A 56,076-nucleotide genomic window follows, 5' to 3' on the forward strand; every position below is an offset into this window, starting at 1 on the left:
TAACCAATCAATCTCTTAGATTTTTTTCCTCGTACCCTTACATAAATACCCGTTTTCCATGTTTCGATTTCAATGTTTGTTTGTGGAAGTTGTCCAATATAATCAAGTAAAAATTGTTGTGTCTTTACTTCTTCAAACCCTAACTCCGGAATTTGATGAAGCCGTCTTCTTATGGCTATAAATTGATCTTCAAAGCTCATGTTTTTCTCCCTTCTCTTATTTCTTTTAAGGAATATTAAATTGCACCAGCCAGATTTATCATCCAGCTGGTGCTCTATTGCTTTTTATTGACTATTTACTTTTTAGTCATTTAAACGTCGAAGCTCTTGTTTAATCTCTGTTTTTCCTTTTGTTTTTTCATCAATTTCCTTAATAACGCGTGCCGGAGTTCCTGCAACAACCGTATTGGGTGGTACATCTTCAGTTACAATTGCACCTGCAGCTACAACTGCACCCTTTCCTACCGTTACGCCTTCAAGAACAACCGCATTTGCACCGATAACAACATCATCTTCAACAACAACAGGCTTTGCAGAAGGTGGTTCAATGACTCCAGCAAGCACAGTACCAGCACCAATATGACAGTTCTTACCTACAGTTGCTCTTCCACCTAACACAACATTCATATCAATCATAGTACCTTCACCGATAACAGCACCAATATTAATAGAAGCTCCCATCATAATTACAGCATTGTTACCAATTTCTACTTGATCACGAATAATCGCACCTGGCTCTATACGAGCTTGAATGTTTTTCATATCTAATAATGGAATTGCAGAGTTACGACGGTCATTTTCTACGACAAAATCCTCAACTTTGGCTTCATTAGCCTGAATTGCTTCTTGAATTTCACTCCATTCTCCAAAAAGCACACCAGTATTTCCAGTAATAAACGACTTTGTGTTTTCCCCGAAATTTATTCCGTCTAACTCACCTTTAATATGTACTTTTACGGGTGTAGATTTTTTACTGTTAGAAATAAATGCGATGATTTCATTTGCATCCATCATTTTCATAAAAAACTTCCTCCTTTTAATTTAAGTTTCTAATGATATCAAGTTGATTACATACGTAAGACAAGATAACATTTTATTTTTAACTGTAACAAAAGAAAAAAGAAGTGACAAGCATTTTACTTTTTGCATCTCTATTATTCACATAATAGAGGAAAATATTTGAAAATGTCGAATAAGGTATATAAATATCTTTTAATTTTTTAAGGGGGATTTAACATGCCATTTAATACAGCTGATTTGTGTGATGAGTTTACGAATCAAGTTAAGGTAGCAGAACCTATCTTTTATTCATATGGGGGAAAAAAGAAATTTTCTGGTCCTATTGCTACAGTCAAAGTCTATGAAGATAATGTCTTAGTAAAGAAAGCATTAGAAACTATACCAGAGGGAACAGTTTTAGTTGTCGATGGAGGTGGTTCACGGAAATGTGCCTTATTAGGGGATAACCTTGCTGCTATTGGTCAAAAGAGAGGTCTTGCTGGGGTCATTATCTATGGTTGCATTCGAGATTCTGCAGAAATTGCGGAAATGGAGATCGGTGTATTAGCAGTTGGAACAAACCCTTTCAAAAGCATTAAGCAAGGAAAAGGACATGAAAATATATCAATACAATTTGCCGGAATTGATTGGGTACCTGGTCATTTTGTGTATGCTGATGAGGACGGGATTTTAATTTCCGAGCAGAATTTACTTAAATAAGTTAAACATCTTAAAGTTGCCTATTTTCATAAAAATTTTATTGTAATATAACAGATTTAAATGCATATGCATATGTTATAATACAAAATAATTTTTTAGGGGGACTTTAAATGATAACTTCAAAAATAGAAAGTATGTATTGTACCGAAACACCTGGGAATGAGGAACGCTCATTTATGCACGCATCGGATTCCATTACAAGTATGAATCAGTTAAAGGTATTTCATCAGTTACCACGAAAAACATGCACTGACTGTGGTACTGAAATCATTGAACAACAAGAATCCCTTTTGTTCCAATGTGAAAAATGCTTACGTTATTGTGAATAATGATACGAATCGCTTCTTTCGCGGTTCTTTTTTTTGGCTATATGCATAAAAAAGAGGTGTTACACAGATCGTGTAACACCTTTCAAAGTCTATATCTTACGAGTTGGAGAATGAACACACATTACTAAATTAATTAGTTAACATTAAATGACTTAGCGCTTTTGGAATTGAGCTGTTTCAGTTGATCCTGCTAGTGCAGTTGTTGAAGACGTTCCACCAGATACCACTTGTGCTACTTCATCGAAATAACCAGTACCAACTTCACGTTGGTGACGAGTCGCAGTATAGCCATCTTTTTCAGCAGCAAATTCCGCTTGCTGTAATTCAGAGTAAGCACCCATACCACGAGTTTTGTAGCCACGAGCAAGTTCAAACATACTGTAATTAAGTGCATGGAAACCTGCAAGTGTAACGAATTGGAATTTATATCCCATTTTACCAAGCTCTTGTTGGTACGTTTCAATAGTTTCCTTGTCAAGATTTGCTTCCCAGTTAAATGAAGGTGAACAATTGTATGCAAGCATTTTACCTGGGAATTTAGCATGAATTGCATCTGCAAATTGTTTCGCTTCTTCAAGACTAGGCTTTGAAGTTTCACACCATACAAGATCAGCATATGGTGCATATGCTAGACCGCGAGCAATTGCTTGATCAATACCAGCCTTAGTACGATAGAACCCTTCTGGAGTACGCTCACCAGTAATGAACGGTGCATCCGTTGGATCAATATCACTTGTAATTAAATCCGCTGCATCTGCATCAGTACGTGCAACGATAAGTGTAGGTACGCCTGAAACATCGGCAGCTAACCGTGCTGATACGAGGTTACGTATAGCTGTTTGTGTTGGAATTAATACTTTACCGCCAAGATGACCACATTTCTTTTCAGATGCTAATTGGTCCTCAAAGTGAACTCCAGATGCACCAGCTTTAATCATACTTTTCATAAGCTCAAATACATTTAATTGTCCGCCAAAGCCTGCTTCAGCATCAGCTACGATTGGTGCGAAATAATCAACATCTCCTTCACCTTCCATATGCTGAATTTGATCCGCACGTTGAAGTGAGTTATTGATCCGCTCTACTACTTGCGGAACAGAGTTTGCCGGATATAAACTTTGGTCAGGATACATTTGGCCAGCAAGGTTTGCATCTGCAGCAACTTGCCATCCACTTAAATAAATCGCTTTGAGACCTGCTTTCACTTGCTGAACCGCTTGCCCGCCAGTTAATGCACCTAATGCATTTACATATGGTTCTTCATGCAGAAGGTTCCACAGTTTCTCAGATCCACGGCGAGCTAATGTATGTTCAATTTGTACAGATCCACGTAATTTCACTACATCTTCAGCAGAATAAGGACGAGTGATCCCTTCCCAACGCGAATTGTTTTCCCAGCTTTCTTGTAATTGCTTTGCTTGTTCTTGAATTGTTGACATAACATCCATCTCCTTTTAATCAATAAATGATTATTTTTTTAAATCTATAAAAATATAATACTTACAAACAATAAAATATTCATACGTAATATCGTGGTGCTCTGCAGTATCAATCTGTATTACTACAGGTTATATTTTATGAATTTATAATATAACAGGTTCCTGTTAAAAACAACCATAAATTTAAATTTTTTTAGACATTTCAAAAAGTTCTAATATTCTGATAATTATGATTAATCAGTAAACAGTAAGTTCATTGAATACAAACTTCATCTATGGTACAGTGATAATGTATTTTCATACAACTAAATAGAAGTACCACTAGGGGTGCTTTCTGGCTGAGAGAGGCATTTGCCTTAACCCTTAACCTGATCTAGTTAACACTAGCGTAGGGAAGTGGATTAATGCTGCAAGTAATACAAAAGGATACCTTCTATCCTTTCATGCATCATACATATAAACCACTCCTTACTTTAATAGAGAGTGGTTTTTTTTATTACAAATTAGAAACGAAAGAAATGAGAAAACAATGTCAAATAAATCCTTACAGTTTGATCAAGTATCATTTACTTACAAAAACAGTAAAAAGAATACTAATCTACCTGTCATTCATAATCTATCTTTCTCTATTAATGACGGTGAATTCATCTCTTTATTAGGTCCAAGTGGTTCAGGAAAAAGTACAATTTTCAGATTAATTACTGGACTAGAACAACCATCAGCAGGAAGAGTACTAATTAATAACGAGGTAATTACGGAACGCTTAGGTAAGGTTGGCTACATGCCGCAAAAGGATCTTTTATTACCTTGGCGGACAATTATCGAAAATGCTATCCTCCCGTTAGAACTAAAGGGTACAAACAAAAAAGCAGCACTGGAAATTGTACGAAAACATATGAAGGATTTTGGTTTGGAAGGTTATGAAAATAGTTATCCTTCACAATTATCTGGTGGAATGAGACAGCGTGTTGGATTTTTACGAGCCATTCTCAGTGGAACAAATGTCTTACTGCTTGATGAGCCATTTAGTGCATTAGATGCTATGACACGATTAATTATGCAGGAATGGTTGCTTGAACAATGGCAGCAATGGAGAAAAACAGTTGTATTTATTACACATGATGTGGAAGAAGCCATTTTTCTTTCTGATAAAATATTTCTATTTTCTGAAAAACCTCTCGACTCGTACAAGGAATTTGTTGTGCCATTACCACGACCGAGAGCTGTGAATGATCTCCATACAAAAGAGGTGATCCAATTAAAGCAGTGCTTACTTGAAGAGTTGCGTAAGCAGGTGAAGCTATGAAAACACTTAAATACTACAGTGGGTCTTTTCTATTACTTTGCTTTCTTTTGTTTATTTGGCAAATCGGAGCTGAAAGTTATAATAAAAAATTTATCCTCCCTACTCCAATGGATATTGCCGTGAAAATGTCTGAACTCAATGATGTATTGTTGTTTGTCCATTTTCCCGCAACATTAAATGTTGTTTTGTTTGGCTTAGCGATATCCATTACGTTTGGTGTAGGACTAGCCGTGTGGATGAATCACAGTACAATAGCTGAAAGAACATTCTTTCCAATTGTTATCGCATCTCAAACAATACCCATTATCGCCCTTGCTCCTATTTTCGTTTTGTGGTTTGATTATTCAATATGGAGCAAAGTAGTTGTAACAGTATTAATCACTTTCTTTCCAATTACTGTTAGCACCTATGATGGGCTGCGACAATCTAGTAAAGAAATTATTGATTTATTTAAGACTATGGGAGCAACAAATCAGCAAATTTTCTTTAAGGTTCAAATCCCTGCCGCTCTCCCCTACTTCTTCTCCGGCTTAAAGGTAGCTGTTACATTAAGTGTTATAGGAGCTGCTATTGGCGAATGGCTAGGAGCAAATGCTGGTCTTGGCTATTTCAGTCGGCGAATGATGACGCAATTTGATAGCGCAGGCGTGTTTGCCCCGATTGTTTGGTTGTCATTACTGGGAATAGGTTTATTCTTAATTGTTAAGCTTATAGAAAATATTTCGTTAAAATGGAGGAATTATGAATGAAAAAATTATCGCTGCTTTTAATTACAATGACCACTCTTATTATGGTGGCTGCATGTGGAGGTAATGAAACCCAACCTGATGATCCACTGCAAAATGAAGAAAGTGCAGGGGGAGATCTTACATCAGTAAGAGTTATGCTAGATTGGTATCCAAATGCTGTTCATACGTATTTATACACGGCCATTGAAGAAGGCTATTTCGAACAAGAGGGACTTGATGTTGAACTTATTTTCCCTACTAACCCTACCGATCCAATTAATCTTGCCGCTTCTGGTGGAGTGGAATTAGGGATTACGTATCAACCTGATGTGATAATGGCACGAGCAAATGATATCCCTGTTGTATCTATCGCTGCCGTTGTGAAAGAGCCACTAAACTACATGATGATTTTAGAAGATAGTGACATACAGTCACCAAAAGACCTTGAAGGAAAGGATGTTGGTTATCCTGGCATTCCTCTAAATGAGCCTCTTCTAAAAACAATGGTTGAAAATGATGGTGGGAATATTGATCAGGTAAATTTAATTGATGTTGGATTCGAATTAGGTTCCTCCATTGTTAGTGAACGAGTCGATGCTGTTATTGGAACCTTTATTAATCACGAATTCCCGGTCTTACAAAACAAAGGATATGACGTTCGTTATTTCAATCCGGCAGATTACGGTGTTCCTAATTATTATGAGCTTGTTATTGTAACAAATGATGATTATCTACTACAGAATAGAGAAGTGATTGAAGCATTCTGGCGTGCTGCTTCAAAAGGATTTGAAGATGTTAAGAACAACAGCGAAGCAGCATTAGATATCTTATTTGAAAATCAAGATCAGGCAAACTTCCCTCTCATTCGTGAAGTTGAAGAGCAAAGTCTTGGAATTCTTTTACCAAAAATGGCTACTGAAAACGAAAGCTTCGGTTCTCAAACTGAAGATGCTTGGCAGCAAACAATTGATTGGTTGTTAGAAGTAGGCCTAATTAATGAGGCTCCTGAAGTTGAAGATATTTTTGTGAATATGACTAACTAGTTATAGAATGAAAAGAAGACCTTGAGTGATCAAGATCTTCTTTTTTCATTCCATAATATTATTGTATAATAGCTTGCATTAACCAAACATATTCAATTTTACTAAATTCATCAATACTTTCAAACGTGACACTATTTTCATTTACATAGTATTCAATCATCCATAACCCGTCCATATGATTCATACCTTCGAAGTTTGGTTTACCGAAAATAGCTTTTATATCACTGCCATAAAGTTCCTCTTCCATTTGTACAGCTATCGCAACAATCCGATTATCTTCTGGATTGATAAAAAATGTACAGTCATGATACTGATAAAAATCGCCACCTTCATAGGAGCCAGTTGCAATCGGCTTGCCCCTTTGTTCTTCCAACTCTTCACGCAAGGTGCCAAGCCTTTGTTCAATAGAAAACAACCTGCCTATAGCAGCATCTTCAAGTAAAGTTTCATTAATCATTGCTGCATGAGGACGCTCTTCGTCTATTATTTCTGCATGCTGCTGATCCGACGAAAGTTCAGCTTCATAGGGGATTTCATTCCATTCATTATTTGTATCAGTATGATCTTCTTGAACGGTTTGTATCTTGGCGAATTGGAATCCATTACAACCTGATAGGATTAATAATAAACTTAGAGGCAGAACAACAGTTAACAAAAGCATTCTTTTCATTTACATCCCCTCCTTAAGAATAATCTCCTAAAAAAAACAGATTTATTAATTAAAAAATATGCGCTACAGTACCGTTTTACAAAAGAATTCTTCATCTCTTTCTAATCCCCTTTGTATATGACAAAACTAGAGATTAGTCGGCAAAAAAATGTAGAGTTTAGAATGAATTATAGTAATTTAATGCAGCATTCCTTATACACATACAAAAGACTGCACAAATTGTTGTGCAGTCTTCTCAAATTTTCTTTATAATTTTTAACGCGTTGCAGTTATTTTATCAAGTGCAGTGCTTTCTTCTTCCCGATCTATTTTGACCATTCCAACCATACAGAAGGTTGTCACAACAAGGATGAGTAATGAACCTGCTACTACCCCTGGCCAACTCCACCAGTGCCAGAAGAAACCTAAATAAAAGCTGCCGAGACTTCCTCCAAAATAATACGAGGTTAAATACAAGCCTGATGCACTTGCTTTCGCAAAGCTGGCGTGACGGCTGACCCATGAACTGGCAACGGAATGGGCAAAAAAGAAGCCGAAACAAAGTAATAATAAACCGAGAAAAATAACAAATACATTAGCAATTAAAGTTACAAGCACCGCGATCGCCATAATGCCAATTCCAATCGCTACACAATACGATTGTTTTATTGTCGAAGAAACTTTCCCAGCAACAGTAGAACTTACTGTACCAGCAATATAAGTAAGAAATAGGACACCTAATACTGTTGTTGATAAATAAAACGGTTCATCACTTAATAAGTAGGTGACAAAGTTATAAATTCCAACAAATATGAAAAAATGTAATCCGCCAATTAAATAGGCATAGCGCAGAACAGGATTTTTCAAGTGAAGCGTATAATCACGAAGCGCTCCTTTCCATTGAAAAGCCTGCGGCTGAAAATGTCTCGATGATGGGAGTAAAAAAATAAAGAGAATAAAGCAAATAATACTGACAACTCCCATGACAATAAACGCCCAACGCCAATCTAAGAGGTCAGTTACAAATCCACTTAGTAATCTTCCAGACATACCACCGATTGTATTTGCACTAATATGAACTCCTATGGCTAATGTAAGTGCCTTTACCGAAAATTCTTCACCAATATATGCCATCGCAATTGTCGGAATTCCAGCAAGGCAAGCAGCTTGAAACACTCGTAATACAATGAGTGTTTCGTAGTTCGGTACAAAAGCAATACAAAAAGTTGTCACCGTTCCTAATCCCATCGCTACTAACATAATATTCTTTCTGCCAATCGCATCTGATAATGCACTATAAACAAAAAAACAAACTCCTAATGTAAATAATGCTAATGATATCGATAGACTTGAAACAACTGGTGAGACGCCAAACTCATTCGTAAAAACTGGTAATAACGGTTGCGGGTAATATATATTTGCAAAGATTAAAAATGATGCGATACCAAGAGCAATTGTTGCTCTCCAAAACTCCTTCGTTCTTGCTTCAATCAATGTTACCATCCCTTTTACTCTTGTTTGTGTACTTATGGTATCATAAGAGATAATAATAAATAAAATATATTATTTTTATAGATATGATAACTTTTGGTTATGAGGATGATACATTTATGGAATTTAGACAATTAGAATACTTTCTTGAAGTAGCAAAAGAAAACAATTTTACAAAAGCAGCAGATAACCTCCTCGTTGCTCAACCAGCGATTAGTAAAGGAATTAAAAATCTTGAAAAAGAACTCGGGCTACAATTATTTAACCGAAGTGATAAAAAAATTACGTTAACAGCTGAAGGACAAGTTTTTATTCACCATGCAAAAACAATCGTTGATCAAGTGAAAAATGCTAAGCTTGAAATGGAAGAATTACGAGGATTAGAAAAAGGAGTCGTCAATATCGGACTCCCTTCAATGGCTGGCTCTTACTTTTTTCCAAAAATCATTGTTGATTTCAAACGAAAATTCCCCCATATCACGATATCAATCTATGAAGCTGGTGCAAAACAGATTCAAACAATGATCGAGCAAGGCAAAATAGATATGGGAGCAATTGTCTTAGATGATACGACAAACCACTTAGACACCATTCCCTTTTTGAAAGAAGAAATGGTCGTATGTCTACCATCGACACATCCATTAGCAACACAATCATCAATTTCCTATGAGCAGCTGGCCCTTGAACCACTTGTTCTCTTTAAAGAAGGTTATTTTCAACGTGATATCGTAGCAGAGGTAAGTCACCGAACAGGTCTTGCGCCAAACATCACTTTCGAGACAAACCAAATATCACTAACAAAATCACTCACTCGCAGAGGCTTAGGAATTACATTATTTTTAAAAATGGTGATTGACGATGATCCAGATCTTGTTCCGATTTCACTTGATCCAGCTGTTCACATTACCTTAGCAGTCGCTTGGAAAAAGAACGCGTACCTTTCAAAAGCTAACCAAGCTTTTATTGATTTTCTCGTTCAACGGATGCGACTCTAACTAAGTTTCTTAATTGATGATTGTATGATTTTGTCCCAAATAAACGCTGGTGCAAGTGTTTTTATAACTAAACCAAAACGAAGTCCTCTACCGATTAAATATCGAAGCTTCGGCCTTTTTACCGTAGCGACTTTAACGATTAATTTTGCCACTTGCTGTGGGTTTTGGAGTTGATCCTTTTGTTGATCAAGGTGCCTGTCCATTTTCCCCATCATTTCACGATAAGGAGAGGTTTGTTCATTTGCCTTCTCGGCAACTTTTTTTCCGGATGTCCAAATATTCGTTTGATAAGAGCCCGGTTCTATTAAACTAACATCAATTCCAAATGGTTTTACCTCTTGACGAAGGCTCTCGCTATAACCTTCAAGAGCATGTTTCGATGATACATAAGGAGAAAGTCCAGGAAATCCTACCCGGCCGCTAATACTACTTATATTGATAATTCTGCCTCTACTTTCTTTCCGCATATATGGAAGAACAGCATTTGTTACCGCTATGACACCAAAGACATTCGTCTCAAACTGTTGCTTCCATTCTCCAATCGATATATCCTCCGCAAAACCACCAAGCGCAAACCCAGCATTATTAACTAATACATCGATTTTACCAAATTGCTGTATAATCTGTTCAATCCTTTTATCAAGCAGATGAAATTCGGTAACATCTAATGAAAACGTATGAATATATGCAGCTACACCTTCAAGTTTTGCCTTATTAATGAGGTTATTTTCTTTGGTCATATCACGCATTGTAGCAACAACTGTAAATCCATTCTTCGCAAACTCTATTGCTGTTATTAAACCAAAGCCACTTGAAGCACCTGTTATTAATACTACACGATTTGAAATATTCACATCATGTACCACCTTTCAGTTACAAAACTAGTACTATCGTAAGTACATAATCTATTATCCAAATAAGCATATTAAAATCCTGAAAAAAAAAAGCTAGCATTATCCAACATGATAATGCTAGCTCCTTTCGTCTTTAAATTCTTAGCCATTCACTACTTTAACTAATTCATGTTGAGGAACATACACTACCATTGCCGTCTCATCACATGCTGGAAATTTCGGACAGTTAATACAGTCCTTCCATACTTTTTGTGGCATTGTTTCTTTTTCTACAATTGTAAATCCACAGCGTTTAAAGAACTCAACCTGATAAGTGAGGGAGAGAAGCTGTTCAATTTCAAGCTTCGCTGTTTCCTTCATAATATGGTTAACTAATTGCTTTCCAATCCCTTTTCCTGCGTGTTCAGGAGCAACAACTAATGAACGGATTTCCGCTAAATTTTTCCCTAGTATATGCAAACCCGCAACACCAACTATTTCTTGCTCGACCGTAACAACATACAACGACTGCAAGTTTTCATAGATAGATGCATGCGTCCGCTCTAATAACTTTCCTTCTTTTGCATAAATATCAATTAAATGATAGATTGTATCAACATCGCTCATCACTGCTTTTCGAATGTTCATTAGTCTTTTCTCCTTTAACTCATACTACAATATAATAATCTTACACAATAACGTATGTTTATGCAACCCCATTTTATGACTAATCTGTTAAAACCCGTTGAATAAATACTGTTGTTTTTTTTGCTAAATCAATTTCATTAAAGTCGTAATCCTCATATTTACTATTTTGACTAATATCAAAAATCCTGATCACCGGTCGCTGTGGCAATCCTTTATGCTGTTTTATTACTGCCCCTATCTTTCCCGTAGTAAGCTGTACATAACTACCTGTTGGGTAAAGAGCAATAGATCGTAAAAACTTCCAGACAACCTCATGATCAAACCAACTATTTGTAAGTCCCATGATTTTTTCGCAGGCTTCAAATGGATGAAGACCCCCGCCATCTGCAGCAGTAGAAATTAAGTGATCATAATAGTTTGTAACTGCAACTATCTTTGCATATAGATGAATATCATCACCACTTAATTTTCTAGGCGTTCCTGTACCATCAATATGCTCATGATGCTGCAGGGCAACATGAGCTGATAATGTACTTAATTCCTTCTTTTTACGAATATGATTAAATCCTTTCCAAGTGTGATCATTATGATCGCCTTCTTCAGCTGTAATTTTGGCATTAGATTGGTCTTTTACAAATTTCCCAATATCATGAAGGAGAGCACCTACTGCTAACTCTTGTATCTTTATTCGATCCAAACCAAAGTTAATTGCTACATATATGGACATAATGCAAACATTTACAGAATGAACGAAAATTTGATTATCACTTGTTCGAATATCCGCTAAATGAATCAATAATTCATTATTTTGCATGACTTCATCGACAATATTCTTCGTCACTGTACTGATTTCTTTTGTATCAAAATCTTTCCCATTTTGTATATATTGATAAGAATGAGCCAAGGTTTGTATAGCCCTCCGTCTCGTTTCTTCACTAACAACTTCTTCAATATCAATATCTTCAAGTTTATTATCATTTAAATATACGGCATTTACACCCATTCTCTTCAACCTAGAAATCATCCCGATCGTTAATGGAACTCCTTTGCTAAGAAGCACCCTTCCTTCACTGGAATAAATATTACGACCAAGGCATTCACCTTGCTGAATGTTATCAAGAGTAACATATTTCATAAACGAGATTTCACATCCTATTAATGAGGAATTTTACTAAATTATATATGATAGTAGTATAAAATTACTATTGATATTTTTACAGCATTATTAACACAGCCAACGATAAAAAACCAAATGAACCTTTTAAGATTCATTTGGTTTTTCTTCATTCTTTATTTGTTTCTTATACAATTCCTCGACATAAATAGATTGACTTGGGTAAGCGAGTGAGACTTCGTTCTTCTCTAAAATCCCAATGATTTTTAAGTTAATGTCTTCTTTCACATGAAGCCATTCTCCCCATACAGTTGTATTTGTAAAGAAGTAGAAGAAAATACCAAAATCACTGTCATTAAAGCCATCAAAATTCACAAATACGGTTTCTTGATGCACTCCATCATGGTATTTTAATAATTCTCGAATATCTTTGAGTGTTTTTTCGATTTTATCCTTCGGTGTATTCATCTTTAAGCCAAGATGGAACGTAATTCTACGTTTCCCCATTTTTGACCAATTTGTTATTGGTTCACTTGCAATTTGCGCATTAGGTACAGTAACTAATGCTTGCGCAAACGTTCTAATTTTTGTACTCCTAAAGTTAATGTCTTCTACTGTCCCTTCAACACTGGGTGTAGCAATCCAATCCCCTAAATCCATAGGCTTTTCAATAATGATTAGTAAACCAGAAAATAAATTCTTAAGCGAATCTTGAGCAGCTAAAGCTACCGCTAATCCTCCTAAGCCTAATCCAGCAATAAAACCAGATATATCATAATTCCACTCTTGGGCGATGATTAGAAACATTAATACAAATAGTAGAAACTGAAATGCTTTTGATAAAAAAGGAATTAAAATTTTATTAATATCAATCTCAAATTTCTTTGTTATTTTTTCAAAAACAACCGAACTTTGACTCGATAATTTAATAAACCCCGAGCCAAAAATTAGAACTAATAGTGATCGATATATATTTGTAATAACCGCTTCAACAGATGGACTATAATCAAAGCTAATGATCCCTAGATAAAACGGTAATAGAATAAAGAACCAACGCAATGGTAATTCAAAGCATGATAAAACTTCATTTAAAAAAGCATTATCAACCGTCTTTACAAATTTTGAAATAAGACGAATGACAATCCTAGATAGAAATCGATTAAAGATAATAAATAATGCTAAGCCTGACAAATGAATAATTTGATCATATTGATTATAAAAATTTATTATTTCGGTCAAAACAAAAGTCTTCCCTTCAAAATAATTCCTTCTCTTCAGTTTGTTCGTAATAAATCATACGATATAACACAGTCCACAATTAAAAATTATACACAGATACATTTGAGGTTACAACAAATTCACCTTTTCTTGACTGTTTCAAGAATTATTTGGACAAGAAAAAGACCATCATTTCGATGGCCTCTAATTATAGGGGTTTTCAATTCAAAAACTATTGATCAACTAGAAATAACGAGTTATCCTTATTTCTTACCGATTGCTACACGCCAAACAGCTGGACCCTCTTCAAGATATTGCCAAGTGAATTGTTCTGGTCTTTCCATTTGGAATTGGTAGAATAATGGCTTAGGATCATGGTCATTCACTAGTTCCATTGACGTACCAGACTCTAATTTATCAAAAGTACTAAAAATAGTCGGGTGTTTCTCACGTGGTGAAATAGGTCTAACATCTACTTGAGCTGCAAAATTTGACATCTTCATCTCTCCTTAAATGTGTGATTGCCTTTTACATTAATAATCTTATAATAGTAACAAACAAGTATCAGTGATGATGGTCACTAGAGAAAACTTTTTAGTTTAGAGTTTAGAATGTAGAGTTTAGAGTTATTTATAGTAACTTCAAGGATGTCTTTACAAAAAAGCCTCCCAAAGAAAAGAGACCCTCACTAAAAAGTGAGAGCCTTCATCTTATTCATCCTTTACTTATTCCTCAACTATCGGATATACTCCGTTCTCGTCATGTGTTTCTTTACCTGTTAAAGGTGGGTTAAATACACACACCATTCGCATATCTGTTTTTCCACGAAGTAAATGTTCATCATGCTTATCAAGGGCATAAATGGTACCAGCTTTAATTGGCCAAATTTTACCATCAGAAAGAGTTTCAACCTCTCCTTCACCTTCAATGCAATAAACAGCTTCAAGGTGATTTTGATACCAAATGTGTGTTTCAGTTCCTGCTTTAATAATGGTATCATTCACAGAGTAACCCATACCATCTTTCTTAAATAGTAATCTTCTGCTAATCCAATTTTCACCTTTAACTTCGTTTTCTGTTCCAATAACATCTTCTAGTTTAACGACTTTCATAATTTCTGCCTCCATTTATATGTTTAATCTTGTTTGTAATGATTAATTCGTAACTGCCTCTTTCTTGTTAACAACTGCTGCTACACTTTGTTCAATAATTTCAAAACCTTTATCAAGGCCTTCCTGATCAATAATTAATGCAGGAAATAACTTAAATACTTCATCATTCGCACCTGCTGTTTCCATAATTAATCCTCGTTTAAATGCTTCTTCACAAACTTTTGAAGCTAAACCATTAATCTTCGAAGCAATCCCTTGCATGAAGCCTCTTCCTTTTACAGCACCTTTTATTTCAGGATATTTCGCAACTATTTTTTCTAAAAATTCTGAAATTTTTACGGACTTCTCCTGAATTTCTTTTTCGAAAGAATCATCTTTCCAAAATTCTAACGCTTCAGTAGCTGTTAAAAATGCAAAATTATTTCCTCGGAATGTACCGTTATGCTCACCCGGCTCCCAAATGTCATATTCAGGCTTAATTAACGTCAATGCCAACGGTAAACCGAAACCACCAATTGATTTAGATAAGCAAACGATATCAGGCTTAATTCCTGCTGGTTCGAAGCTAAAGAACGTTCCTGTACGTCCGCACCCAGCTTGAACATCATCAATAATTAACAAAATGCCCCATCGCTTACATACTGCTTCAATTTTCTTGAGCCACTCGAATCTTGCAGCATTCACACCGCCTTCACCTTGGACTGTCTCGAGAATAATTGCTGCTGGGACCGAAACACCGCTCCCGTTATCCTCTAGGAAACGCTCGAGATACTCCACTGTGTCGAGCTCATCACTCACATAATTGTCATATGGCATTGCCACTGAATGTTGTAACGGAATTCCTGCACCTTGACGTTTAAATGAATTACCTGTGACAGATAGGGCACCAATTGTCATACCATGGAATCCATTTGTAAAGCTAATTACATTTGTTCGTCCTGTCACTTTACGAGCGATTTTCAACGCACTTTCTACTGTATTTGTTCCTGTTGGTCCAGGAAACATAACTTTATAATCTAGATTTCTAGGTTCTAAAATAATATCATTAAAGTTTTGCAAAAACTCTGCTTTCGCATCGGTTGCCATATCTAAACTATGAGTGATCCCATCGTTCATCATATAGTCAACTAGCCTTTGCTTCATTTTTGGGTGATTATGTCCATAGTTAAGGGCACCTGCTCCCGAGAAAAAATCAATATATTCCTTACCATTTTCATCCCACATCTTATAACCTTGTGCTTTCGTGAAAACAGTCGGAAAACTACGGATATAACTGCGTACCTCTGATTCATATTTTTCAAAAACATGTAGTGATGATTCTGCATTCTCTCTTGTATTCATAATTAATATCCTCCTCGAAATTTCCTTTTTTATTTTAAAGGACCAATACGGTATGTCATTTCTGGCTCATGATTCCCCTCTGTTGGAAATACTTCTTCTGGGAAGCATTCTAATACTACACAATTCGTATTTTTCTTACGGGCTATCCCACGGAATAACGATTGTGAAGCAATGTTCGATGGTGAAATCGTAGCTTCTAGGTACTTAACATCTTTACAAGTTGGAAGGTTTAATAGAGCATTTAAGATCTTGGATCCTAAACCTTTTCCTCGTTCAGACTTTGCTACCCCAATTTGCCAAACAAATATGACATCCTTCTTCTTAGGGGGATGAAATGCGGTCACAAAACCAACAAGCTCATTTTTACTGTTCTTTACTGCTAGACATGTTTTTGAAAAGAACTCACACATCATCAGATAGCTATAGGAAGAATTAAGATCTAAAACGCCTGAATCTTTTACTAATTCCCACATAGCAGCACCGTCATCAACATCTGGTTCAACAAATGTATATTCTTTAACCTCAGTTGCTTCTGACTTTAACCTAAACTTAAGTTTCGTATCGGTATCATCTAAAACTTCTACGAAATTATGGATAACAATTTCCTCCTTCAAATTTTTTATTTATTTAAAATTATTACTTGCTTTTTTAATGATAAGCTGTATGTCAATGATAGTCAAACTAGCTTAACAGTGATAAATTGGCATTTACTACTATTACTCTTGATTGACTTAAGTAAGGAGGTGACTCTTACAGATCCCTCCCATATTCTTAACATTTCAAACAGTTAGACCAATTTCGCCATTTTTTTCATGCGTTTTTCCAACACGATAGAAGAATTCATTTGATCCAAGTGTAAAACACACACACCGTAAAAAAGCCTGCAGATTATAACCATCTAGCAGGCTTGTCTTTTATTTTATCGGCATTAGCAGTGGAGCTAGCCTTTGATAGTTTGATACGACTCCATCATTAAGATCGATACTGATCTCCTCAAACATCGCAAGTTTTTTTTCGTACTGTTTTAATTCGATTGAATAACTCAGTAATGCAGAAAGTTGTTTTCTTACTCGCTTTTGTTCCGCAATCGAATCGCATGTATTCAGTACGCTTTGTAAACTGCTGATTTTACGTTCATAATTTTTCAGTAATCTCAGTACATAATTATTCCGAATATTTCTTATTACATGTTCATCCATACGATGTAAATAAACATATGCTTGGAATGCTTTATTTTCACCTGATGTAAATAACCAGTATATGGGTCTTTTTTTAAAGTGTTTGACATGATCTTTATAAAAATGAGCTGCAAAGTATTTTCGTATTCGCTCTACCGCGCTTTCTTCTGAAGTCTTCCCTAACACTTCCGCAATCCATTCGAGGTTAGCGTCAATTGTAGCATCTCCATACGTTACTTTGATAAATTCGATCAACCGGCAAACAAGATCATTTTCTGCTCTTACCTCATCAAAAACAGGTACAATTCCATTTTTATTTGGCTTAAAAGAAACATAGTTAGTTTCATCAAATGTACCTCCTGCAAACGTAATCCCTTCCTTATCAATTGTATAGCGTCCCAATATGCATCCAACTATATAAGAAAGGAATGTTCGTACGTCTCGATCTTTATCAGCTTTGCGGTAGGAGATTAACCTTTGATCAACATTCAACCTCTCTCCATCTTCATGATAGATCTGAGAAATTATTTTATTCATACGCTGTTCATTGTTCCACAGCTGATTAAACATCAAATTTGTGTGAGAATACCAGTTATAAAAAGACTGTTCAATATACGGCGATCCTTGTTGAAATTGTAAAAACGGGTGCCTCTTAAAATCCCATGACGTTTCAAATGAATCCCATTCTTCTTTTGCAATCGCTATACAATGTTTAACTAGCATTGTAACATCATTTCGTTGCTTCTCGGTGGGGATAATAATAGGTAATCGATGAATATCTATATTTTGATAGTCAATCGAAGAACTCAATATTTGCAACAAATTATTTGCAAGCTTTGAATTTAGAAAGCCCATAAAATAATAGTAATAATGATCATCATTAACAAACAATGAAGGGCCTTTTTTGTCAAAAGCACCTCGATTGATTAATTGCCTGCAAGAAAAAGCCGATGTTGTTGTTGCCGACCACGTAATTCCTTTTCGAAACATATATTTTTGATTAATTTTATTGGATGTTACATTTGTTTCATAAAATGTTTGGGCCCCTTCTCCCCAGTCGAGAACAAGTTCAGTATTTCCATACCACTTTCGATAAGAACCACCTTTCGCATAGGAGACCCATCTGTGAAACAATTCTGTTCTGTCTATTTCCCAAAAATAACGGAGATACTGATCATTATTTGCAGTGATATGCTGACTACCTGTTAACTCAATAAACTGACTAAAACCGGGATATTGCTTAAAAAGTGCGCTAACACTTTCAGAAACCCAATAAGCAAATGGTTGTCCAGGAATTCCTACAAATGCTGTTTGCTTTGCTTGATACAGAGGAGCTTTCTCATTAAGAAATGCCTCTTTTTTTTCTTTGGAACTAGAAAATTGTGTTAATTGAAAATATTTCGCTTTAAAATGATTTAGCTTATGTTTTCGACAAATATATGCTGTACTTTGAACAATCTCACCATTGACCTCTTCAAATGCTTTCGTACCTAAATGAAGCATGGACTGAAAAGTCATTTCTTCAAGCATCTTGTTTCTTAATTTCTCAAAACTACTTAAAAACATCCATGAATGCTGATTTATCGTTGCTATAAAGCCATTTTCTTTTGTCAGTTCCATTGTTTTTTCAATAAAAACCGCAAACAAATCAGTTTTTGAAAGCGGATAATACCTTTTTACATAGTCTCTTAAAGACTTGTTCATACCACGATTCCCCATATAAGGCGGGTTTGTAATGACAACATCATAATTAGTTGACAATATTTTTGCTTGCGTAAGAAGCATTCTAAATGAATAAATTGCTTCAGTTTGTTTTATACTTAAGCATCCCTTTTTTTCTTTTTGATTGATAACTTCTTCTAATTGATAATAATCAACAACCGGTACTTGAATGAGTGAGCCGAAATTTTTTGCATCTTCAAATGCATCAAGGATCATTTCAATTTGCTTATATTGTTTATCTGATTCTGTTAATAAAGCTAATGCATGTTTATCAATCTGATTAGACTCCTTAAAGGCTAAAACCTGAATCGTTGGCAGTAACGAAATACTATTATTGGTTGTATACTGCCTTGCTTTCATTAAAAGTGCAAATATTGCAATCTCGATAGCACGCTCATCAATATCGAAACCATATAAGTTATTTTCAAAAATATATGACGGGATCTCATTACGAGAATAACCTTGCTCCTCGTAAAGTTTAAATAATATTTCAAACACATAAATTAGAATATGACCTGTTCCGCAAGCAGGATCGACTACTTTAATATCTTCTAATTTTAGTTGTGGATTCTTACATTGTTCCCATTGACGTAATACTTCTTCTTCCTGATCATCCAGATTAATATAGTAGGAGAATTCCCGTTTTAACAATGATTGATGATTTTCCAGCCACAAAGCACCTAAAGAATTTTCAACTAAATACTTAACAATCCAACTTGGGGTAAACAATTGTGTTGCCGCTGGAATAAAAGACTTTTCAATTTTACTTTTCTTTTTCCGCAGACGAAAGGCCTCATTTTTTTTATCAGAAATAAAATATTGATATAGTGAACCAATCATTTCAACTTGGCACCAGTTCTCTTCTGGAATAGTTGTTACCATTGCCTTAATGATTGAACCTTCAGAAAGTAATTCTGCAGGAAATAGAAGTTCTGTATAATCCGGGAACTCTTTAAATAATGCAGGAAATAGACTCTGTAACTCTTTGCACCGAAAAAACAGCAAATAAGTATAGAGCTTTTCATATTCACCCTTGTTGATCATTTTATCGACAGCAGAATGATCAATAGGCAGCTCTGCTGATAACACATACGTATATAAATCAGGGTTTCTCTCTACAATGACTGATTTTGAAAATAATTGCAGATCTCCCTGAAGATAACCGTTAACTTCTAAAAACCTTGCAATGATAAACCGTTGAAAAATCGTAAATGTCACGTCTTCAATGACTTGCTCATAGCCTTTGCAAATGACTTCATCAAGCAGTTGTTGACGATATTTTATAATATCCTCATATTTAACAACATCTTCTTGAAGCAAGATATCCAACGCTTCACTTTCAATATCTCGAATGCCTCGTTCTGTAATCCCGAGTATCGATGCTTTTTGTTTTATTTGATCAGAGAGACTCCTTTTTGCCTTCATAGCAAACTTCATTAATAGCCCTTTATCCATCTTACTCCCCTCAAACTCTTCTATGTATATACAGATACAGTTATATTTTATCAGAGTAACGGATGACAAACACTACTGAGAGGCAGTGGAATCATGTTGTTGTAATTTTTTCTTCATAAAGAAACCTATAATGATTATGATGACTGGCAAGCCTATTGCAATGGGTATGGCTATGGACGGCCAATAATATGTTAAGAGATCCATCGCTCTAATATGATCAAAAATAACCCAATATGAAAAACCGCCAAGAATAAACGTAACTGGAAGTAAAACTGGACGGATATCTTTAATCCCGAAGCTGTGTGCAGCAGATATTGACGCACACATAATTCCCATCATAATTTGGATAAGTAATGGGATTGAATAAAAAATAACCATAATCATTTCATACCGATGAATAAATAACCCAATTTCAGCACTTCTTGCTAATAGCATACACGACACGATAAATTGCCCCGCAAGCTGTGGGGTTAAAACACCTATTTGTAGAATAGGCCAAATAATGATAAAGAGACCACCGTACATTACACTCGTTCGGCCTGTTTTTGACCACTTCTGTTTTTCCTTTACATACGGCAAAATCATTGCCGCCATTAATGTTGCCATCGCCCAATCTACAAAATGATGGCGACTAGCTGCTACTGACTCAAGAAATCCATTTCTCATAACAGGCAGTAAGGCTGATACACTAAAGTTTGACAAAGAACCAATAAGTAATATCACATTAAAGAAGGCAATCGCAAACAAACCAATTAATGAGATTCTCCCTATCACTTCTAACCCTTGATACACTGCAAAATATCCAACAATCATTGGCACAATGACAAAGACAACAACCGGTGCATCGGGTAGAAAATAATCTTTTAAATGAAAAGAAAAGGTTATCATCATTTGCCCGTATGCACCAACAAAGAAGATAAAAACAAGAAAACTAACTACTCTGCTTATCCACTTGCCAAAAAGCACCTCTGAATGATCAAATAAGTTTTTCTCAGGTAATCTCTTAATAAGCGAGATTGTTAAATACATAACCAAGCCGGCAATAGCGATCCCAAATAATGTAGCAATCCACATATCTCCGCCAACTTCTCTAGCAATGATCCCCTGAGTTACTCCAACAGCTTTTGGATAAACCATTGATATGATAATTGCCATAAACATTCCGTTTGTTATTTGTATTTTCATAGTTTATCAATCCCTTTTTGGTTGCAGAGGATTTTTCAGTAATCCTGGGTTATTAATTTGTACATGAGCTTGAACATCAACTTCTACAGAAGGAAAAATATCCTTCCAGTCGTCTCTCAATCTTCTCCACTCAACTGGATATTTATTATCAAAAGCTCTGCCTAAACGTAATACATCCACTTTATATTCTTTCTGAACCTTGTCTAACATTTGCGATACTTCTTTTTCCAACTTTTCTTCTAGATCCTTTTCAAGCTGAGTGAACAGTTCAGCATGAGTCATATCCGTTATACATCCTAATTCCACCAAATCAACATATGTCGTGATTTCCCCTGTAAACTTTGGTTTCCCGTCTTCAAAATGAGGTGTTAGTTTAAACTGATTTTCTCTCATTTCAAGACTTACTGACTTTTTTGGTTGTTCAGGACATGCCAATGGAACAATAGCATCATCAATTTTTTCCACAAACCATAATAAGCCACGACTTTCCTCTGGATTTAACCAACCTACCATCTTATCATCTTCAAAAACGGCTGTCCCTGATAACTCTACTTGAGGAGTCGCACCATACTCACCAGGATTCTCTGCAGAAATTCCTCTGCTTTTCATCTCCACTCTTGCTAGAATCGGATGATAATCCTCACTAATAAATGACGATGCGAGTAAAAGCATATCTGTCTTTGGTGCCTCAGCTATTCGCGTGCTATACCGAAAGAGCTTTTCTAATGACTCTGCCGGAATGATTTCTAGTCCAGTGTTCGTCGCCACTAAATTACTCGCTTTTTCAGAGGTGACAACAACCCATGTATTCATCCGAAGTTCATTGTTTCTGGAGAAAAAATCAATGACATCGTTAACCCCTTTCCTTGCACTCTCCTCATTCAAAACAACAACGACAGTATGAGCCCAAAATACTCGCCGTGAAGAATAACGGCCTAAATTTCGAATGGCTTCAAATATCGTTTCTCCTTCTGCTGTAGCAGTATATATTGGTTCACCTGTTGAAGCTCCCGTCTGTTCTCGTGCAGAACCAGGACGAACAATTTGTGCTGTTACTTCTACTAGTTCATTTTCTTTATCAAAATCTATCCCGACAGCCATCACTAACGCTAACTCATTGACCTCCTCACTGCCAACGCAACCTGAGAGAATAAATAAGATACAAAGAAGCACTTGTAGTTTTATATTAAAGTACGTCATTGCCTTTTTTTCCTCCATGGACGATTACTTTTGTTTGAATCCTGGCCTTCTTCATTACTTTCTTCATTCTTTTCTTGCCTTGTTGCACCTTTATTCATTTCAGATTGATTGTTTGATTGATCTTGAGAATCTTGTTTTTCTTGTTTCGATTGCTCTTGTTCGTTATTCCCAGTGTCCTCAACAATTTCGATGAATGGATGATCTTCATCCTCACCCTTTGCGTTCGGGGGCTTTGGTTTTTGATGATCAGCTTGCCGACGTTGTTCCCCGCCTGAAACTGGCCTCATCTCTAAACTCCACCATGGCATACGAATCACCATATCTTTATTTTGATAGGGACGAAATGGTGCACCAGGTGCCAGATAAGGCTCTCCGAAAGAACGTATCGACAACGCATGAATTAACACAATAATAATCACTGATGCAAACCCTAGTAAGCCTAATGTTCCTGACGCAATAAGGAGGGGAAAACGGAACAATCGAATCGAGAAAGAAGCCGCATAATTTGGAATAGCAAATGAAGCGATCCCTGTTGTCGCAATGACAATGACCATAATTGGTGAAACCACCCCTGCTTCAACTGCCGCTTGCCCTACAACAAGTGACCCAACAATACTTACCGCCTGTCCAATCGGTCTAGGCATTCGCAAACCAGCTTCCCTCATTAATTCAAATGCTAACTCCATCATTAAGGCCTCGAAAAGCACTGGAAACGGTAAAGCCTCCCGACTGGCAGCAATGGATATTGCAATCGGTGTTGGCAGCATCTCCTGATGGAAACTAACTAGTAATACAAAAATCGAAGGCAATGTTAAGCTCAAAATTAAGGCGATATACCGAATACTTCTTGTAAATGAAGAAAGCCAATAATTTGAATAATAATCATCACCCGCTTGAAAAAACTGCCAAAAGAAAGTTGGAACAATAAGAACAAACGGTGTATTATCAATAAAAATTGCTACTTTCCCTTCATAAATTGCCGCAGCAGCTCGGTCTGGCCGTTCCGTATTTTGAATCGTAATAAATGGTGAAAGCGGTGCATCATCTATAAATTCTTCGATATACCCACTTTCTAAAATTGCATCGATTTTAATTCTCTGCAGACGTTCTTTTACCTCTTCAACAAGTCCATCCTTTACCGTGCCTTTAATATAAGCAATATTTATATCTGTTCGTGATTTTTCTCCTACTTTTAATTCTTCAATCCGAAATAGAGGATCTCGAATTCGGCGACGAACAAGTGCTGTATTTGAACGAATACTCTCAACAAATCCATCACGTGGTCCACGAACAATTGGCTCGGTTTCAGGCTCTGCAACACTTCTCGTATCCCAACCCCGGGTTGGTACAATAAAAGCTTGATCACAATGATCTAAAAAAAGAATCGTATCTCCGGATAAAACCGAATCAATCATTTCTTTAAACGAATCAGTAAGCTCAATTGACGAACTTAACAATAAGTTCTTTTTTATATGTTCAGCTGTTGTTGGGCCAATTACATGATTCTCACTTAACTCACTGCTATAGATCATCAACGGTTCTAAAATTGACATATTGATTTGCTGTGAATTTACTAACCCATCAACATAATAATAGGTTGCAGCTACATCGACTTGTTTATGAAAGGTAAAATTTCTTTTTACAAGATCAGCATTTTCCTCAAGAATTGACTCGATTGTTTTCACATTGTTTTCTAATCGAAAAGAAAACTGACTTTGCAGTAACTCTTCCACTTGAGTTGACATATTGGTCCCCTTTTTTCCTTCTTACTTACTCCCATTTATGCACAAAAAACACTTCACATAATCACAGCAGCTGTTTATTTTTCTATCCAAAAGGGAAAAATGAATGTGGTATTATTAAGTTGATAGGGGAGTTTATAATGGATTTTTTTCATTCTTGGATTTACGTCTATATTATTAATACACAATGGTTTATTTGGACAATTGTCTTTACTATCTTTGGCTTAACCTTCCTGTCTCCTCTACTGCTTTGGATCACATTACTAGAAAAGAAAATTAAAATAACATTAAATTTCAACTCGAAAAATAAACAAAAACACAATAATTCTCAATAAATGCAAAGTACAATCATAGGCTCTTCACATTCGGTTATTCTAACAGTAAAGGAGGGATAAGAATGGATAGAGGGAATGATTACCATGAAGCTAGTCCCCATTTCGATGGCGAGAAAGAACAGATTCATGTGGGCACTGCAGATGGACCGGAAGTAGGAATTGTTACGAACAGAAAGCCAACCGGTGTTAACAAAACAAAATTAAAGCAACAAAAAGAACTGACCCAGGAAGTACTTGAAGATCAAGCAATTCAAGAAGATTCACTAACATAATCATCTCAAAAAAGAGGACAAGAAAGGGTTTGTCCTCTTTTAAATTTTGAATTTTATCGTCTTGAGTTCAAAAACTTTACAATTATTCTTTTAAAATCAAAAAGGATTTTACATGATTATGTCAAATTGGAATAGTAGGGATATTTCTCTTGTCCAAAATTTTCTACTTTCCTAATTAAACTCCTTACCACTCCATCATTAGAAAGAATTAGGGGGGATTTAATGGAGTCAAACCTTTTTAATACAATGTTTAATCAATCCGCAATTCCAATGGCAATATATGAGCTTTCTGGGACTCACCTATATGTAAATCAATCATATTGTGAATTAATTGGTTACAATAAATCTGAACTGTTAACAATCACACCATTAGTCTTTATCCATCCCGATGATCGTGAAACAGTATTATACAAATTTAACCAACTATCAAAGGGTGACATTAAATCATTTCAGAATGAAATACGTTATGTTCATAAACAAGGACATAGCGTTTGGGTTCTCATCAATGTAAATTTAATCCATGATAAACAGGGGCTCCCAGTCTATGTTATGGCACAAATGCAAAATATTACAACCCGAAAGTTGCTTGAAGTCGAATTATTAGATAACGAAGAACGATTTCGCAGCCTTGTTGTTTATTCACCGGAAATGATATGTGTCCATGACGGAAGTAAATACCTATACATTAATCCTTCTGGAGCAAAGCTGCTTGGTGCACAATCACCAGAAGAAATTATTGGACAATCTGTATGGAGGTTTTTTCGCAAAGAAGAACATGAACAGCGTATAAAAAACATGGGGAAAATATTACAAAAAAAAGGGGAAGTAGATACAATCCAACACCAAATGGTCAAGTTGGATGGAACCATTATTGATGTTGATGTTACAGCAACTTGTATTCTATTTAATGGTAAAAAGGCCATACAGGCAATTGTAAAGGATGTAACAGAACGAAAGAAAATTGAATACTTGTTACGCAAATCTGAGAAACTCTCCCTTGTCGGTCAACTTGCAGCTGGTGTAGCACACGAAATAAGAAATCCACTCACTTCTGTTAAGGGTTTTATTCAACTATCGCAAGTAACGAAGGAATTTAATGAAGACCATTCTAAAATTATGATTGAAGAATTAAACAGGGTTGAATCAATCATATATGAATTTTTGACCCTAGCAAAACCTAATCACGATACGATTTTCACAAATAAAGATTTGCGAAAGCTGCTAAAACAAGTTATTACTTTACTGAATACTCAAGCCTCAATTCGTAACATAGAAATAATAACGGAACTTCATGATGTTCCACCTATCGAATGTGAAGAAAATTCAATCAAACAAGTGTTTATAAATATCCTGCAAAATGCAATTGAATCATTACATGAGCGAGGTTGTGTAAAAATTAAGCTTGAACAACAGCAGAATAACATGCAATTGATCCAAATTATTGATAACGGCTGCGGAATACCACCAGATAGACTTAAAAGATTAGGAGAGCCTTTTTATTCTAGTAAAGAAAAAGGCACTGGCTTAGGCTTAATGGTTAGCTTCAAAATTATTGAGAATCACCAAGGGACAATTCAGATTTCAAGTGAATACGGAAAAGGTACAACAGTAAATATCCTTCTCCCACAAAAGCAAAAAGTTCAACCATAAAAAGGCGGCTATGCAACAAATCTCGGTTCGTTCCATAGCCTCACTTTTTAAATAGTATTTTAAAATTTATTTCCCTCCTTATTGACTTTTATTTGTTTTCGATATATATTAATAAAGTAATCTGATCCGTTAGCTCAGCTGGGAGAGCGCTACCTTGACAGGGTAGAGGTCGGCGGTTCGATCCCGTCACGGGTCACCATACATAGAGTGTTAAACCCCTTGCGGCGCAAGGGGTTTTTTAGATATTCACTTTTCAATAAAACCTAGTGCATCTTTAATTTAAGCCTTTGACCACATTTTGACCACATTAGTAAATTTTCTATATATGATCAATATTCAAACTGGAACATGGAATTAAATTTACAGTTCATCATATCAAAATTATTTAAGTAGACTCTAATCGTTTTCCAAGGTCTTCATTCAACCAAATTACTCAGATTCGATTTCTCTTTATGCTCAAAAGAGGTTCTTTTAACCAAGCGGCAGGATTCACTAAGCCTATTAACTACCGAACGTTTTCTCACTTACTTGAATTGGAATTTCACCAACTAGAAATTAACGGCTTGCTGGGTGTACACATAATGAAAAAACTGCTTACTGGCTATAATAAACAATTTTTAAATAACATTAATAAAAAAGTATATCGTTACTTATGATATGGTTCACCGTTGATGTATCTATATGAGGTTTATTCCATTTTATTTTGCATACTTTCCATATGTACCAAGAAAGATTTCCTTTCTTTAAAAAAGTAATTTTCTAATTCTACATTTTCTAGTATTTCTTCTCCTAAGTAATCATTGACTAAAGATATGTGTGCATTAATAATGCCGAATATATGTGGTATTGCATCAATATACCTTGAAGAAGATGGGCTAACAGTAAGATGATTTAAATGCTCTGGATTTGCACACTCAACCATTAAACTAGACAATATAGCTGTCAAAGAAGCATGGATAAATTCGCTATTGTACTCATAGTATTTATCGTAGTCATCTTTCAAATTCAGTTGTATAGCATACTCTCTTGGGGATTTTTTATAATAATCTCCATGTATAGGTATTGGGTCTAGCAAATCATTATTAGAAGCCAGCAACAAAATCCCAATATCCTCCACATCTTCTTTTCCTGTTCTTTTTAAAATATGAAGTCGCATTCTGTCTAGCGCAAACTCTTTATACTGTTGAATTTCATTGTTTTCAATCAAATATTTCGATTGCCAATAATTATCGAATAAAATTCTCGTTGAAGCGGCAGCCAGTACTCCATTAATAGCAAAGAGAGAATAAGTTAATTCTTTGATTATTCTAAAGCTATAAAGTAGTTTTGAAACTATGACTTTTTCATTATCAGCTAGCCAGTCCCAGTTCGTCGAAAATAATTCTGGTAGCCTTTCAAAATAGTTATTCTCTACCCTACTTTCGCATAATATTTCATTTCTTTTTTCTCAACCATGCATGGTGAAAACTCTTTTAAGATGTCTATAACTGATTGAGGAGGCATTATCTCTTCTTCATCTTCAACTACTCCTGCTGCTTTTAATCCTAGGTAAATAGCATTAATGATAGAACCTTTTTCCTTAAGTTCATCTTCTAGGTTATTACTAAAACCTAAAATGTCTTCAGGTAATGAATTAGTTTTAATAAAATAAAAAATTCTACTAAAAGTGTGGTAAGGATGATTTTTTTCTTTTAATAAGTCAAGCTCTTCTTTGTATTTCATAACATTAATTCCACTAACTATTTTACGTTCAAAAACCATATTGTGCTTTGATAATAATTGATTAAACTTGATTTCATCTGATTTGCTTATATTCCATTCCAACAAATTAGAGTTGTTTTCTTTTGCGAATAGAATTAAATCGTTAATAAAGTCTCCAAAACCTACCGATTTAACACTTTCAATTATCCAAAGGTGTCCAACAGTTAAACTATAAATATATAATTCACCATTAGACCTATTAACCTCTGGAACAACAGGGTTTATAAACAATGACTTTTTTTTATACATTTTAAAGTCTTTAATATCAGGGTAAATTCTTTTTCTCAACATTTCTTCAAATTCTAAATCTTTATCTGTCACAAATCCCCCCTAAATATCCTTTATTGTTTAAAAATAGCTATTGGTCTAATTATAACAGCTGGCTTTGTTGCTACTTCAAATAAATCACCTTTTTGTTTTCTCCTTTCCTCTCTATTCATTAACTTGTCAACACCTTTTAATGTTGAATCAAAAACAGTATATCTGTCACTAGCTCCTAAAACATGCTCTACTCTAGCTAAAGTGTATGCATTACCGAGAGTTAAGTCCTCCATAGAACAATCGACTAAGTTATCATGAATAACTTTTGCTACAAAATAATACTTCCTTTTATTTGGTGAGCCAATTGGAATCGAATAAACATTCGTATATTTTTTTGAAGCAGCTTCCTCCCTGTAACCCCTACTTTCTTCTATGACCTTTTCAAAATCCTCATCTCTTTCAATCCATCCCTTTGCTAGTTCATAAAAATCTACTCCTATATTCAACATCTGCGCATTTTCATATCCCTTTGGCAGAGAAATTTCAGAAGAGTAATAAACAAACTGCCCATTTTCTAGTTGAGACCAAATAGCTTGGTCAAAACCTTCTAAATATTGAAGTGCAGGCTCAATATACCTGAATAGTTTATCAAATTGTGAATCAATTGTAGGCTCCTTTGTGATTTGAACCGAAACTGTATCTGTTTTTCCCGTTCTTTTTACTCCCACGTTTGGAATCGGGATACCTGCCGCAACAAGTAATTTTTGAATTTCTCCTAGTGAAACCTCAAAATCCCAGTTAGGCTTGGCTGCAATATCTGTTTCAAGCACTTCTTTAACTAAACCTTCTTCTATTGATGATAAATACCTTTTAACTGTTCGTTCATCTAAGTAAAGAAAATCTCTTAAATTAAACAAATAAACTCCCCCTCCTTATGTTTAACTCATTTTACATATTATAACATTTAACTACGTTTAGGTGATATTTAGTTTCATTTTCATTTACTTAATTAACCTTAATTAAAATAACGAAAAAGAGAAATATTCACTGTGATGATGAAATGAGTGTTTCTATTCTTTATAAACTGTAATTGTATTGGGATATATTATTGGAAGGAAACTTGATTAATTACACCCAATAATATTACAAATTAACATAGATTAATATGCTAAAATTAGTTAATAAAATATATAATGAATTACAGAGGTGTTTATAACTTATGAAGGTAGGAATTACCGAGGAACTTCCAATATATAAATTTTACCTTTCAATGTCGTACCTTTTGCATATAGGCCATACACAAGACAATTTACCGTCAGAATTGATAAAAGATTTATATAGTATTGTAGATAATTACTATTTAGAATCATTATCAATATTGAGATCTTCAAAAAAAATTAGTAGTAGAATTACAGTTGAAATTGACTCAAAATTAAAAGAATCTCGAGAAATGTTGGAAAATCATAAAAGATTAAGAGATGAAACGCAAGACCCCGATGAATTAGAATGGGCAGATGTTATTCAATCTCGTCACGTGTCCGAAAGGGAGTTCAAATTTAAACAAATAGAGTTAGAGGGTGAAATGAATTCTTTAGCATCTATTGTAATGTTTCTAAGTTTATTGGAATCGACTTTATTTAGTCTGACCAAGAAACTCATTGAAACTGAACCTTCACTTCCTGAAATGCAAAATGTTATGAATAGAAGTGATAATGGTATAGTTAAATACCTTAAATATTTCGAAAGATACATTAAAAAGCAAGAAGAACACTTTATTGTTGGTACGAAAAAATATGAATTTATAAGGTTTTGGTTGAATGTCAGAAATAACATTGTACATAGCAATAATGTTGTAAAACAAGAGATTTTAAATAATGCAAATAGATTAAAAATAGACCTATCTATTAATCGTTATTCAAATAAATTTCGCTTTAAAGACGTTGATGTAATGTTAATTGCAAATCTTTGTGGAGAAATATTGAATGATTGTATTGAAAAAGGCTTGTATAAGTATTTTGGTTTAAAGGAAGAGTAATAAAATTAGGTACTTGATACAAGATAGTGCTTAATAAAAGTTTATGGTACAAAATTTTCTTTTTCTAGTTTGATGGTAAGATATACTGGTTACTTAAAATATTATATAAATTAGAACCACTTCTATTTTTGTTTATTTTTCTTTTAGAAAGAGTCTTTCAATAATGAGTGACTCTTTCTTATTTTGTCATTTCTCACTAGTTATAATTAATCAAAACCTCATTTACTTATATACGGTTTATCTAGCTTAATCTTAAACCAATGATTTATTGTAATTTTATAACCAACAGATTTGATATTCAAACAGCAAAAAGCACTACCCAAAAGGTAATGCTCCCCATCTCACTTCCTCATAACATCCTTCATCGCCTGCTCAAACTTAAACGCCGCATCCTTCTGCATATTTGGAATCACATGACTATATAAATCTAGCGTTACAGTTATCTTACTATGACCTAACCGCTCTGAAACTACCTTTGGGTGTTCCCCTAGCTGCAGCATGATCGTCGCATGGGAGTGGCGAAGATCATGAAAGCGAATATCTGGAACGCCACTTTCCTTGATCATCCTCTTAAAATGACGGATTAGGTTCCTTGAATTGATTGGTTTACCAGTCTCAATACAGGCAACGAGATCATGATCTTCATATCCAATTCCGGCAATTAATTTTTGCTTGTTTTGTTCCACTCTGTGTTTCTTTAATGCATCAATAACATGGTTCGGAATCGAAATTAAGCGCTTGGAGCTTTTCGTTTTTGGTTCTTCAAAAAGAAGACCTTTACTCGTTCGTGATAAAGTTTGCCTAACACTAACCGTTCCATTTTTAAGATCACAATGATCCCAGCGTAATCCAAGTATTTCACCTTGTCTCATGCCAGTATAGACGGCTAATAAATAAACAATATAAAATCTCTGCTTCTCAACAGAATGAAGAAATTTCGTCGCCTCTTCTAATGACCATGTTTTTATTTCCTTACTTTCAAGCCTAGGTGGATCCACCAACTGGAATACGTTCTTTTTAATATACTGCCATTTTACGGCTTTATTAAAGGCCGTTCTTAAAATTGAATGCATCGTCCTTACATAGTCAGCCGAATAATGTTCTTCATTGATCTTTTTATTATAAAATTTCTGTACCATTGCCGGGCTCAGGTTATCAATCTTAACCTTTCCCAGTTCAGGGATGATATGTTTATCAATAATAAACATATGAGTTTCAAACGTCTTTGGACGCAAAATTTGCTTACCTTGGCTTTGCATATACTCCATAATAAATTCTTCTAATGTCATTTCATTTGGCTCTAAATACTCGCCTTTATTGAGCTGGTTTATTAACTCATTACAAGCTATCTGTGCTTCCTTTTTGGTCTTAAATCCTGAAACTGTTTTTTGCTTCCGTTTCCCTTGATTATCCCGGCCAAGATCAACGGTAAAAGACCACTTTTCTCCCCGCTTTCGAAAATAACCTTTCACATAATAGTCCTCCTAGTAAAGAGAATTATTTAAGTAATTACACAGGATGCTATAGTATTCATATAGAATTAATCCTTTAAATTGTAGTACCAATCAAAGCCTTCTTGTTCAGCCTCATTTTCTGTTTTTATATCAAACATATAGTACATTTCACTATATAAATTTTTCGTTATTTCCTTAGTTAAACCAACCTTTTTTGCTGCTAATAACATATAACCAATAGCTTCTCTATTATCCATACTCGGTTCCCCTTCCAAACTACGGCATTCACTTATTTATATTTAGTTTATTAAATGTAAAACAAAGTACTGGTAAAAATAATTTCAAAAATATGCGTTTTATTAAAAAATATTACCAGCACTACTGACGATCTAGCCTTGACACTGAGCCTCTATTCCCTTTGGAAACCCATCCTTAAGGAAGGAAGAAGAGCACTTCCTTCCTTTACGCTCATAACTTCGCTACAGGATACCAAAGAGAATCTCTCAGTGTAAAGGCACCGCTACGCTTAGATCTGTGCAGTGCTATAGACGTTAATAGAGGTAATACCTTTTTCATAAGGACCAGATTTGGTATAATAGAAACCAATTACTGGTCCTACAGTAATTAACCGATTAAAGAGCGTATTTCTTGGCGGGAGTAGGCTCTTTTTTCTTGTTGATCAACATCATAGGCAACTTGATCAATGACATAACTAATATTCAATCCGTAGTAGGCACTTTCCTTAGATTTTGTTATTCCTTCAAGGTGTGCTTGTAATGTGTAGCCTTTCATTAATAGTTGAGCATACACAGATGCATAAATCTTTCTTACATAACCAACTCGATATGATCCTTTCCCTATAACCGTCACAATGACTGCAACCGCATTTGGATCATACTTATTCTCCGGCTCATGCTGTAATGTAACCTTAATTCTTCTTGGATCATATTTCTCTAATCTCTTAATTGCCTCCTGTCTTCTTCCGAATATGACACCAACAACTTTCGTATAGTACTGTTGCTTCACCATTCGCCAAGCTCGTTGAAGTGACCGGCTCTTGTCCCATTGGTGAATCTTTCTAAGTGCAGCTGCAATTGTCATTACCTTACTTCGAATTATCCTTAATTGTTCACGGTTATAACGTCTTCCATTTCTCTTAGAACCAATTAGCTTCATCATCTCAATTCCTCCAGTTATTAAATTGGCCATGATCGGCTCATGGCCCAACTTAATTACCCATGCTTACTCAGAAACAGTGTATTGTTGTATAACTCGTTGAACCTCATAGAATTGATCCCTAGGAATTTCAGATATCCTCCGTATTCCTAGCTTCTGTTTCACATAAGCAGCAACTGTATTAAAGTGGGGCTTCCTTTCACCGTTATATTCAATGACATGGCAACGCTGTTGTATGTATCCATTGATCTCAGTGACTTGTTCTTTCGTTAAAGTATAGTTATTCATATTCAATCCCCCTTCGAAAAAATAACCTTCTATAGTTATAATTTTACCTTATAAGGTCGAAATAGTCAATCAATTATTAACCTTATATGGTCATTATTTAACCATTAACTTGAATTAATTGACCGTAAATGATAAATTGAAACTAATAAGGATAGGACAGGGGAGTGGTGTAATGAGTATTAAAAATAACTTGAGGCTAATTATGGCAGAGCAACGAATCAATAGCCTTACAGAACTCATGGAAAAAACGGGGTTAAGCCGTAATGCATTGAAGAAGTTGTGGCATGATGAGGATCTTGAAACCGTAAAGATCGGAACATTACTTAAAGTCTGTGATGCGTTAAATGTACGATTATCCGATTTATTAGAATATGAACCAATTGGAAAAGCCTCTAAAGATTAAAAAACAGACCTTCAGATGTGAAGGCCTGTTCTTCTTTCGCTCCCAAACACGTTTGTGGCACAAATGATTGCACTTTCTTATCGTCAACCTGCCAAAGGCGACTGACGACACTCTATCCATGTAATTACGAATTCATTACGACCGGAATCATACTCTATTAAAAGAAGCTGCACCAGACGTCTCTAATTAGTAGGGAGAAATCTTCGCTACGGACGATATGAAATATTTATGGTAGACCTCTGAACCACCTTAACCACAATAATAAATTGAGTTCTCTAATGATTTTCTCTTGATATTGTTATTTATTCTCACTAATCATTAACAGTTGATATCGGTTGAGGAGAATGTCTATTTCCTGACTAATTGAAACTGTTTCATTATGAGTAAATCCTTTGTTACCTGCTATTACTATCATTTCTTTTCGTTTCATTTCAATTGTTTGTTTTAACTCATCAATAAATGAAATTACAGCAGTCATGTAATCCCCCTCCCTTCTATCGATATATTAGCACTTTCTCCATGTTAAACATTATGACTTTTGTCACGAATAACCATTCATAACAATTTTCAATATATTACCATCCATCTTATTACCTATAATAATATATAAAGATCATATGAGGAAGACCCTAATTAATTACATTAGGAAACAAAAGACTTGTGCTTTTCCTCATCTCAATGATTTCCTATATCCAGACCCATTAGCTTCGTCCTCAGTACAAAACCATTCCACTGCAACTGTCCGGTTATAGTAAACTCCTCCAGGAATATGATAAATTTTTTCACCATTAAAAAAATTGATATTTCCTTTTATATTACACCCGACTAATCGATTCATTTTTTTATTTACCGTAAAGCCATCTTTCTTTACATAACCGTCAATACCCCAAATGCCAATTCTTGCTACCTGAGCTTTCCTCTGAATGTCATAATATCGTTCGGCGTATTTCGTATTAGGTGGAATGACATATGCAACTCTAGCTAATCCTTCTTTGATTAACATTTCTTGGACCGATTCGCCATCAATATAAACATATTTTAATTATCTTCCATACCGATCACGTTTTAATTGATCAGACTCTAGTTCAACATACTTTCCTGCAAGAAGTTCAGTCACAACCATTTTTGCCTTTAGACCATAAGGTTGAACACCGTAACTACGATGCAGCGTTTCAGGTGTATCAACCAAAAGGAAACGAACAGTTTCTACTTTCCCATTCATTAGTACCTTAATTGTGTCACCGTCGATTACCGTTAAAACTTTTGCAATAGCCCTATTATCAGGCTTCTTTTCAATTAAGTGATCGTCCACCAAAAAACTATTTACATAAGTATTAGGTTTATCAAACTGAGTAACACGTATATCCTTATTGATCCAGGAATCAAGTGAAATACTAAATAAGAAATAGAATAATGTTACATTTACGAGCTTCATTAAATCCTCCCTTTTCAGGTTGATTAGTCGTCTAATTTTGGATAAAATGTATATAGAATAGAACATTTGTTTGTAATTATGTGAGTGGGGTGAGAAAAGTGAACTTGTCTCATGAAGAATCATTACTTATTGAAAAAAGTATAGTTCTGCCACTTGTAAGGACCGTACTAGAAAAGGACCTTAAAACGATCCAAAATTCTCCGTTTAAAATAAAAGGTCCTTACATTCAATTAGTTGATCAAGCACTGTTAATGCTTAGTAAAGAATCTCGTAGTATTAAGCAGGAAACATTTAAAAGAGGGATAAAGGTAGTTAAAGGTTTAAATGACGGTACTTTCAGTAGGTATGAATATTTTAACAGAGGCTATCATGGTGAATTAAACTACTTAAATGCTGAACTCCGCAACAAAACGACACGTATGATTGAAAAGTATTTTTTAAGCCAGTACAAAGAACAGTAAAGTCACATTGTCTACTCAACAACTTATCAATCCGGAAAAACGGACAACACACACTGCTGCCCGTTGCAATTGCTTTTCCAATGTATAACGAGAAACATTCACATTTACTTGTCTATGATCATTTACAACAACTACAGCTAGATTTTCATTCTTCCTATCACTTTCGATTGCTCTTATGTGCTGATAGAAGAACCAGTGACATTCATACTGCGCTGCTGAATGAGTAGGGATTGCATAAATTTTTCTTACTGGATCAATCGGGATCGGAACTTTTTGCTTAATCCCCGTAGTATGCATGACTGCCGTTCTTCTACCATCATAAGTAGCTCCACCTTCTAAACATGATTCCTTTATTAACTGTATAGGAGTTTTTTTTACATAGAAGGTCTTTCCTGGCTCAAGTACTTTGGTGTAATAATCTTGATGATAGCAAGGTATTAATGCCATAGTATTTTTATTAACCTCATAATCCAGAGCGATTTCCATTTCACTAACTCTCCTCACAGGTTTCACTATTTATAAAGAAATCCTATTTTAATTCAACTACATCTAACAATTACTACTATTTGTTTTACATAATTCCGCACATGATGCAAATGGATATATTACACTGAGCAATATGACAATAACGAATATTTACTATAATAATTATACCGTTAAGGAATCTGTAAACGCGCGTTTTACAACAGTGAAATTTTTATAAAAAAACTATTATTCCAACTAGAAAGTTTCAGTAGTATTTCTTTATATGATTACAGCCACAAGAAAGTATCCTCTCTGCCATGTTCTTTACCAGCAGTTGTCACGAAATTTACCACTAGCTCTCGCGTGTTTACCAATAGAAAAAATCAGGGATTTTAAAGTAAAAAAGCCTAATTCCTTATTTTTACCAAGGAATTAGGCTTTTGGCCTTCCGTAATTGACCCGATTGTGGAATATCATCTTCTATTGAATATTATATATGTATTGCGCAGCAAAAGATCATTATAAATGCTAGCACTTGTTCAACTAAAGCATCCGTTAGTTCAATTACAAAATTTAAATGTATATCTAATAATTACGAATTTATCAAGAGGTTTAACGTTTTTTCTCTCTATGTTCTAATAGTAATATGTGACAAACCCTTCTTGCCACTCCGATTGATTCAATATATACTTATTAATGTAAAAACCCTGTGGATGTCTCTTAAACTTCGGGAGCTCCATATACATTTTTAAGGAATTTTTAGCTCTATTTAAAGAAGAATATACTCCAAAAAAGGTGCCAATCTCATTATCATCTTCATCATTATAACCGTGAGATAAAACCCATACATAATCCTTTTTAAAGTTATGTGTTATTTCTTCATGGAAATAGTCACAATTCAATTTAAATGCTGTAACATAGAAACCATCTGGGAAATCTTTAAATCCAGGTAAAGTTTTATAATTTTCTATTACTTTTAATAACTTCCCCATATCAGTAAAAATACCAATATGCTTCTCATCAAAACCAGTGCCATCCACTCTTTGATGGGTTAGTGAATAATAACTTCTCAAACTCTTCCCTCCATAAATTCAGCGATGAATAAAATCCTGTATAGTTCTGCTACATCAAATAATTTATTATGGATAAAAGCATCCGTTACTTAAATAACTCAATCGTAGTATCCTTCTTCAAAAACAAGTACACCTTCAACACTCTGCAAATCAGAGGAGTATATACTTACACCATATTTAAAAGAAATAATACCTGTTTCATCTTCTTCTAATAAACTGTCCAACTCTTTAAATAATCTATTTACTTTTTCATAAGGAATGCCAATCAATGTATTTCCTTGGAATGTAACATCTGCTGGTTCAAAAAACTCAATCGCTTCACAGTTACCATTTTCTTTATAGTACACATGACAAAAAGGGTAAGCATCTGTTAATACATCACTCAATGGTGACTTTTTAAACTTTTCTGGTTCTATTTGTAGAATTTCTTGGATTTTGTTATCGGTCATTCCAAATTTAATCATCCCCACACCAACGTATGGTTTTATCTCAAATTTCATATGTGCCTCCAAAGTTATATTCAATTTGTTCAACATTCCTGCTCAAAAGTTGAAGAAGCGACAACTCTGTTCCGCTATCGCTTCCGTTAGTTCAAAATCGACCCAGAATTCTAGCCTATGGTTAAAATTTACAGATTAAGTGGAATAGTAAACATGTTAATATTAGAATATTAGCACCTATATTTATTTTTAAGGGGATTTTATACAGTGATAATTATATTAGTTCTCATTTTTTTAGTAATTACTGTCATATCAAATTACATTAAGCTTCATAAACAACAAGATCAGATTGAGAAGTTAGAAAGAGAAAATCAAAAAATAATAGAAGCTTTAAACTACATGAGGTCCAATGATCATTAGGAATATATAATTAATGGGTGGCTGGGGTGCTTATTAAAGAAACGCATCCCGTTAATACAATAGCGTTACATACTACTTTATAAAACAAACTCTTATTCACTTAGAATGAAAAGTGGTTTAACCATGTAATCTGTTGGATAAACATCTTCCCTTAGCGTAATTATCCCCATTATAATTCCTACATTACTATATCGTTTTACTACCTTTACAATTGCAAAACTATCCTTTTCTTCAGAAAATGGATAGATGATATTTTTAGAATTGAATACCTCTTCTTCAATATCCATTGTATGAAGCTTGTATTCTTTTCCCTTCCAATTAAATAAATAACAGTTGAATGCATTGTTTTCAACCAAATAAATTAACCTTTCTTTTTTTAAACATAATTCTATTCCACTTAAATTACCGTTCTCATCAAGTTCATTAAAGAACTCAGCGTCTATTTCCTCATCTTCAAGTGCTTTTTTATAAGTTTTAGTAGATAATACCAGTTTGTTTAATTTGATTGTAACATCATTCCTAAAGGATTTAAGAACCTTTACTTTTGATTTATCTACATAATTGGTCAGTTTGTTATCCTTCTGTTCATGGTAATGTATTCTACTATCTGTCGGTGGCTTTACATAATAAAACCCCATGTCACATGATGCATCACAAGTGATTATCAATTATTTCACCTCAATATTTTACATAATTCCTTCTTCCACATAACTGCTTCTTTAGCACAAGAAGCGACTGCTCTTAATGAACATTCGCACCCATTTGTTCAATATGAGGTCATTTAACTTCTACTATGATTTCAGCAAAATGGGAATTGTCCAAAATAACATCTAATTTCCAAATCCCAGACTTATCAAACCATAAGGCTGATGGCTTAGTTTTATCTGCACCTAAATTAGGTTGAGTATAATGATTGTCGTACTCCCAAGTTGTTTCATTACCTTGTGGATTTACAAGCAATATAGGCTTTTTCTCCCCAGTCACAAGATGAGTTCCCTCTACACGAAAATTACCTTTAATTTCTTCAGAATCTCCCCAAAAGTGCCATAATACCTTCTGATATTCCTGTGCTTTTAAAGTTGTATTTTGAATCCCGATTTTTCCTTCAACCCCTTTAAATTCATAACCATTTGATTCGAAGGCACGAGACAACTCCAAGGTATTAGTTGCTTCTTTTTCACAGCCAACTATAATTATAGTTAATATAAGTACAGTAAAAGCAAATCGCATAAACCATCCCCCTAACCATTTACATCTTAATTGTACAATATTTCCATATCGCTTGTTGAACATTACTACTCGTTAGTTGAAGATCAAAATTGTTACTTTTGGTTTTGATCCAAGTATTTCGCGACTAATTTCTGGGCTTCTTTTATTCCTGCTTCAGTAAGGTAAACTGATTTTGATCGTTTACTTCCTCTAATAAAATCTTGCTCAGTTAGTTCATCTAAAGGTTCAAAAGGATAACCCTTCCAACTTCGGCTCATTGATTCTGGAATATCTCTCTCTTTCCATGAGGTTAAATAAAGTAAAAGAAGTGTAAGTTCCTTAATGTTTTCGTTCATTTACCTAATTCCTTTCCACCACTGTATTCTCCCTTAGCTTATTAAAAAATCCAACAATTTACAACAGCCGTTTCTTTTCCTGCTACTTTGTCTATGATAAAAATATAAGTTTACTAGAATGGAGGAATGATCGTGAAAGTATCAGAGATTTGGAATGGATATTATTCAGACAAGCATATAGAAGGGTATTCGCCAAAAACATTAAAGGCGTATCATCTCCAATCGAAATTGCTAATGCGATTTTTTGGTGATATAGAATTAAGCAATATTACTACAGATGGATTAAAACAATACTTAGTTCAAGAGGGAAATGGTTTAAAACCAGTAAGTCTTGGTCATCGTATACGTTTTATTAAATCTATATTTCGCTGGGCTCATGAAGAAGGATTGATCTCTAAAAATCCAGCAGCCAAAATAAAGGAACCAAAAGCAGGAAAACGTATCCCTAAATTCTTAACAGAAAAAGAAATTGAGCTATTAAGAGAAACTTGTCATACACCAATGGAAAATGCATTATTTGAATTTATGTATTCAACAGGCTGTGTATAGGTGAAATAGCCTCATTGGATAGGAGTAGCATTGATTTTATGACTCGTTCGGCTATTGTCCATGGGAAAGGGGATAAAGAAAGAGAAGTTTATTTTAATATTCGTACAGATATCTGGCTAAAAAGATATTTACAAGATCGAACAGATGAAGATCCCTCCTTATTTGTTACTGAACGATATCCTCATCGGATGAGTATTGCACAAATGAGATATGTCATAAAACGAATATCTAAAAGAGCAGGTGTGAATAAAAATATATTCCACACCAGCCGCGGCATAGTTACGCAACTCGTATGTTAAACAACGGTGCACCTCTCGAAGTAATCCAGAGTTTACTTGGTCATGAGAAAAGTGAAACAACAAAGTTATATGCACAATTGAGTGGAAAATTAAGACGAGAACTTTATAGAAAATATTTCTAACAATGGGTCCTAATTTAATTAAGCACCCACTTTTTTGTTATTTTTATGTTAGTATAAGGATTATATTTGGAATTTTAATGTAAATTTTTATTCAACTAACGAAGCAGGTTAATGCAACAAAGTCCGTCAGTATAATTAAAAGTTTTTGGTCACACAATGTATTTAAAAAGAGGTGTGGCTATGAGAATTATACATATCAATGTTTTACTTTTTTTAATATTATTAGGGTGTTCAAACAACACAGGTCTATTTGATTTTACTCAACTTGTAAAGGAACTTGAGAAAGCAAAAGTGGAATTTAGCATAATAGAAAATAACGAGAAAGACCCGTTCTTTTCGGTTCCACCAAATGTAATTGATGTGGATGGAGAATATATTCTGATATATGAGTATCCAACAAAAGTGGATATGGAAAAAGACGCTTCCGCTATTCATCCAGATGGGAATATTGGAAATGCTTCGATTAGTTATATATCGGCCCCTCATTATTTTAAAAAGGGGAACATTATTGTTCAATATGCAGGCAAGAATAAGGTGATTTTGCATCATTTAGAGAAAATCTTCGGAAAACAATTTGCAGGTCGTTAATGGGTTATATTCAACTAACGAGAGCGTTAGTTCAACAAAGGAGATTGCTGTTTCATAATCGAATAGCAATCTCGTTCTTCCGCAATTCTGGACCTTATTGTTGAAGATAAAAAAATCCTTATTTATCTCTACCCCTGCTTGTTAGCTTTAGTACATTCTTTCACAATGCTTGGAATAACCTTTTTTCTGCCATGTTTCAGGAACCTCACGTTTTATTTCAATGCGATGACCAACAGGCCGTATTTCATTGAACCTCTTCTCTACATCGGTAAACTCAAACAGTGTATTTGTACAAACAATTATGTATGCATCCATATCCACTTAAAAAATTTCAGTTTCTAGACCTAAAAATTCTGTTCTCAAATCAAGGTCGATTCTTTTTACAATCGAATCTAACAAAACTAATCACCCCTTAAATCATTTCTCTTTATCCCCTTACATTTATTGATAACGAATACTAGTTAACGTTAAAAAATTCGACTAATTACGAGTTTTTCCCTTTAAATAAAAAAGGGATTCTTAGATTTCACAGGTTCAGTACAAAGGTGAAAAGTCCGTTGAAACACATTAGTCGAGCCATGGGATTAGTAATGAAAACATGACGGCAAAAATTATTGAATACCTTAACATAAGAAAAGAGGACATTATCTCCCTCAAATAATGCCCTCCACTTATGCAACCTTGACTAAACCAGGGCTGCTCTCTCATTTTTTCTTTTTCTACCTTACTGCAAAGCATCCTGCCTCGCTACCTCAGCCTTACTAACAAAATTCGCGAATTCTTCAAGAGTATAGACGTCAACTACATTCTTCAATTGCTCTAAGGCCAGCTTTTCAAATTCTTCTTTAAATTCCGTGTTGTTAACAACAAGTTTAATATGATGAATATTGTTCTTTTTAAAATACTCGATATCATATAGTAAGCCTTTAACTTCATTAAATAACTTATTGTAATGCTTATAATCGAAGCTAAGTGCTTTAATAAAAACCTCATCCCCATTCAAATTCATAGAAAAATCAAACGGCTGTTGCTTAAATAAGTTTTGTGGTTCCGGATTTCTAGTAATACTTTTTTTAAGATCGCTGCTAGTAAATAGTTTTGAAACTAAACGTCGTACCCGGTCTGTATTGATTCTTTCTGATTTCTTTTTATCGTAATATAAATACAGGTCCCGTAGATCAGCAATATCTTTTTCGGGCTCAGTTGAGACTAACGTACGTATCTCACTAAATTGTAATTGATTCACAAAGTAACGAAGTTCATTCTCTAAGAAATTTTTTTGAGCAATGCCTTCATGGTTAGGAGATAGCAGATCGACTTCATTGAATTGGTATTCTAATGATTCTAATAACACTGAGATGACATCCAATTCTACTTCATCATCAAAATGTTTTATACGTACTAAATTTTTCGTTTTATAAAAATAACACCATTCATCTTGCGGAATGTGAGCTAAGACACCTACGTTAATGAACTCATCACGTAAAATATCAGGTACATACCTACATACCGTAAAATAAATAACTTTAGAATCCACTCAAATCTCCTCCTTTCCAATCTGGACATTGGTCCTTTAGTAATTTTAAAATTTCGGCCACATTTTCAATTCGATACCAAATAAATTCAATCATAACGCCGCGCTCACCGTCAGTCAAACCCCATTCATCAGGGATGTCACTGACGCACCATTCAATAGCGGCTATCGTTAACTCCGACACTTTTTGTAAAACCTTATTAAAAGGATTATTCCCATTAACATATTTTAGTAATACTTTATAATTATGTCCATGAAACTCTTTAATTAAGCATATCCCTTCTTCATGAATACGTTTCAGCTGCACCTCGTCCCATAAAGCACCAATTTTAAAGACGTGACTATGGTCGATCGCTAGCAACCTTTTTTGTTTAAGATCAAATAGTAGGTTTCCTCTATTTGTTGTTCTGTCATCATTATATATAATTTGATCAAACAATATGATTGATGGGATATCTTCAAGATTGGTTGCTATTCTTAACATTGGTGGTTGAAGGTTTGGTTGCGCTTTTGAGACAAACTTACTTCCGAAATGCTTTCCTGGCTGCACACCAAGTTCGATCAATTTCGGAGTGGATTGAATAATATGTTGACTGATATTGACTACTGCAACATCAGGAATTGGTATATCTAAGAGTTTGGCAAGTTTATAACACACCAACTCGTTGATTAATACTTTAGGTTCTTCCTTATGATCGATTGTTTTTACAACATAGAGATCGTGTTGTGTCCTCATTAACAAAGGGTTTGTTACACCATTACCAATTTCACGCTCAAAAGATAATATATCATACGTAGGAATGTTAAAATGGTTCAAATGATCACCTGCAACCTTTAATAATAATACTTATTCATTCAATAATATCATAAAATTCCCATTTTTCTTTCAACTATATTATGAAAAAAAGAAACCCATCTTGATTAACAGGTTCCGTATCCTATCGCAAAATCGTAAACTACAATTGACAATGCAGGCTAATTTGTACTTGTATTTGTAGCTTAATTTGTGCCAATTATATATTTAAAAGTTCGGTTTACACATCTGTGAACTGAGCCATTTTTATTACGTTTTTTAATTTTTCTTATATCACTAACGGTGCAGTTAATGAAAATGCGTTCCTGCTAATTATGAACTGCACCCTGTCAAGTAGACAGGGTGCAGTTCAGTTATTCCAGAAACGCCTCCGTTAACACAATAAGACATAAATTTATTTTGCAAATTTATAAATTCCAAATAACAATAATGTTTGAACAAAGAGAAAAATCAAAGCACCCACAATAGAGAGAAAAAGGAAATTAATAAGAGATACGCTAATCAAATTAACTCCCAAAAAGATAATAGCAACAATAACACCACTAATAACTCCCAGTAAAATGTAAGCCGATATCATTTATACTATCAATAACTGAAGATAAACTAACACCTATTATTAAAAAAATAAAAAAGTTTGGCACAAAATTGAAAGCAAATAAACCACTAAAAGAATAATAACCAACATTAGGAATCCTTTCAGCTACTGGTGTGTATGCCCCCCAAGAAAGATATAAGCTAAAAGCAACTGCCGAGACAATTGCTACTATTATTTTAATAAAAACAAATTTGTAACCCTTGTAAAGCACTTTTCTACCTCTTTTCCTACTTTCTGTATTTTCCCAAATACCATTATGACAGATATAACCACCAAGAGTACATTGAAAAATAACCCAAGTCCTTCTTGTGCTAAACTGCTTCTTTAGTGAATAAGCGTTCATACTGCTGTTGTTGAAACGCCCCCGCTCAGGAAACTTTTACTCTATTAACTTTCTTTTTCCTTTCTTATATTTAATTTTGAAGTTACTAAATATACTGCAATGAACGTTATTATAAAATCAGTATAGGGACTACTCGAACCGCCTAAAAGAGTTGCACCGATAATAAACACTATAAATGTCAAAGTAATTAAAGCTATAACATACTTACCGAAATTCCCCATCATAATCCCTCCCCATTATGTTGCTAATTGTTAAGCTTCCGTTAGCTAATAAAAGTTTAATTGAAATTTGCTGAATGTAATGCACGTATTGCATCTACAACGTGACGACCCCAATGTGTTTCAAAATTGAATTTCCAATGCCAGATTGCTTCAAGATGCTCATTTCGTTCATACAATAGAATTCCTTCCTTAACATCTTTATAAATATCTATGATGTCATCGGTTAAGCTCCCACACACAGGTTCTTCTAAGTAATAAGGCTCGTATATTTCCCAATACATTTCGTAATGTTCAAAATTTACTTGTGGTAAATCTAAGTCAAAGCTAACTGTCTCTATATTTTCAGATTCAACTTCAGGGAGAAGCAAAGCCTTTGAATACAAATCTGAAAGAGAAATAAGGAGTTTATTTAATTTGTTGATTTCGTCAACCTCGTTGAATAAATCAATTAAATTACAATAATGCACCGCCGAATGAAAAAAGTCTTCTGCTGCTTTAGATTTCATTTTCATCCCATCCAATGTTTATTTTTAATTTAATTATAACATTGAAACTTCTTGTGCTAACCTGCTCTTAGCCTAACAATAGCAGCGAGAGCTTCTTCAACTCTCGCTCCCGTTTCTTCAATAAGGGAAACTTATTTTTTAATCACTTTAAAGATCGGGGAGTGTTTGTAAAAATCAGCAGTTTCATCCATATCAGTTGAAAGCAATACAATTCCCGTATTGTCCAATATAACAAAAGTAGGGAATTCTTCTATGTTTAAAAAGTCAATTTGTTCGGGATTTTCATTAGCATTTCTAACACCAAATTGATGTACTTTCATTGCTGGATTCATTGTCACCATCATAGTATCATGAACATCATATTGCCTTTATAAATACCCAACAACATTTCTGCCAGCAGTCGGTTCAGGCGGTACTACATTGTTGTCAGGGAAGTCAAAAACACTTCTGCTGCTTCGTTAAAGTAAAAAAGAACAGGAGCAATCACATATGACTACTCCTGTTGTTCAAATAAATCGTCTCCGTTAGCCGAAAAAAATCATATCGACAAAAAAGTTTATTATTTTACCATGGATAACCTAAAATCCTAAAAAAGTTGTCCCATCCAGCACCAATTCCTTGTAATATATCTACACCCCAAAAAACAAAACATATTGTTAATAACCCTACAAAAAACAAACATCCATGTTTACCCAAAAAGAAAAATGCTGAAATTAAAGCAAAATAACAAGCTATTATAATGGTACCAAAAGTTAAAATGATTATCGGTATCATTATTTCCCATTCGTCAGCGGTTACTATCAAAGGAATTGTAATAATAGCTAAAATTAAAATAAGTATCAAACCAATCCTAAATGGTTTAATTGGTTTTTCAGATGTAGTGTCTAATTGAATGGTAACTTCCTCTTTTTCTTTTTCTACTTCTTTTTTAATTCGGTCTACTTCATCTTTATTGAAATTTATTGTAATACACCCCTGATTTACTTATTTAAATGTCTACTAACGTATTGAATATCATTATTATTTTCAATAATGTTTTCTAATTTATTGAGTTAGACTATTTCACTAAAGCTCCCATTCGTTTAATAATAACATTCAAGAATCCAGTAAAATTTATTTAGGATTAATTTCTATATTTGGAAATGAAAGGTACGAACAAAGACATAATGAGTGGAAATAAAATTAAAATTATTAAGGCTAAATAAAAATTGAAAAGGTATTTATTCAATAAATAAATGACAGTCCACCAAGGCACAGTAATGAAAAAACTTGCCTTCCATTTTGAAGTATTAGTCATATTATAAACTTCATTACATCTTTCACATTTGACCGGTTTGTACCCTAGCCAAAATGAGAACAAAAGTATTTTCCAACTCAATTCTTTAGTACATTGATTACATATAGGTAATTTCATAACCATCTCCTTCCTTTTGACGTGATTCTTAAATGCTCTTCTTCATAGTATAAAGCTTCATATAGATACATTTTAGTGGTAAAAAAAACATATAAATTTAGATTACTTTTAGCAAAGAGACGAATGCCTATTTCCGTAATCTGCACCGTTTGTTGAAAATAAAAAAGCCTTGCTCTCTTATTGAAGCAAAGCCTCCGTTTGTTGAAAAACAAAATTTAATTACAATTTTAGGAGTTGTTAGTTAGGGCTTCTGCTACCACTACTTTTCAATTCTTTTTCTCCTTTTATTACCTCGTCACTCATTAAGTAATGATATATTGTTTCTGGTTCATCATCAAATGTTACTAACATCAGGTATCGACTATCAAAAGTAGAGTCACTCCTTTTGATTTCCCAAGTCCTACCTTGATAATTATCTTCTAAATAAGACTCTAATAATTCCATTCTTTTAGGAACTTCTTCATAAATAATATGATAAGGACGGACACCCCAGAAGCTAACTCCAAATATTAGTACGATAAGAAAAATAGTAAAAAATATGCTTAATAGAACTTTATGTTCTTTACTTATGAACAAGATAACAACAAACAATATTACAATAATTACCACTGTTAAATAAGCAATATTAACCTCGAAATAATGTGTATGAGGAGCAATTTTCTCATTGTAAAACCTTAAAAGAAAAAACATACTTAATAAAAAAAGAGTAATAACAATCGCTTTTATCTTCACTCAGTCACCTCATTTCTTTCATTAACCTCACTCAATAAACTAATCACACTCTCACGATTTCTCTATTCTCAGGTTTACATAGTTTAATCATTGGGCTGTACCTTTACAAGTTCAGTTTAAACCCTCGATGGTAGCGAATGCTAGAATAAAAGTACACTAAACTAGACAATTCTAGGTAAAAATTGGTTGAATTAGGTTATGATTACACTTTTGAATGTCCACATGTCTCATGGAGGTCCACCCTCCCATGCCTCACAGAGTCAATGCTCTTACATTCCTTCGTTCAACCTTTCCATGAAGTGGATGCTAGTCATGCTGCCCCACAGGATCTTAGAAGTGCTTATCCTAGAATACGAGGATTGTATTGACTTCTCCCATATTGGTTTTCCAACAAACTGGTACCAATTATTAGTAAATGTAAATAAACATAAACTACTTTAAATTGAAATAGAGAGTGCACTAACACTCTCTATTTGCTTATATCTATTAATTGTAGCTAACACGTTCAATCCTACCTAAAACCTCTCCCCCTCCCTAAAATTATACTCCTCAATCCTACCATTCACCGTCCTAACATTGATCTCCCCCTGGTAAGGCATATCAAGCTCCTTTACCTTACCTGCAGAGACAAGGACGATCTTTGGCATATCGGTTATATTTACAAGAGCTGTCATAAGTTTGGGATTTATTTTAATCTCAGTTGCTTTCATTCCATCACCTGTCCTTAAACAATTTACTCACTTCTTAACTGTTATCTATAATTTACCTTTCTCCTTTCAATCCCATAGTGCCGGGGATTAATTCTCTTTTTTCTTCCTAAATCCATTAATAATATAGCCGCTTCATCGATGTCTCTTGAAAATCGCTGGGCAATTTCATTTAGTGAAAAACCATTATTCCATAGTTCTATAAATGTACTCACTTCTTGCTCATCCCAGTGGAAATCAAGTTCTTCAAGTGCAGTGTAAATCTTCATTCTTCGCTTCTTCATGAATCTCTTTTCTAGGCGTGCAATCGATTTGTTTGGGTTACTGTTCATACTTCATCCCTCATCATCCCTTTGATTCTTTCCATAGCTTGTACCGCTCTGTAATTGGTTGCACGGTTATAAACACAATTCATATTTCCAAGTAGTCTCCACCAGGTTCTTTCTTTGTTATCAAACCTGTACCGGGTACTTGGATGATCAAATTCTTCTGGTGTAAGATTCGATGTCATCCATATCGGCTTGTTTGCTCGTTCACGGCCATTTATTATCTGAAACGTCCAATCCTTCTCATCATCAGTCAAACGCTGGCTACTCATAAAGTCATCCCATATTAGCAAGTCAGATTCAAGACAAGCATTCATAATTTCGAGTAATGTCTCTTTATTACTAAATCGCTTCGTTTCTTGGAGTCGGCTATAAAGGTCCTTTTCTGTTAGGTAGATGACTGAATAACCACGTTCAATTAATTCATTTGCGCCAGCAGTTGTCAAATGACTTTTTCCGTTTCCGGTCTCCCCAAATATAAAAACCCCTAGCCTTCCACGTTGTACAAAGTCATTCACAGCAGTTTTTATTTCAGTTACAGCTTGTTCACAGCCTGGGCGAACATTGAAGTTTGAAAAGGTCATATTTCTTAGTTCCGTATTTGTACTACTTAATTTTAAAGCTCTCTCAATTCTAATGAGCTTTTCCCTTTGCTTCTGTTCACGTCTCATTTCATCGATTTTGTCTATCTCACACTTACATGCATTCACAGTCCACCTCTTACCTACTAATGGGATATGGCGAAGGACTTGCTTCTTTTCTTTTTTACAATAGTCACAAACAATTAATTTACTTATAGAATTTGAAATTGGTAACTGTCCCAGTGCCGTCATTAATCCGTTTTCGATCTTGTTCATTTATAGCTCCCCCTAGTTTTGGAAATGTTGTAATGTTGTTTTTTCTAGCATAGTACTCTTCACTTACATGTTTCGCCTCTTCTACCGTTCGAATCTTCCCTTTACACCAGTTAGTCAGAATGGATTTCGCATATGAAAACGGCTTTCCTTTCTCCCCAGCGATTGAAAGACCATACAGAACTAACTCTTCTGGTAAACCATCTTGATCAATGAAGCTAGCAAGTATATCAATTTGCATTGGTGTTGGAACTCTATTAAAACTTTTTTCAAAAATTTCATAGAGACTTAGTGAGTTACTAATAGATGTTTCGTTTTGTTTATTTAATGCGGTACGGTTTTCGGAATGACTTTCAGAACAATTGTCGGAACTATTGTCCGATCGATTATTGGTCGTAGGCTGAATGGTACGAATCCCAGTACATTTGTCGGTACCCTTATTGGAATGATTGTCGGAACTATTTTCAGCGCAATTATCATAGGGTTTGTCAGCATAACATGAATTGTCAGCACGATTGTCGGTATGATAATCCATATTGTCATATCCACTTTTAAAAGACACAGAACGTAGTTGATAAAGCGCCGACTGATTTCCTTTTCTTGAGCAAAAGTCAATGTACCCTTTTTGCTTCAGCTCACTTCTTGCTTTTGATATTGCTCGCTCACTTAAACCCGTTTTCGTACATAATACAGAAACAGCGACAGCAAACTCAGGGACCCAGGCCGTCTTATTGTTGATATGCAATAATGCATGCCAAAGAGCAACCGCTGATGTTGATAATGGGTTGGTTTCAAGCCGATCGTAAAAAGCATTCAGCTCTTTTATATAATTCATTTAAAACACCTCAATAGGATGTGATATTGACGAAAAGTAAATCTCTGATTATACTATTTGTGTTGGGTACTGGTAGTATTATCCTAAACAGTTTAACTTCTTGCTGACTCACTGGCCGGTGAGTCTTTTTCTTTAAAAGTAGAGATCCTCTTGATTAAAATAAACGAATCTATCAACTCTCGGTAATACTTTGCTTCTATCTGTTTTTTACTCACTTTAAACATTTTCTCACTATAACTAAGAGCATCAATGATCACCGTTAAATCGCTTTCATAAAAGTTAAAACTGGATTGGGTCTTTTTAATTCTTGAATACGTTCTTTCGGTGCTCACTTTACCATTTACATCAATCACCTTTGTTCCATAGTATCTCAAAGCACTTTTCACCATTTCACGATGAACAGATTGTAGCGGGACATTTAAAGATAACCTAGTTTGAAGATGGTCTTGAAAACAAGTATTCACCGCTAATCCTCCTTACCACGTCTTCCAAATCAATCTGCTTACGGGAACACTCATGAAACAAAGTGATAAGTCTGTCTCGTTCTATCTTTTTTACTCGCAATTCTTGTAGATCATCTCTCGCACGCTGGAATTCATTAATCCAATAATTAGCCATTGATAGTTGCTCACATTCAATCGCTTTCTCTGCTCGCTTCAAACAATCGTAGCAGCAATTCAATAGCTGAACCGCAAGACATACATCCTCCTGCAAAACATAATGTTTCATTCGTTCACCTCAGCGTCATTTTCTTTTTATATAACCTTTTGCAATTAATTTCGTTAACTGCTTGTCCCAAAGCTCCTGCCAATCAAACTGATACTCATTCGACATCACAGCAACAAAGTGATTCAAAGCCACAATCAGATCAATGGATTGCAATGCTAATTCTTCCACCTCCTTTCTTTGCTGATCACTTATGGCTTTGGGCGGGGAAGATAATGAAACTCGTTGCAACAACTCAGTTAGTTCAATCACTTCTTCAACCACCTTGTCTTTCACGCTACAACGATGTAAATCAACATTCGGACCATCTAACTTCCGGCACCACGCACCAGTATACTCATTAGCAATAGTCATGGCTAAAAATGGGTCATTGTACTTTTTTATCAGTAATTTTGATATATCTGGCGGAAGTTTCGAACGTCCGGTTTCATAAGCGGATATACTTTCACGAGACACATTCAACTCCATTGAAAGTTGCAGCTGTGACGTTGATCCACGTAAAGTGCGTAAAGCTTTACCAATCGTCATAAAATCACCTCTTTTCTTTACCAATTTAATAATGGAAAACATAGTAAAATAATAAAAGGGGTATTAAATAATCTTTTGTGACTGATCTTGGCTTTCAATCCAACTAAACAATCCGTTTGTTGGAATTCGAATTTTTCTTCCTTCTCGTATGACTGGGAAACCTGGATGATGGGCAAGTTCATAAATGCGGGTCTTAGAAATCTGAAGAATTTTTGCAGCCTCTTCGACTTTTAACAATGGGGGATAATCATTATGATGGTCGTTTTTAAAGTGCAGCTTTACGTCGCTCATGATTGTAGATAATTCTTCACGGATTATCTGACGAATTGTTTCCTCAAAGGTCAATATCGTAGCCACCTTCCTAAATTTAAAGTGATTATAAAAAGAATATGGTAAATCTTTCTTTCAATATATACTAAACAATTTGTTTATGTCAATAAAAATATAAACATTTTGTTTATAACTATGATTTTTATATTAATTGTTATCAAACTGTTACGTTTTTCAGCTATAATGAGTACACAGGAAAAATTTAATACCGCAAAGGAGGAAAAGGATATGTTTTCGGAAATTCTCAAAAGCTTAAGAATGGAAAGAAACCTAACAAAAAAAGCAATCTCTGATTACTTAGAGATTACACCACAAGCATATGGCCATTACGAAAATGGGAAGCGTGAACCAGATTTTAAAACTCTCATTAAGTTAGCAGATTTTTTCAATGTACCTGTCGATTTCCTCGTAGGTAGAAAATACGAGGACCTTGTCGAAGATCATGAGACCATATTTTTTATAAATGCAAAAGGCTTAACAAAAGAGGATATTGAAACGGTAGAGAAGCATATTGAATTTTTACGTTACCAAGCGAATGAACATAATAAGAAGAATAAATAGGTTATACAAATCCAAATTCTCAATTTTTGAAATTATCTTATAAAAAATGCTATACAAATAATATTTAGTTATTTTATACTAGTGCTATAGAGTGATCTCCATTTAAAAATCCTTGGGTATCCTCTTCATATAGTTGCAATTCAAAAATTGTTCGGTCTATTAATTTGAAGAAGGTGAAGCTATGAAATTTTATTATTTCCCTTCTCCCATTGAATGTGCGATCTCAACGTTATATTTAAATCATAAAATCAATGGGCCAAGGAATATTTGTGAGATTACATTAGGACAAATGTTTAATATACATGTCTTCCACAGTAATTTCCCCACTAGTTATTACGCAAATGGTTCATTTCTTTCCCTTACAATTGACTCTAGACTCTCAAACATTCAGCAGCGTGAAGAATTTTTTAGCGGCATAGCCATGATTTCATACCAAAAAGGACTCCCTGAAAACCACTTGTTATCTACGATCATTCACCAATTGCCAATGACACAGTTAATCCAGCAGTTAGCACTTCCATACCACATGTTAACTGCCTACGATATTTCACATCCGGATATTGTTTCCACATTGAGTTATGATTTTAAATTACCAAAAAGTCTTTGTCTTGAAAGGATAAAACCAATTCAAAAATTGAAAGAACAAAGTTCAATTGAGAAGCGTTGTTGTGAATTGACAAGACGATGAGTATTTAGTTACATAGAAAATTGACCGAAATATAGACACGGTTACTTGCTCATTAACATACTAATTTTTTGTAATGAGAAAAAGCCATAATGTGCATTGGAGTGATCATGCATGTTATGGCTTCTTTATCTTTTTTAGATGTTGTTAATTAAAGGTTCCGTAACTTGAAGTGATTACAGCCACTGAAATGTACCACCTATGACATAGTTTTCACCACCGAATGACAAGGATTTTTCCACACATCGCCAATACATTTACCAATGAAATAAAAAAAGCACTCCTGATAACTAAAAAGCCCAAAATGCATAAAATAATGCATATTTGGGCTCCTTTGAAATTTAAGGTTATATCACTAACGCACCCGTTAATTCAATAAGCAAAAAAGAAACTCTTTGTTAAGAACATCCGTTAAATCCTTCGCTTAACGATTACCTATCTCGTTATCTCTCTCATATAAACCCTTTAATTTCTACTTAGCAATTATTATTGCACTTTCCATGTTGTCTGTAAGTGAAAATCCAGTAGACACTTGTAGCCATGTTTCCCATTCACTATCCCAATTATATACGTCTATTTCTAATATGCCGTCTCCTGAACGTTTGTTAATTTCAACTTTAAATGCCTTACTTGGTGAGTAAATTTCTTTAGCAAGTTCAAGCATAATTGTACACTCCCAAAATATCTTTTTATACAAGACACCTTGTTGTTCTACTATTGCTTCCTTTAAAGAAGCTATAACTTAAATTCGACACATAAAATCAATTGACCATCAACAGTTGATAGTTTTCTAAAAATAAATCTAACCTCTGACTATTAAACGCTTTATCCTTGTCAATTAAGATTTCATATTCCCCAAACGCAACTTCAGTTATTTCGATTAAGGCGTTTTCTTTTTTTGAGTCATACACTTTAAATTGGAAAGGTTTAGCGTATTTTAAATTACCATTCTGATTTATTATTTCTGATGGCACTATAAATTTATCGGTATCAGCGGAGTAATTATGATTTAAAACAATTTTAAGGATTAAATATTCTCCTTTATCTTCCAAGTATTTATAAGAAAATTCACTTCCATATTCTATCTCAAAAGTATGCTCTTCTTCGAGGTTTATTTTACCGTTTTCTTTTACCTCATCTAATTCATAAAGAGTAATCGACTCCAATATTTCTGGATTAAAATTTATATTTGGATTTGTATAATAATGGTCGGAATTAAGAATATCTTCGAGTGTCCTGTTATTTAGAAAAACAACAAACAATACCATAAGAACAACTAAAACTACTGTAATCATCCATACTTTTTTCTTCTTCATTTAATCACCCCAACACATCTTAAATTTACCACAGATAGCCATTTTTCTTCTTGAACAAACTGCTTCGTTAGTGCAGTAGGCACCGCTGCTCATATGAATAAATATTAGTGTATATACATGCCTGCCCTTAAATAATGTTTCATAAAGATTAATAATCATACTGCCAAAACATACATCAGTTAATTGCCAGAAACACTACCAATATATTAACGATTGTACGCTTATTTTTAAAATAACCCTCAAATTATGGAAGGTTATTCTTATCTAGTATTCTTATTAAAAATCTTCTTCTTCGTTCATAAAAGTAATATAACAATCTTCACAAACATTATCCTCGTTTAAAGTTGCTTCATCACCACAGACTTCACATTCACCTATATGATCGTCTTTAAATTCATACTCTTCTTTACCTGTCCACCAATAAACGATTTTCTTTGGGTCCATTTTAAAATCTCTCCTTTTCTCTAAACCTCATAGACAAAAACTCCATAACCATAGAATCTACGTAGAATCTGATCCACCAACTGCAATATTCCTAAGTCTTTTCTTGATTTAGCAGTGTTTTTCCAAATAAGTTTATGCAATATAAATTCCCTACTGACGTTGTATAATCATATCCCTATATACAAATCATCCCAGTACTAATTATACACGATTTATAGCCTTAGACCGCAAATACACATTTGGATGCATTCAGCTGACTAATTATCATAGATCACAACACTGGTAAACAGCCGGTCATACTGTGGTAAATACCTTGTCATTTAGTGGTAAAAACTATGTCATTCGTGGTACATTTCGTTGGCTGTAATCATGAAGTACATTTCTTCACAAGGGCTAAAGTTCAAACCTTTTCGATTCCCATTCCAGTAACAACAAAATGAGGACTATTTTCTTTTCGGTTAAAGAACCTCCAGTGTTCACTTCGTTCATCATCTTCTGAACTATCAGGAAATATTTCTAATTTATAACCATCTGATAAAAATACTTTTAATCCACCTACATCATCAGATTCAATTTTCTCTACTTTTAATCGTCCTTTGTCTCTTATAAAAGTTTTAATTTGTTCATCAAATCTATTGTTGCCTTGTAAATCCCAATCGAAGTCCTCAATTTCTCCATCCCCTTCCGAGCTTGGAGAATAGAAATCCCGTGAAGCTACAATAATTTTGTTTTTCATGATAATTCTCCACGAACATTGAATATGTAGTGCATATTCAGCTGATACTTCGGTTTTGCCTCTCCTTATGATTTGAATTATATCCCCAAACCCCAGCCAAAATAGATTAGATGATCTTCCTGCATCCTGAAATTTTAATCCTACTAATTTTCCTAATTCAGAACTAATTACTTCTTTCATACACATCTCCCTATATTGGATTATTTTAAGAAAATGCTCTAATTATCAACAGAATACATACTAATTCTTTGAGTAATCATATAAAATAAAACCATAATATTTAACATAAAACCCGTCCTCTAATAAGCTATAATTATCAGAGGTAATTCCAAACGAAAAATCTGATTTAGGTCCTCGTCCAGTCTGACCTA

General features: G+C 34.4%; 68 protein-coding genes, 1 tRNA gene, 2 pseudogenes and 1 riboswitch (2 of these 72 cut by a window edge). Of the genes and pseudogenes, 16 read left to right on the forward strand and 55 right to left on the reverse strand.

Annotated elements, in window-relative coordinates; genetic code table 11:
* Positions 1-200: the 5' portion of an N-acetyldiaminopimelate deacetylase gene (locus ACJ2A9_RS09420; protein WP_441421382.1), read on the reverse strand. Its footprint begins 931 nt before the window's first position; the window shows 200 of its 1,131 coding nt (coding positions 1-200); the start codon lies at positions 198-200; its stop codon lies off the left edge, out of view.
* 102 nt (positions 201-302) lie between these two features.
* Complete coding sequence (dapD, locus tag ACJ2A9_RS09425; protein ID WP_441421383.1) at positions 303-1,019, reverse strand: 2,3,4,5-tetrahydropyridine-2,6-dicarboxylate N-acetyltransferase; 717 nt, start codon at positions 1,017-1,019, stop codon at positions 303-305.
* 216 nt (positions 1,020-1,235) lie between these two features.
* Between dapD and rraA the strand changes: the two genes are divergently transcribed.
* Both rraA and yhfH read left to right on the forward strand, forming a co-directional pair.
* Positions 1,236-1,718: a ribonuclease E activity regulator RraA gene (rraA, locus tag ACJ2A9_RS09430; protein WP_441421384.1), complete on the forward strand. Its 483-nt coding sequence runs from the start codon at positions 1,236-1,238 to the stop codon at positions 1,716-1,718.
* Positions 1,719-1,828: 110 nt separating this feature from the next.
* A complete protein-coding gene (yhfH, locus tag ACJ2A9_RS09435) occupies positions 1,829-2,047 on the forward strand; it encodes a protein YhfH (RefSeq protein WP_441421385.1) in 219 nt (72 codons plus the stop codon).
* Positions 2,048-2,199: 152 nt separating this feature from the next.
* Here the strand turns inward: yhfH and aceA are convergent, their stop codons facing one another.
* Entirely contained in the window at positions 2,200-3,486 is a 1,287-nt protein-coding gene (gene aceA / locus ACJ2A9_RS09440) for an isocitrate lyase (protein WP_441421386.1), read from the reverse strand.
* A gap of 313 nt (positions 3,487-3,799) precedes the next feature.
* A riboswitch (TPP riboswitch) is annotated at positions 3,800-3,898 on the forward strand.
* 117 nt (positions 3,899-4,015) lie between these two features.
* Between aceA and ACJ2A9_RS09445 the strand changes: the two genes are divergently transcribed.
* Genes ACJ2A9_RS09445 through ACJ2A9_RS09455 form a run of 3 tightly spaced genes read left to right on the forward strand, consistent with a single transcriptional unit; the run spans position 4,016 to position 6,563 of the window.
* On the forward strand, positions 4,016-4,792 hold the full coding sequence (locus ACJ2A9_RS09445) for an ABC transporter ATP-binding protein (RefSeq protein WP_441421387.1): 777 nt from the start codon (positions 4,016-4,018) through the stop codon (positions 4,790-4,792).
* On the forward strand, positions 4,789-5,541 hold the full coding sequence (locus ACJ2A9_RS09450) for an ABC transporter permease (protein WP_441421388.1): 753 nt from the start codon (positions 4,789-4,791) through the stop codon (positions 5,539-5,541). The genes ACJ2A9_RS09445 and ACJ2A9_RS09450 overlap by 4 nt, the downstream gene beginning before the upstream one ends.
* The gene (locus ACJ2A9_RS09455) at positions 5,538-6,563 is read left to right on the forward strand and encodes an ABC transporter substrate-binding protein (RefSeq protein WP_441421389.1); all 1,026 of its coding nucleotides are present in this window, start codon (positions 5,538-5,540) and stop codon (positions 6,561-6,563) included. Before ACJ2A9_RS09450 ends, ACJ2A9_RS09455 begins: the two co-directional genes overlap by 4 nt.
* Positions 6,564-6,621: 58 nt before the next feature.
* Here ACJ2A9_RS09455 and ACJ2A9_RS09460 read toward each other — a convergent pair whose 3' ends face one another.
* Together ACJ2A9_RS09460 and ACJ2A9_RS09465 are read right to left on the reverse strand one after the other, a co-directional pair.
* Positions 6,622-7,233 (reverse strand): hypothetical protein, encoded by a 612-nt coding sequence (locus ACJ2A9_RS09460; protein WP_441421390.1) that lies wholly within the window; start codon positions 7,231-7,233, stop codon positions 6,622-6,624.
* Positions 7,234-7,488: 255 nt separating this feature from the next.
* Positions 7,489-8,715 (reverse strand): MFS transporter, encoded by a 1,227-nt coding sequence (locus ACJ2A9_RS09465; RefSeq protein WP_441421391.1) that lies wholly within the window; start codon positions 8,713-8,715, stop codon positions 7,489-7,491.
* 107 nt (positions 8,716-8,822) lie between these two features.
* Between ACJ2A9_RS09465 and ACJ2A9_RS09470 the strand changes: the two genes are divergently transcribed.
* Complete coding sequence (locus ACJ2A9_RS09470) at positions 8,823-9,698, forward strand: LysR family transcriptional regulator (RefSeq protein WP_441421392.1); 876 nt, start codon at positions 8,823-8,825, stop codon at positions 9,696-9,698.
* Here the strand turns inward: ACJ2A9_RS09470 and ACJ2A9_RS09475 are convergent.
* The 12 genes from ACJ2A9_RS09475 to ACJ2A9_RS09530 form a co-directional block, all read right to left on the reverse strand.
* The gene (locus tag ACJ2A9_RS09475) at positions 9,695-10,546 is read right to left on the reverse strand and encodes an SDR family oxidoreductase (protein WP_441421466.1); all 852 of its coding nucleotides are present in this window, start codon (positions 10,544-10,546) and stop codon (positions 9,695-9,697) included. The genes ACJ2A9_RS09470 and ACJ2A9_RS09475 overlap by 4 nt on opposite strands.
* A gap of 147 nt (positions 10,547-10,693) precedes the next feature.
* A complete protein-coding gene (locus ACJ2A9_RS09480) occupies positions 10,694-11,179 on the reverse strand; it encodes an N-acetyltransferase (protein WP_441421393.1) in 486 nt (161 codons plus the stop codon).
* A 79-nt stretch (positions 11,180-11,258) separates the two neighbouring features.
* The gene (locus ACJ2A9_RS09485; protein WP_441421394.1) at positions 11,259-12,314 is read right to left on the reverse strand and encodes an HD-GYP domain-containing protein; all 1,056 of its coding nucleotides are present in this window, start codon (positions 12,312-12,314) and stop codon (positions 11,259-11,261) included.
* A 126-nt stretch (positions 12,315-12,440) separates the two neighbouring features.
* A complete protein-coding gene (locus tag ACJ2A9_RS09490; protein ID WP_441421395.1) occupies positions 12,441-13,532 on the reverse strand; it encodes a mechanosensitive ion channel family protein in 1,092 nt (363 codons plus the stop codon).
* Between the two features lie 242 nt (positions 13,533-13,774).
* Positions 13,775-14,008, reverse strand: a complete 234-nt coding sequence (locus ACJ2A9_RS09495; protein WP_441421396.1) for a DUF2249 domain-containing protein — start codon at positions 14,006-14,008, stop codon at positions 13,775-13,777.
* Between the two features lie 228 nt (positions 14,009-14,236).
* Positions 14,237-14,623 (reverse strand): ectoine synthase, encoded by a 387-nt coding sequence (locus ACJ2A9_RS09500; protein WP_441421397.1) that lies wholly within the window; start codon positions 14,621-14,623, stop codon positions 14,237-14,239.
* Positions 14,624-14,665: 42 nt separating this feature from the next.
* The gene (gene ectB, locus ACJ2A9_RS09505; RefSeq protein WP_441421398.1) at positions 14,666-15,964 is read right to left on the reverse strand and encodes a diaminobutyrate--2-oxoglutarate transaminase; all 1,299 of its coding nucleotides are present in this window, start codon (positions 15,962-15,964) and stop codon (positions 14,666-14,668) included.
* A 29-nt stretch (positions 15,965-15,993) separates the two neighbouring features.
* Positions 15,994-16,578: a diaminobutyrate acetyltransferase gene (gene ectA, locus ACJ2A9_RS09510; protein WP_441421399.1), complete on the reverse strand. Its 585-nt coding sequence runs from the start codon at positions 16,576-16,578 to the stop codon at positions 15,994-15,996.
* A 300-nt stretch (positions 16,579-16,878) separates the two neighbouring features.
* Positions 16,879-20,319 (reverse strand): BREX-1 system adenine-specific DNA-methyltransferase PglX, encoded by a 3,441-nt coding sequence (gene pglX / locus ACJ2A9_RS09515; RefSeq protein ID WP_441421400.1) that lies wholly within the window; start codon positions 20,317-20,319, stop codon positions 16,879-16,881.
* A 72-nt stretch (positions 20,320-20,391) separates the two neighbouring features.
* On the reverse strand, positions 20,392-21,504 hold the full coding sequence (locus tag ACJ2A9_RS09520; protein WP_441421401.1) for a GerAB/ArcD/ProY family transporter: 1,113 nt from the start codon (positions 21,502-21,504) through the stop codon (positions 20,392-20,394).
* A 6-nt stretch (positions 21,505-21,510) separates the two neighbouring features.
* On the reverse strand, positions 21,511-22,704 hold the full coding sequence (locus ACJ2A9_RS09525) for a Ger(x)C family spore germination protein (RefSeq protein WP_441421402.1): 1,194 nt from the start codon (positions 22,702-22,704) through the stop codon (positions 21,511-21,513).
* Entirely contained in the window at positions 22,701-24,449 is a 1,749-nt protein-coding gene (locus tag ACJ2A9_RS09530) for a spore germination protein (protein WP_441421403.1), read from the reverse strand. Before ACJ2A9_RS09530 ends, ACJ2A9_RS09525 begins: the two co-directional genes overlap by 4 nt.
* A gap of 394 nt (positions 24,450-24,843) precedes the next feature.
* On the opposite strand from ACJ2A9_RS09530, the gene ACJ2A9_RS09535 reads away from it, so the two are divergent.
* From ACJ2A9_RS09535 to ACJ2A9_RS09545, 3 genes are all read left to right on the forward strand, one after another.
* On the forward strand, positions 24,844-25,053 hold the full coding sequence (locus ACJ2A9_RS09535; protein WP_441421404.1) for a hypothetical protein: 210 nt from the start codon (positions 24,844-24,846) through the stop codon (positions 25,051-25,053).
* Between the two features lie 222 nt (positions 25,054-25,275).
* Positions 25,276-26,703, forward strand: a complete 1,428-nt coding sequence (locus ACJ2A9_RS09540; protein ID WP_441421405.1) for a PAS domain-containing sensor histidine kinase — start codon at positions 25,276-25,278, stop codon at positions 26,701-26,703.
* A gap of 123 nt (positions 26,704-26,826) precedes the next feature.
* A tRNA-Val gene (locus tag ACJ2A9_RS09545) sits at positions 26,827-26,902 on the forward strand.
* Between the two features lie 489 nt (positions 26,903-27,391).
* Here the strand turns inward: ACJ2A9_RS09545 and ACJ2A9_RS09550 are convergent.
* The 3 genes from ACJ2A9_RS09550 to ACJ2A9_RS09560 all read right to left on the reverse strand — a co-directional run bounded on the left by ACJ2A9_RS09550 (position 27,392) and on the right by ACJ2A9_RS09560 (position 29,642).
* Positions 27,392-27,910, reverse strand: coding sequence for a hypothetical protein (locus ACJ2A9_RS09550; protein WP_441421406.1), 519 nt, complete (start codon positions 27,908-27,910; stop codon positions 27,392-27,394).
* Between the two features lie 203 nt (positions 27,911-28,113).
* A complete protein-coding gene (locus ACJ2A9_RS09555) occupies positions 28,114-28,785 on the reverse strand; it encodes a hypothetical protein (protein ID WP_441421407.1) in 672 nt (223 codons plus the stop codon).
* Positions 28,786-28,805: 20 nt separating this feature from the next.
* Positions 28,806-29,642: a DUF6414 family protein gene (locus ACJ2A9_RS09560; protein ID WP_441421408.1), complete on the reverse strand. Its 837-nt coding sequence runs from the start codon at positions 29,640-29,642 to the stop codon at positions 28,806-28,808.
* A 302-nt stretch (positions 29,643-29,944) separates the two neighbouring features.
* Here ACJ2A9_RS09560 and ACJ2A9_RS09565 point away from each other — a divergent pair, with 302 nt between their 5' ends.
* Positions 29,945-30,760, forward strand: coding sequence for a hypothetical protein (locus ACJ2A9_RS09565; protein ID WP_441421409.1), 816 nt, complete (start codon positions 29,945-29,947; stop codon positions 30,758-30,760).
* 341 nt (positions 30,761-31,101) lie between these two features.
* Here ACJ2A9_RS09565 and ACJ2A9_RS09570 read toward each other — a convergent pair whose 3' ends face one another.
* The 4 genes from ACJ2A9_RS09570 to ACJ2A9_RS09585 form a co-directional block, all read right to left on the reverse strand.
* Positions 31,102-32,232: a tyrosine-type recombinase/integrase gene (locus ACJ2A9_RS09570; RefSeq protein ID WP_441421410.1), complete on the reverse strand. Its 1,131-nt coding sequence runs from the start codon at positions 32,230-32,232 to the stop codon at positions 31,102-31,104.
* A 68-nt stretch (positions 32,233-32,300) separates the two neighbouring features.
* The gene (locus ACJ2A9_RS09575) at positions 32,301-32,471 is read right to left on the reverse strand and encodes a hypothetical protein (RefSeq protein WP_441421411.1); all 171 of its coding nucleotides are present in this window, start codon (positions 32,469-32,471) and stop codon (positions 32,301-32,303) included.
* Positions 32,472-32,838: 367 nt separating this feature from the next.
* Entirely contained in the window at positions 32,839-33,393 is a 555-nt protein-coding gene (locus tag ACJ2A9_RS09580; protein ID WP_441421412.1) for an HIRAN domain-containing protein, read from the reverse strand.
* A gap of 63 nt (positions 33,394-33,456) precedes the next feature.
* Entirely contained in the window at positions 33,457-33,678 is a 222-nt protein-coding gene (locus ACJ2A9_RS09585) for a hypothetical protein (protein ID WP_441421413.1), read from the reverse strand.
* A gap of 172 nt (positions 33,679-33,850) precedes the next feature.
* On the opposite strand from ACJ2A9_RS09585, the gene ACJ2A9_RS09590 reads away from it, so the two are divergent.
* On the forward strand, positions 33,851-34,081 hold the full coding sequence (locus ACJ2A9_RS09590; protein WP_441421414.1) for a helix-turn-helix domain-containing protein: 231 nt from the start codon (positions 33,851-33,853) through the stop codon (positions 34,079-34,081).
* Positions 34,082-34,379: 298 nt separating this feature from the next.
* Here the strand turns inward: ACJ2A9_RS09590 and ACJ2A9_RS09595 are convergent, their stop codons facing one another.
* From ACJ2A9_RS09595 to ACJ2A9_RS09605, 3 genes and pseudogenes are all read right to left on the reverse strand, one after another.
* Complete coding sequence (locus ACJ2A9_RS09595; protein WP_441421415.1) at positions 34,380-34,559, reverse strand: aspartyl-phosphate phosphatase Spo0E family protein; 180 nt, start codon at positions 34,557-34,559, stop codon at positions 34,380-34,382.
* Between the two features lie 192 nt (positions 34,560-34,751).
* On the reverse strand, positions 34,752-34,919 hold the full coding sequence (locus ACJ2A9_RS09600) for a sunset domain-containing protein (RefSeq protein WP_441421467.1): 168 nt from the start codon (positions 34,917-34,919) through the stop codon (positions 34,752-34,754).
* A gap of 60 nt (positions 34,920-34,979) precedes the next feature.
* Positions 34,980-35,639, reverse strand: a pseudogene (locus ACJ2A9_RS09605) (thermonuclease family protein); the annotation flags it as partial.
* Between ACJ2A9_RS09605 and ACJ2A9_RS09610 the strand changes: the two are divergent.
* Entirely contained in the window at positions 35,615-35,977 is a 363-nt protein-coding gene (locus tag ACJ2A9_RS09610) for a hypothetical protein (RefSeq protein WP_441421416.1), read from the forward strand. The pseudogene ACJ2A9_RS09605 and the gene ACJ2A9_RS09610 sit on opposite strands and share 25 nt — an antisense overlap.
* Positions 35,978-35,992: 15 nt before the next feature.
* On the opposite strand, the gene ACJ2A9_RS09615 is transcribed toward ACJ2A9_RS09610, so the two are convergent.
* The 6 genes from ACJ2A9_RS09615 to ACJ2A9_RS09640 form a co-directional block, all read right to left on the reverse strand.
* Positions 35,993-36,463 (reverse strand): competence protein ComK, encoded by a 471-nt coding sequence (locus ACJ2A9_RS09615; protein ID WP_441421417.1) that lies wholly within the window; start codon positions 36,461-36,463, stop codon positions 35,993-35,995.
* A 614-nt stretch (positions 36,464-37,077) separates the two neighbouring features.
* The gene (locus tag ACJ2A9_RS09620) at positions 37,078-37,515 is read right to left on the reverse strand and encodes a hypothetical protein (RefSeq protein ID WP_441421418.1); all 438 of its coding nucleotides are present in this window, start codon (positions 37,513-37,515) and stop codon (positions 37,078-37,080) included.
* A 98-nt stretch (positions 37,516-37,613) separates the two neighbouring features.
* Positions 37,614-38,015 carry a hypothetical protein gene (locus ACJ2A9_RS09625; RefSeq protein WP_441421419.1) on the reverse strand — a complete coding sequence of 134 codons (402 nt, stop codon included), beginning with the start codon at positions 38,013-38,015 and terminating at the stop codon, positions 37,614-37,616.
* Positions 38,016-38,467: 452 nt separating this feature from the next.
* Positions 38,468-39,043 carry a hypothetical protein gene (locus tag ACJ2A9_RS09630; protein ID WP_441421420.1) on the reverse strand — a complete coding sequence of 192 codons (576 nt, stop codon included), beginning with the start codon at positions 39,041-39,043 and terminating at the stop codon, positions 38,468-38,470.
* 109 nt (positions 39,044-39,152) lie between these two features.
* The gene (locus ACJ2A9_RS09635) at positions 39,153-39,605 is read right to left on the reverse strand and encodes a hypothetical protein (protein ID WP_441421421.1); all 453 of its coding nucleotides are present in this window, start codon (positions 39,603-39,605) and stop codon (positions 39,153-39,155) included.
* A gap of 92 nt (positions 39,606-39,697) precedes the next feature.
* Positions 39,698-39,940, reverse strand: a complete 243-nt coding sequence (locus tag ACJ2A9_RS09640) for a DUF6429 family protein (RefSeq protein ID WP_441421422.1) — start codon at positions 39,938-39,940, stop codon at positions 39,698-39,700.
* 132 nt (positions 39,941-40,072) lie between these two features.
* Between ACJ2A9_RS09640 and ACJ2A9_RS09645 the strand changes: the two are divergent.
* Together ACJ2A9_RS09645 and ACJ2A9_RS09650 are read left to right on the forward strand one after the other, a co-directional pair.
* Positions 40,073-40,910: pseudogene (locus ACJ2A9_RS09645) on the forward strand (tyrosine-type recombinase/integrase).
* Between the two features lie 180 nt (positions 40,911-41,090).
* The gene (locus ACJ2A9_RS09650) at positions 41,091-41,498 is read left to right on the forward strand and encodes a hypothetical protein (protein WP_441421423.1); all 408 of its coding nucleotides are present in this window, start codon (positions 41,091-41,093) and stop codon (positions 41,496-41,498) included.
* 147 nt (positions 41,499-41,645) lie between these two features.
* Here the strand turns inward: ACJ2A9_RS09650 and ACJ2A9_RS09655 are convergent, their stop codons facing one another.
* The 17 genes from ACJ2A9_RS09655 to ACJ2A9_RS09735 all read right to left on the reverse strand — a co-directional run bounded on the left by ACJ2A9_RS09655 (position 41,646) and on the right by ACJ2A9_RS09735 (position 51,978).
* Positions 41,646-41,813, reverse strand: coding sequence for a hypothetical protein (locus tag ACJ2A9_RS09655; RefSeq protein ID WP_441421424.1), 168 nt, complete (start codon positions 41,811-41,813; stop codon positions 41,646-41,648).
* Positions 41,814-42,222: 409 nt separating this feature from the next.
* Positions 42,223-43,035 (reverse strand): DUF3037 domain-containing protein, encoded by an 813-nt coding sequence (locus ACJ2A9_RS09660; RefSeq protein ID WP_441421425.1) that lies wholly within the window; start codon positions 43,033-43,035, stop codon positions 42,223-42,225.
* The gene (locus tag ACJ2A9_RS09665) at positions 43,025-43,849 is read right to left on the reverse strand and encodes a HipA family kinase (RefSeq protein ID WP_441421426.1); all 825 of its coding nucleotides are present in this window, start codon (positions 43,847-43,849) and stop codon (positions 43,025-43,027) included. Before ACJ2A9_RS09665 ends, ACJ2A9_RS09660 begins: the two co-directional genes overlap by 11 nt.
* Positions 43,850-44,388: 539 nt before the next feature.
* Positions 44,389-44,784, reverse strand: a complete 396-nt coding sequence (locus tag ACJ2A9_RS09670) for a hypothetical protein (RefSeq protein ID WP_441421427.1) — start codon at positions 44,782-44,784, stop codon at positions 44,389-44,391.
* A 44-nt stretch (positions 44,785-44,828) separates the two neighbouring features.
* The gene (locus ACJ2A9_RS09675) at positions 44,829-45,005 is read right to left on the reverse strand and encodes a hypothetical protein (RefSeq protein ID WP_441421428.1); all 177 of its coding nucleotides are present in this window, start codon (positions 45,003-45,005) and stop codon (positions 44,829-44,831) included.
* A gap of 56 nt (positions 45,006-45,061) precedes the next feature.
* Positions 45,062-45,511, reverse strand: coding sequence for a DUF5063 domain-containing protein (locus tag ACJ2A9_RS09680; protein WP_441421429.1), 450 nt, complete (start codon positions 45,509-45,511; stop codon positions 45,062-45,064).
* Between the two features lie 131 nt (positions 45,512-45,642).
* The gene (locus ACJ2A9_RS09685; protein ID WP_441421430.1) at positions 45,643-45,855 is read right to left on the reverse strand and encodes a hypothetical protein; all 213 of its coding nucleotides are present in this window, start codon (positions 45,853-45,855) and stop codon (positions 45,643-45,645) included.
* Between the two features lie 779 nt (positions 45,856-46,634).
* Positions 46,635-46,931 carry a TIGR04104 family putative zinc finger protein gene (locus ACJ2A9_RS09690; RefSeq protein WP_441421431.1) on the reverse strand — a complete coding sequence of 99 codons (297 nt, stop codon included), beginning with the start codon at positions 46,929-46,931 and terminating at the stop codon, positions 46,635-46,637.
* Positions 46,932-47,162: 231 nt separating this feature from the next.
* Positions 47,163-47,657: a hypothetical protein gene (locus ACJ2A9_RS09695; RefSeq protein WP_441421432.1), complete on the reverse strand. Its 495-nt coding sequence runs from the start codon at positions 47,655-47,657 to the stop codon at positions 47,163-47,165.
* Positions 47,658-48,172: 515 nt separating this feature from the next.
* Entirely contained in the window at positions 48,173-48,367 is a 195-nt protein-coding gene (locus tag ACJ2A9_RS09700; protein ID WP_441421433.1) for an XtrA/YqaO family protein, read from the reverse strand.
* Between the two features lie 41 nt (positions 48,368-48,408).
* A complete protein-coding gene (locus ACJ2A9_RS09705; RefSeq protein WP_441421434.1) occupies positions 48,409-48,696 on the reverse strand; it encodes a helix-turn-helix domain-containing protein in 288 nt (95 codons plus the stop codon).
* Entirely contained in the window at positions 48,693-49,547 is an 855-nt protein-coding gene (locus ACJ2A9_RS09710) for an ATP-binding protein (protein ID WP_441421435.1), read from the reverse strand. The genes ACJ2A9_RS09705 and ACJ2A9_RS09710 overlap by 4 nt, the downstream gene beginning before the upstream one ends.
* A complete protein-coding gene (locus ACJ2A9_RS09715; RefSeq protein ID WP_441421436.1) occupies positions 49,480-50,379 on the reverse strand; it encodes a DnaD domain protein in 900 nt (299 codons plus the stop codon). Before ACJ2A9_RS09715 ends, ACJ2A9_RS09710 begins: the two co-directional genes overlap by 68 nt.
* Positions 50,380-50,471: 92 nt before the next feature.
* On the reverse strand, positions 50,472-50,843 hold the full coding sequence (locus tag ACJ2A9_RS09720) for a hypothetical protein (protein WP_441421437.1): 372 nt from the start codon (positions 50,841-50,843) through the stop codon (positions 50,472-50,474).
* Positions 50,809-51,108 carry a hypothetical protein gene (locus ACJ2A9_RS09725; RefSeq protein WP_441421438.1) on the reverse strand — a complete coding sequence of 100 codons (300 nt, stop codon included), beginning with the start codon at positions 51,106-51,108 and terminating at the stop codon, positions 50,809-50,811. Before ACJ2A9_RS09725 ends, ACJ2A9_RS09720 begins: the two co-directional genes overlap by 35 nt.
* A gap of 15 nt (positions 51,109-51,123) precedes the next feature.
* The gene (locus ACJ2A9_RS09730) at positions 51,124-51,633 is read right to left on the reverse strand and encodes a helix-turn-helix domain-containing protein (protein WP_441421439.1); all 510 of its coding nucleotides are present in this window, start codon (positions 51,631-51,633) and stop codon (positions 51,124-51,126) included.
* A 63-nt stretch (positions 51,634-51,696) separates the two neighbouring features.
* Entirely contained in the window at positions 51,697-51,978 is a 282-nt protein-coding gene (locus ACJ2A9_RS09735) for a helix-turn-helix domain-containing protein (protein WP_441421440.1), read from the reverse strand.
* 213 nt (positions 51,979-52,191) lie between these two features.
* Here ACJ2A9_RS09735 and ACJ2A9_RS09740 point away from each other — a divergent pair, with 213 nt between their 5' ends.
* The gene (locus tag ACJ2A9_RS09740) at positions 52,192-52,524 is read left to right on the forward strand and encodes a helix-turn-helix domain-containing protein (protein WP_441421441.1); all 333 of its coding nucleotides are present in this window, start codon (positions 52,192-52,194) and stop codon (positions 52,522-52,524) included.
* A 181-nt stretch (positions 52,525-52,705) separates the two neighbouring features.
* The gene (locus ACJ2A9_RS09745) at positions 52,706-53,212 is read left to right on the forward strand and encodes a hypothetical protein (RefSeq protein WP_441421442.1); all 507 of its coding nucleotides are present in this window, start codon (positions 52,706-52,708) and stop codon (positions 53,210-53,212) included.
* Positions 53,213-53,681: 469 nt separating this feature from the next.
* Here the strand turns inward: ACJ2A9_RS09745 and ACJ2A9_RS09750 are convergent, their stop codons facing one another.
* The 5 genes from ACJ2A9_RS09750 to ACJ2A9_RS09770 form a co-directional block, all read right to left on the reverse strand.
* Positions 53,682-53,873, reverse strand: coding sequence for a hypothetical protein (locus tag ACJ2A9_RS09750; RefSeq protein WP_441421443.1), 192 nt, complete (start codon positions 53,871-53,873; stop codon positions 53,682-53,684).
* A 97-nt stretch (positions 53,874-53,970) separates the two neighbouring features.
* Positions 53,971-54,525: a hypothetical protein gene (locus ACJ2A9_RS09755; RefSeq protein WP_441421444.1), complete on the reverse strand. Its 555-nt coding sequence runs from the start codon at positions 54,523-54,525 to the stop codon at positions 53,971-53,973.
* Positions 54,526-54,801: 276 nt separating this feature from the next.
* On the reverse strand, positions 54,802-54,969 hold the full coding sequence (locus ACJ2A9_RS09760) for a hypothetical protein (protein ID WP_441421445.1): 168 nt from the start codon (positions 54,967-54,969) through the stop codon (positions 54,802-54,804).
* 400 nt (positions 54,970-55,369) lie between these two features.
* A complete protein-coding gene (locus ACJ2A9_RS09765; protein WP_441421446.1) occupies positions 55,370-55,885 on the reverse strand; it encodes a hypothetical protein in 516 nt (171 codons plus the stop codon).
* 60 nt (positions 55,886-55,945) lie between these two features.
* Positions 55,946-56,076, reverse strand: partial view of a hypothetical protein gene (locus ACJ2A9_RS09770; RefSeq protein ID WP_441421447.1) — the 3' end only. Its footprint extends 436 nt past the window's final position; 131 of the gene's 567 nt are visible here — the last part of the coding sequence; its start codon lies beyond the right edge, outside the window; the stop codon is at positions 55,946-55,948.

The organism is Anaerobacillus sp. MEB173 (assembly GCF_052119505.1).
Lineage (GTDB): Bacteria > Bacillota > Bacilli > Bacillales > JBJMAU01 > JBJMAU01.

Bases quoted from the DNA above. Each gene is read 5' to 3' on its own strand.
- dapD (WP_441421383.1), bottom strand. From the start codon at position 1,019: ATGAAAATGATGGATGCAAATGAAATCATCGCATTTATTTCTAACAGT.
- rraA (WP_441421384.1), top strand. From the start codon at position 1,236: ATGCCATTTAATACAGCTGATTTGTGTGATGAGTTTACGAATCAAGTT.
- yhfH (WP_441421385.1), top strand. From the start codon at position 1,829: ATGATAACTTCAAAAATAGAAAGTATGTATTGTACCGAAACACCTGGG.
- aceA (WP_441421386.1), bottom strand. From the start codon at position 3,486: ATGTCAACAATTCAAGAACAAGCAAAGCAATTACAAGAAAGCTGGGAA.
- ACJ2A9_RS09445 (WP_441421387.1), top strand. From the start codon at position 4,016: ATGTCAAATAAATCCTTACAGTTTGATCAAGTATCATTTACTTACAAA.
- ACJ2A9_RS09450 (WP_441421388.1), top strand. From the start codon at position 4,789: ATGAAAACACTTAAATACTACAGTGGGTCTTTTCTATTACTTTGCTTT.
- ACJ2A9_RS09455 (WP_441421389.1), top strand. From the start codon at position 5,538: ATGAAAAAATTATCGCTGCTTTTAATTACAATGACCACTCTTATTATG.
- ACJ2A9_RS09460 (WP_441421390.1), bottom strand. From the start codon at position 7,233: ATGAAAAGAATGCTTTTGTTAACTGTTGTTCTGCCTCTAAGTTTATTA.
- ACJ2A9_RS09465 (WP_441421391.1), bottom strand. From the start codon at position 8,715: ATGGTAACATTGATTGAAGCAAGAACGAAGGAGTTTTGGAGAGCAACA.
- ACJ2A9_RS09470 (WP_441421392.1), top strand. From the start codon at position 8,823: ATGGAATTTAGACAATTAGAATACTTTCTTGAAGTAGCAAAAGAAAAC.
- ACJ2A9_RS09480 (WP_441421393.1), bottom strand. From the start codon at position 11,179: ATGAACATTCGAAAAGCAGTGATGAGCGATGTTGATACAATCTATCAT.
- ACJ2A9_RS09485 (WP_441421394.1), bottom strand. From the start codon at position 12,314: ATGAAATATGTTACTCTTGATAACATTCAGCAAGGTGAATGCCTTGGT.
- ACJ2A9_RS09495 (WP_441421396.1), bottom strand. From the start codon at position 14,008: ATGTCAAATTTTGCAGCTCAAGTAGATGTTAGACCTATTTCACCACGT.
- ACJ2A9_RS09500 (WP_441421397.1), bottom strand. From the start codon at position 14,623: ATGAAAGTCGTTAAACTAGAAGATGTTATTGGAACAGAAAACGAAGTT.
- ectB (WP_441421398.1), bottom strand. From the start codon at position 15,964: ATGAATACAAGAGAGAATGCAGAATCATCACTACATGTTTTTGAAAAA.
- pglX (WP_441421400.1), bottom strand. From the start codon at position 20,319: ATGGATAAAGGGCTATTAATGAAGTTTGCTATGAAGGCAAAAAGGAGT.
- ACJ2A9_RS09520 (WP_441421401.1), bottom strand. From the start codon at position 21,504: ATGAAAATACAAATAACAAACGGAATGTTTATGGCAATTATCATATCA.
- ACJ2A9_RS09525 (WP_441421402.1), bottom strand. From the start codon at position 22,704: ATGACGTACTTTAATATAAAACTACAAGTGCTTCTTTGTATCTTATTT.
- ACJ2A9_RS09530 (WP_441421403.1), bottom strand. From the start codon at position 24,449: ATGTCAACTCAAGTGGAAGAGTTACTGCAAAGTCAGTTTTCTTTTCGA.
- ACJ2A9_RS09535 (WP_441421404.1), top strand. From the start codon at position 24,844: ATGGATAGAGGGAATGATTACCATGAAGCTAGTCCCCATTTCGATGGC.
- ACJ2A9_RS09540 (WP_441421405.1), top strand. From the start codon at position 25,276: ATGGAGTCAAACCTTTTTAATACAATGTTTAATCAATCCGCAATTCCA.
- ACJ2A9_RS09565 (WP_441421409.1), top strand. From the start codon at position 29,945: ATGAAGGTAGGAATTACCGAGGAACTTCCAATATATAAATTTTACCTT.
- ACJ2A9_RS09575 (WP_441421411.1), bottom strand. From the start codon at position 32,471: ATGGATAATAGAGAAGCTATTGGTTATATGTTATTAGCAGCAAAAAAG.
- ACJ2A9_RS09580 (WP_441421412.1), bottom strand. From the start codon at position 33,393: ATGATGAAGCTAATTGGTTCTAAGAGAAATGGAAGACGTTATAACCGT.
- ACJ2A9_RS09585 (WP_441421413.1), bottom strand. From the start codon at position 33,678: ATGAATAACTATACTTTAACGAAAGAACAAGTCACTGAGATCAATGGA.
- ACJ2A9_RS09590 (WP_441421414.1), top strand. From the start codon at position 33,851: ATGAGTATTAAAAATAACTTGAGGCTAATTATGGCAGAGCAACGAATC.
- ACJ2A9_RS09595 (WP_441421415.1), bottom strand. From the start codon at position 34,559: ATGACTGCTGTAATTTCATTTATTGATGAGTTAAAACAAACAATTGAA.
- ACJ2A9_RS09600 (WP_441421467.1), bottom strand. From the start codon at position 34,919: ATGAATCGATTAGTCGGGTGTAATATAAAAGGAAATATCAATTTTTTT.
- ACJ2A9_RS09615 (WP_441421417.1), bottom strand. From the start codon at position 36,463: ATGGAAATCGCTCTGGATTATGAGGTTAATAAAAATACTATGGCATTA.
- ACJ2A9_RS09625 (WP_441421419.1), bottom strand. From the start codon at position 38,015: ATGAAATTTGAGATAAAACCATACGTTGGTGTGGGGATGATTAAATTT.
- ACJ2A9_RS09635 (WP_441421421.1), bottom strand. From the start codon at position 39,605: ATGCGATTTGCTTTTACTGTACTTATATTAACTATAATTATAGTTGGC.
- ACJ2A9_RS09640 (WP_441421422.1), bottom strand. From the start codon at position 39,940: ATGAACGAAAACATTAAGGAACTTACACTTCTTTTACTTTATTTAACC.
- ACJ2A9_RS09650 (WP_441421423.1), top strand. From the start codon at position 41,091: ATGAGAATTATACATATCAATGTTTTACTTTTTTTAATATTATTAGGG.
- ACJ2A9_RS09655 (WP_441421424.1), bottom strand. From the start codon at position 41,813: ATGGATGCATACATAATTGTTTGTACAAATACACTGTTTGAGTTTACC.
- ACJ2A9_RS09670 (WP_441421427.1), bottom strand. From the start codon at position 44,784: ATGAACGCTTATTCACTAAAGAAGCAGTTTAGCACAAGAAGGACTTGG.
- ACJ2A9_RS09675 (WP_441421428.1), bottom strand. From the start codon at position 45,005: ATGGGGAATTTCGGTAAGTATGTTATAGCTTTAATTACTTTGACATTT.
- ACJ2A9_RS09680 (WP_441421429.1), bottom strand. From the start codon at position 45,511: ATGAAATCTAAAGCAGCAGAAGACTTTTTTCATTCGGCGGTGCATTAT.
- ACJ2A9_RS09685 (WP_441421430.1), bottom strand. From the start codon at position 45,855: ATGATGGTGACAATGAATCCAGCAATGAAAGTACATCAATTTGGTGTT.
- ACJ2A9_RS09690 (WP_441421431.1), bottom strand. From the start codon at position 46,931: ATGGTTATGAAATTACCTATATGTAATCAATGTACTAAAGAATTGAGT.
- ACJ2A9_RS09700 (WP_441421433.1), bottom strand. From the start codon at position 48,367: ATGAAAGCAACTGAGATTAAAATAAATCCCAAACTTATGACAGCTCTT.
- ACJ2A9_RS09705 (WP_441421434.1), bottom strand. From the start codon at position 48,696: ATGAACAGTAACCCAAACAAATCGATTGCACGCCTAGAAAAGAGATTC.
- ACJ2A9_RS09710 (WP_441421435.1), bottom strand. From the start codon at position 49,547: ATGAACAAGATCGAAAACGGATTAATGACGGCACTGGGACAGTTACCA.
- ACJ2A9_RS09715 (WP_441421436.1), bottom strand. From the start codon at position 50,379: ATGAATTATATAAAAGAGCTGAATGCTTTTTACGATCGGCTTGAAACC.
- ACJ2A9_RS09725 (WP_441421438.1), bottom strand. From the start codon at position 51,108: ATGAAACATTATGTTTTGCAGGAGGATGTATGTCTTGCGGTTCAGCTA.
- ACJ2A9_RS09730 (WP_441421439.1), bottom strand. From the start codon at position 51,633: ATGACGATTGGTAAAGCTTTACGCACTTTACGTGGATCAACGTCACAG.
- ACJ2A9_RS09740 (WP_441421441.1), top strand. From the start codon at position 52,192: ATGTTTTCGGAAATTCTCAAAAGCTTAAGAATGGAAAGAAACCTAACA.
- ACJ2A9_RS09745 (WP_441421442.1), top strand. From the start codon at position 52,706: ATGAAATTTTATTATTTCCCTTCTCCCATTGAATGTGCGATCTCAACG.
- ACJ2A9_RS09750 (WP_441421443.1), bottom strand. From the start codon at position 53,873: ATGCTTGAACTTGCTAAAGAAATTTACTCACCAAGTAAGGCATTTAAA.
- ACJ2A9_RS09755 (WP_441421444.1), bottom strand. From the start codon at position 54,525: ATGAAGAAGAAAAAAGTATGGATGATTACAGTAGTTTTAGTTGTTCTT.
- ACJ2A9_RS09760 (WP_441421445.1), bottom strand. From the start codon at position 54,969: ATGGACCCAAAGAAAATCGTTTATTGGTGGACAGGTAAAGAAGAGTAT.
- ACJ2A9_RS09765 (WP_441421446.1), bottom strand. From the start codon at position 55,885: ATGAAAGAAGTAATTAGTTCTGAATTAGGAAAATTAGTAGGATTAAAA.